The organism is Stenotrophomonas sp. YJH_SMC_25 (assembly GCF_059369595.1).
On the sequence record NZ_JCAFSV010000011.1, the window covers coordinates 1 to 55566 of the forward strand.

Here is a 55566-nt window from a genome sequence, read left to right on the forward strand (position 1 = left end):
ACGCTGGCCTGAAGGCCAAGGGCAAAGCGAGCAAGGTGGCGCTCGTGGCGGTCATGCGCAAAATGCTGGTGATCCTCAACGCCCGTAAGCGAGACGCCGAGGTGGCCCTCGGCTGCCCCTGACAAGACAGTTGCTACTGGGGCTACCGGATTGGGTCCGGGGCAGATCCCTTACACTGGCCGCCTCTTCATCCCTGCCCACCCGATGAACCTTCCCCTGCACTTCGGCCTGCTCGGTACCCTGGAAGCCGGCGCCATCGCCCTGCTGGTCGGGCTGCTGGTGTACTTCCTGTGGTCGCAGCTGTGCCGGCTCCTGCACTGGACCGCGGGTCACGCGATCGGGTGGTCCAGTGTCATCGCCGTGATCATCTCCGCCGGCATCGATGCATGGAAGCTGTTCTACATGGGCATCGTGCGGCTGGAGTCGCCGCTGTACGCGCGCCTGTTCCTGGCAACCATCCACGATCCGAACGAACTCGGCAGCCGCGTGGTGCTGGAAATCGCCGGTGCGCTCGCCGGTGTTGCGCTCGGCTGGGTGTTGTTCAGTTCGCGGTCATCGGAAAAAACCGTCGACTGACGCAGGTTTTTCGTTGGTTGCCGGTTAAATCCGGCAGCGCTGAATGCGCATCTTATGAGCTGCTCACTTGCTGCTAACCACCGCGCTAATGCATGCGCGGGGGCGAGTGGTTAATGGTGCGTGTTGACGCCGGTCGCGGGGCAAAATCGATTCAGAAACGGAGTGGCAGGGTAGGTGCCGTGCGGAGACAACACGCCGCGCAACACCACCCAATTGGCAGGAGACACCCCTGATGACTATTCGCAACCGCAAGCCCCTGATCGCCCTGATCGTCGCCGCTGGCAGCGTGCTGGCCATTCCGGCGATGGCCCAGTCGGCCAAGCAGCAGGCGGCGCATGCGCAGAACGAGGCCGCACAGGCCCAGCAGGCGGCTGCACAGGCCGGCCAGGCCGCCGACCAGGCAACCAACGCGGCCGCAGCCGCATCGGCGCAGGCCAACGGCGGTGGCCAGACCTGGGCCAGCATCGATACCGATGGCAACGGCACCATCAGCAAGACCGAGGCGCAGGTGAACGCGGGCCTGGCCCAGGTGTTCGACCAGGCTGATACCAACAAGGACGGCGAGCTGAGCGCCGATGAGTACAAGGCCTATGTGGCCGCCCAGCAGGCCGGCGCCGGCGGCGCAGCGCAGGGTGCGCAGGGCAGGTAAGACCTGTATCGGGGCGTATGGGAACCCGGGCGGCTTCGGCCGCCCGGGTTTTTTTCGTCACCACGGCCCCTGTATCCTTGCGCGATGAACACCTCCACGCCTGCGCCGTCGCGCGCCATTGGCCTGGTCGGTTTTGACGGTGACGATACGCTGTGGAAGAGCGAGGACTACTACCGCAAGGCCGAGCAGGACTACCTTGACCTGCTGTCGCGCTACGTCGACGTGCACGACACCCAGACTGCGCGCCACCTGCTGGAAGTGCAGCAGCGCCACCTGGGCACCTTCGGCTACGGCGTGAAGAGCATGACGCTGTCGATGATCGAAGCGGCCATCGACATCACCGGGCAGCGCATCGAAGCGAAGGACATCCAGCGCATCCTGGATATCGGCCACGACACCCTGCGCCACCCGGTCGAACTGATCGACGGTGTGCGCGAAGCGGTGGCGGCCATCGCCGAGCACTACCCGGTGGTGCTGATCACCAAGGGCGACCTGTTCCACCAGGAAGCGAAGATCAAGGTCGCCAACCTGGGCGAGCTGTTCCCGCGCATCGAGATCGTCTCGGAGAAGGACCCGGAAACCTACGCCCGCGTGCTGGCCGAATTCGATCTGCCGATGCAGCGCTTCGTGATGGTCGGCAACTCGCTGCGTTCGGACATCGAGCCGGTGGTTACCCTGGGTGGCTGGGGCGTGCATACCCCGTACGCAGTGACCTGGGCCCACGAGACCCAGCACGGCGTGGCCGATGATGAACCGCGCATGGTCACCGCCGATACCGCCCACGACTGGCCGGCCGCACTGGCGGCGATCGAAGCCAAGGCCGCTGCGGCGGCCTGACAGGGCCCGGCGGCTGCGGCAGAATCGGGGCATGAATTACCGACTGCGCGTGTTGCTGTTGTCCTTGCTGCTGGCGCCGGCCACCGTGCTGGCCCAGCAGACCGCCGAGCGTTCGGCTGCGTATGAGGTGGCAACCGGCGACAGCTGGGTTGATGCCCAGCTGCAGGACATCAACCATTACGCCGAACGCTACCCGGATGCCTTTCTCGATGAGGTATCGCGCTATGCCGACGTGCCCCGTGGCTACATCAGCGCGCTGTTCACCACCCATGGCTGGCAGGCCGGGGACATCTACTTCGCCTGCTTCTGGGCCAAGGCCAGCGGCCAGACCTGCCGCGACAGCGTGCGCGCCTTCAGCCAGGACCCGGACGGCGGCTGGGAAGCGGTGGTGAAGCGGATGCCCACCAGGCCGGACAACCTGCATTACCGTGCCGTGCGCCACGCCATCGTGGCCAGTTACCAGCACTGGGACCGGCCGATCACCCTGGATGCCACCCTGAAGCGCCAGCTCAAGCGGTAGTGCCGGCCGCTGGCCGGCAATTGCACCCTTCCAGGCATCCGGAGATTGCCGGCCAGCGGCCGGCACTACCGGTTTGTTTCATGTTGCTCTGCATATCGCCGCCACCGCGCGCTCCGGCGACAATACGGGTCCGAGCTGTTCCCCCGTTCCCGTAATCGAGTGACTGATGAGCGCCTCTTTGGTTTCGCCTGATGTGATCCGCCGCCTGTTCGCACAGGCCATGTCCCGCATGTACCGCACCGAAGTGCCGCTGTACGGCACGCTGGTGGAACTGGTGGAGCGGATCAACGCGCAGGTGCTTGCCCAGGACCCGGCGTTGGCCGCGCAGCTGCAGCGCAACGACGAGCGTGCACGCCTGGACGAAGAGCGCCATGGCGCGATCCGCGTCGGCACCGTGCAGGAACTGGCGACGCTGCGCCGCCTGTTCGCCGTGATGGGCATGTACCCGGTCGGCTACTACGACCTGTCGGTCGCGGGCGTGCCGGTGCATTCCACCGCGTTCCGCCCGCTCACCGGCGCCGCGCTGGCGCAGAATCCGTTCCGCGTGTTCACCTCGCTGCTGCGCCTGGAGCTGATCGAAGACGAAGCGCTGCGTGCCGAATCGGCGAAAATCCTTGCGCGCCGCCGCATCTTCACCGAGGGCGCGCTGGCGCTGATCGACCAGGCCGAGCGTTACGGTGGCCTGGCGCAGGCCGATGCCGAGCGCTTCGTCGAGGAAGCACTGGAAACCTTCCGCTGGCACGGCGATGCCACGGTCGACCTGCCGACCTACCACGCGCTGCACAACGCGCATCGGCTGGTGGCCGACGTGGTCAGTTTCCGTGGCCCGCACATCAATCACCTGACCCCGCGCACGCTGGACATCGACGCTGCGCAGGTGGCGATGATCGAACACGGCATGGCGGCCAAGGCGGTGATCGAGGGCCCGCCGCGCCGCGCCTGCCCGATCCTGCTGCGCCAGACCAGCTTCAAGGCACTGGAAGAGGCCGTGCATTTCCCGGGCGGCGAAGGCGGCGATGCCGGCACCCATACCGCGCGCTTCGGCGAGATCGAACAGCGCGGCCTTGCGCTCACCCCGAAGGGCCGCGCGCTGTACGACCAGCTGCTGTCGCAGGCACGCGATGCCGGTGGCGAAGGCAGTACCGGTGGCGACTACGGCCAGCGCCTGCAGGCGGTGTTCGCCAGCTTCCCGGATGACCATGACACGCTGCGCCAGGAAGGACTGGGCTACTACCGTTACCAGCTGACCGACGCCGGCCGTGCCGCGCCCGAGCGCGTGGCGGATCTGCCGGCTGAAGTGCTGGTGGCCGCCGGCCTGGCCACGGCCGACCCGATCGTCTATGAGGATTTCCTGCCGGTCAGTGCCGCGGGCATCTTCCAGTCGAACCTGGGTGGTGAAGAACAGCGCGCTTATGCCGCACATGCCAACCGCGAGGCCTTCGAGCAGGCGCTGGGCGTGGCGGTGCATGACGAGTTCGAGATCTACGAGCGGCTGCAGGCGGAATCGCTGGCAAGCCTGCGCATCGCGTGAAGGTAGAGCCGGCCGCTGGCCGGCTGTTGGGGAAGCCGGCCAGCGGCCGGCACTACCCGACGTCCGTAGCTGGGGTCAGAGCCCTTTCCTGTGGAAAGGGATCCGACCCCGACGTTGCGCATGATCGGGGTCAGATCCCTTTTCGGCAGAAAAGGGCTCTGACCCCCAACGCAATCAGCCCTTCATCGTTCCGGTATCCAGCCAACGCTGGTGCCACGACAGCGCTTCCGGCAGCAGGTGCGGGGTGTGCTTGCCGTAGCTCTCGCGGCTGGCGCGGTCGAAGTAATCCTGCAGCTGCGGACGGAAATCCGGATGCGCGCAGTTGTCGATCAGCACCTGCGCGCGCTTGCGCGGGGTCAGGCCACGCAGGTCGGCCAGGCCCTGTTCGGTGACGATCACCGACACGTCGTGCTCGGTGTGGTCGACATGGCTGGCCATCGGCACGATCGCCGAAATGGTGCCGTTCTTCGCGGTGGACGGGCTCAGGAACGCCGACAGGAAACCGTTGCGGGCGAAGTCACCGGAACCCCCGATGCCGTTCATGATCCGCGTGCCCATCACGTGCGTCGAATTGACGTTGCCGTAGATGTCCACCTCGATCATGCCGTTCATGCCGATGCAGCCCAGGCGGCGCACCAGTTCCGGATGGTTGGAGATTTCCTGCGTGCGCATGATGATGCGCTCGCGGTAGAAATCGATGTTCTCCTTGAACGTCTCGTTGGCCTGCGGGCTCAGCGCGAAGCCGGTGCACGAAGCGTAGCTCAGCACGCCGTCGCGCAGCAGGTCGAGCATGCCGTCCTGGATCACTTCGGTGAACGCGGCCAGGTCGCGGAAACCGCTCTTGGCCAGGCCGGCCAGCACCGCGTTGGGAATGTTGCCCACGCCCGACTGCAGCGGCAGCAGGTTCGGCGGCAGGCGGCCCTTCTTCACCTCATGCTTGAGGAACTCGATGAGGTGCGAGGCGATCTGTTCGCTGGTCGCATCGATCGGGCTGAACGGGCTGTTGCGGTCCGGGCCGTTGGTACGCACCACGGCCACGATCTTGTCCGGGTCGCAGCGCAGCGCGGTGTCGCCGATGCGGTCGTTGGCGTTCACCAGCGGAATCGGCTTGCGGTGCGGCGGCAGCGCGGTGCCGTAGTAGATGTCATGCATGCCGTCGACGCCGGCCGGCTGCCATTCGTTGACCTCGACGATCACCTTCTTCGCCAGGTCCAGCCAGGTCTTGTTGTTGCCGACCGAGGTGGAGGGCACCAGCGAGCCATCCTCGCGGATGGCCGAGACTTCGATCACGGCGGTATCGATCTCGCCGTAGAAGCCGAACCACACGTGCTGGGCAACGTGGCTGAGGTGGATGTCGATGTAGTCCAGCTTGCCCTCGTTGATGCGGTTGCGCGCATCCGGGTCGCTCTGGAACGGCATGCGCATGGCGATGCCATCGGCCTTGGCCAGCGCGCCATCGAGTTCCGGCGCGGTGGAGGCGCCGGTCATCAGCTTGATCTGGAAAGGGTTGCCCTGGGCATGCACCGCTTCAATGCGGCGGGCCAGTTCGACGGGAACGGCCTTGGGATACCCGGAGCCGGTAAAGCCGCTCATGGCCACGGTTTCACCGGGCTGGATCAGCGCGGCTGCGGCCTCTGCGGAGACCACGCGGTCACGGAGACGCGCGTTGGCGATGCGATCAACAGACATGACGACACGTGTTGCTGGGGGGAATTCCGATTATCGGCCATCCTCATCCGTACGGGGGGTTCTACCTTCGTGGAATGGCTTTTCCCCGCAGGGGTCACCCAAACCCGTCGGTTTTGTTTTGCAGTGCAGCGTGCAAAGTGCTTTCGCAGCCCGCACGATGGCCCTGCATCCCGACGTGGGGGAGGGAGCAGAGCCCGCTGGCAGTTCGCTGCAAGCGGGCTTTTTTATTGCCTGTCGCCCAGTATGAATACGCGGCCTCCATTGTCGGTAGTGCCGGCCACTGGCCGGCAGATCCGTTGACTTGGTAGTGCCGGCCGCTGGCCGGCAGATCCGATGATGCTGCCGAAGGTTACCGGGGTTGCCGGCCAGCGGCCGGCACTACCGGGTCCGTTGCGTCCCGGCCGGGTCGATACAATCAGCCCATGACGCTCGCCACCGCTGACCTGCCCGCCTCCCTGCAGCCCCTTGTCGACCGCGCCCTGGCGCGTCTGGCCCAGGTCCTGCCCGAGCCCATCCCGGCCGACCTGCTGCCGTTGCTGACCCGGCTGGCGGTGGCCAGCGACTTCGCGCTGGACACCCTGGTGCGTCAACCCGCGCTGCTGGCGCAGCTGGCCGCGCCCGGCTGCCCGCCGATCCCGGCGCCGGTGCTCGACCCGCTGCAGCCCAGCGACTGGCCGGCACAGCTGCGGCGCTGGCGTGCGGCGATGTCCACACGGCTGATCTGGCGCGACCTTGCCGGGCTGGACGACGTGGCGCAGACCCTGGCCGGCGCCACCACCCTGGCCGAAGACTGCCTGCGGCTTGCGCTGGAGGCCCTGCAGCAGGAATTCGCCCAGCGCCATGGGGTCATCGCCGATGACCAAGGCACGCCGCAGCAGCTGGTCGTGTTCGGCCTCGGCAAGCTGGGCGGCGGCGAGCTCAACTTCAGTTCCGATATCGATCTGGTCTACGCCTATCCGCACGGCGGCGAATCCGATGGCCCGCGCGCGCTGGCCGCCGAAGAGTATTTCGCCCGCCTCGGCCAGCGCCTGGCCAAGCTGCTGGACGAAACCACCGTCGATGGCTTCAGCCACCGTGTCGACCTGCGCCTGCGCCCGTTCGGCAGCGCCGGCCGCGTCGCGCTGTCGTTCGCGGCGATGGACCAGTATTTCCAGCGCGAGGGCCGCGACTGGGAACGCTACGCGTGGCTGAAGGCGCGCGCGGTGGCCGGCGATATCGCCGCCGGTGAAGCGTGGCTGCAGACCCTGCGCCCGTTCGTGTACCGCCGCTACCTCGATTTCACCGCGCTCGATGGCCTGCGCGAAATGAAGGCGGCGATCACCGCCGAGGTCGCGCGCCGCGAGTTGCACGAGGACATCAAGCGTGGCGCCGGTGGCATCCGCGAAATCGAATTCCTGTGCCAGGCGTTGCAGCTGATCCGCGGTGGCCGTGAACCGGCACTGCGCGAGCGTCGCCTGCTGGTGGCGCTGGATGCACTGGTCGCCGCCGGACAGATCGCGCCCGAGGATGGCGCCGCACTGCGCGAGGCTTACCTGTTCCTGCGCCGGCTGGAGAACCGCCTGCAGATGCTGCGCGACGCGCAGACCCACGTACTGCCCAGCGACGCGCTGGACCGCGAACGCATTGCCGTCGGCCTCGGCTATGCGGACTGGAACGTGCTGCGCGCGGCGTTGGCCGAACAGCAGCAGCGGGTCAGTACTGAATTCGCCGCGCTGCTGGCGCCGCGCAAGGGCCAGGCCGCGCCCGACGCGCTGGCCAACTACTGGCGCAGCCTGCCCGAAGGCAGCAACGCACCACTGCTGGTTGAAGCCGGGTTCCTCGATGCCAACGGCGCTGACCAGTCGCTGCGCGATTTCGCCCAGGGCACCGGCGTGAAGTCCTTGTCCGATGCGGCGCGTGCGCGGCTGGATCGCGTGCTGCCGGCACTGCTGCATGCGGCCACGCGCTCGCCACAACCCGACGCCGCGCTCAAGCGTGTGCTTGGCCTGCTGCAGGCGGTGCTGCGCCGGACCAGCTATCTCGCGCTGCTGGACGAGCAGCCCAGCGCGTTGGCGCGGCTGGTGGACGTGCTGGCGCGCAGCGCACTGCTGGCCGAACGCCTGGCGGCGTATCCATTGCTGTTGGACGAACTGCTGGACGTGCGCGTGTCCGGGCCGATGCCGGATGCCGCTGGGATGCTGGCCGAGTGCCAGCAGGTGCTGGCGGTGGAGGATCCCGAATCCGCGCTGCGCTGGCTCAACGAGACGCGGCTGGCGCTGAGCTTCCGCATGGCGATGGCCACGCTGGACGGGCGCCAGGGTGCGGTGGACAGCACCCGGCAACTGGCCGAGCTGGCGCAGGCGGTGGTGATCACCGTGCTGGCGATGGCCGAAGCGGACATGCGCGCCGCACATGGCGAGATTCCCGGTGGGCGCTTCGCGATCATCGGCTACGGCAGCCTGGGCGGCCTGGAGCTGGGTTTCGGTTCCGACCTGGATCTGGTGTTCCTGCACGACAACCCGGCCGGCGTGGATGCCAGCGATGGTGCGCGGCCGCTGGAGCCGGGCCGCTGGTATGCGCGCCTGGCGCAGAAGGTGATGGCGCTGCTCGGTGCAGTCACGGCTGCCGGGCGCCTGTACGACATCGACGTGCGCCTGCGCCCGGACGGTGGCAAGGGTTCGCTGGTGTCTTCGCTGGCCAGCTACACCGAATACCAGCGCGAACGCGCATGGACCTGGGAACACCAGGCCCTGGTGCGCGCGCGTGGCGTGGCCGGCGATGCCAGCCTGCTGGCCGATTTCGAACGGGTGCGTGCACAGACGCTGGGGCGCGAGCGCGACATGGGTGTGCTGTATGCCGACGTGCTGAAGATGCGCGGCCGCATGCGCACCGAACTGGACCGCAGCGATGCCGCACGGCTGGACCTGAAGCAGGGTGCTGGCGGCGTAGTGGACCTGGAGTTCCTGCTGCAGACCGGCGTGCTGGCGCGCAGTGCGCAGCATGCGGCGCTGCTGCAGCCACGCGATACGCCGTCGTTGATCGATGCGTTGGCTGGTGTTGGCTTCCTGCCGGAAGACACGGCGCAGGCGTTGCATGGAGCACATGCCACGCTGCTGGACGTTGGCCTGGCCTGTACGCTGGATCGGCGCCCGCGGCTGGCCCCGACCACGCCCGCGATTGACGACGCGTGTGCCGCGATTACGGCAGCGTGCAGAGCCGCGGAGCTGCCGTTCGCCTGAGCGGGGGCAAATGCTGCAACCACTTTGGGTGGGTGCGGACCGTTGGTCGGCACCCACCGGATCAATGGCCCTGAGATGGCCCGCTTCTGGTAGGTGCCGACCGTTGGTCGGCACAATCTGTCGGCAGCGATGAGTTCTGCAGGGCGTGCCGACCAACGGTCGGCACCCACCGGATCAATGGCCCTGCGATGCCTGCTTCTGGTAGGTGCCGACCGTTGGTCGGCACAATCTGTCGGCAGCGATGAGTTCTGCAGGGCGTGCCGACCAACGGTCGGCACCCACCGAATCAATGGCCCTGCGATGCCCGCTCCTGGCAGGTGCCGACCGTTGGTCGGCACAATCTGTCGGCAGCGATGAGTTCTGCAGGGCGTGCCGACCAACGGTCGGCACCCACCGAATCAATGGCCCTGCGATGCCCGCTCCTGGTAGGTGCCGACCGTTGGTCGGCACAATCCGCCAGCGGTAATGAACTCCGGTGGAGCGTGCCAACCAAGGTCGGCACCCACCAGAGCATGTGCGGTCAGCTGGTGGCCCGCAGCGGCGCCATCTTCCACAACAACGCGCGGAACGGGGCCAGCAGGCAGACGCCGATCGCCAGCTTCACCGCCAGGTCGCCCGCTGCCCAGCTCACCCACGGCAGGGCGGAACCGGCAAACGCGATCGACCAGAAAATGGTGGTATCCACCGTTGCACTGCAGGTGGTGGCCACCATCGGTGCGCGCCACCAGCTGCCACGACGCAGGCGGTCGAACACGGTGATGTCCAGCAGCTGCGCCACGATGAAGGCCGAGCACGAGGCAATGGCGATGCGCGGCGTGGCCACCCACACCGACAACACCACCGCCACCAGGAAGCCGATCCACGCCACGCGGCGCGCCGGGCCCGGGCCGAAGCGGCGGTTGATCAGGTTGCTGACCAGGAACGCGACCGGATAGCTGAAGGCACCCCAGGTCAGCCAATCGTTGATCGGGTACTGCACCAGTACGTTGGACAGCAGCACCACCGCGCCCATCGCCAGTACCGCCAGCACCAGGGCGCGCGGGGTCAGCGGGGCAAAAAGAGGGGCAGGACGCACGGACATGGCGAGCCAGGGGGACAAAGGGGATCGCCCATTATCCGCCCGGCCCGCGTCAAAGCCAAAACCGGTCGTTCAGCTTTACAGCGCTTCGCTCATCACATCGCCAGCGGCGTAGGCGGTGGGCACGTAAGCCAGTGCCTGGCCCTGCGCGCTTTTCACGGTCCAGCCGGCACCGGCTTCGGTGGGGTCGAAGTGCACCTGCTGGCCGACCACGAAGCCTGCCGCCTGGTCTTCACGCACGCGCGCCGGCCAGCGCAGGGTGGCGGTCTGGTCGGCCTTGTCCGGCACCTGCAGCTGTACCTGGCGCTCGCCCTCCGGCGTGGTCTCCACCTTCTTCACCTCCATCGGCGGCAGCGGCACTGCCTTGGTGCGCGTGGCCCGGCCGTTGCGTTCGCTGGCCTTGAACGGCGCCTTGGACAGTTCGGACAAGCCCATCGAGGCCGCCAGTGGCAACGACAGCACCACGAACGACGTCACGATCACGCTGGCCTCGCTGCTGTTCAACTGCGGCGCGGCGCCAGCATGGACAGTGGGCACCAGCAGCACCGAGAGCAGCAGGGCGGACGCGGGAATGCGCAGGCAACGGAACATGGAGACCTCCTGGTCAACGTGGGGGCGGCGGCTCAGCGCCGGGTATCGAAGATGTCGCGCGGGCCGGTGGCCTCGGGCAGGTATTCCAGCGGGCGGCCCTGGTTGTCCTTCACCTGCCAGCCCTGGTCGGTGCCGGTCGGCTCGAAGTTCACGGTCTGGCCCACGGTGAACTGCACGGCGGGATCGCCGGGGCGCTTCGGCCACTGCATCGACGCGGTGTTCTGCGGGTTGTTGGCATCACGCAGCAGTACTTCGCGGCGGCCGTCGACGGTGGTGGCGATGGCGCTCACCTGCATCTGCGGCAGCTTCACCGATGCGCCGTGGCCGGGCGGCAGCCCGGCATCCCGGGCTTCCTTGGCAGCGGCGGCGCGCGCCGAAGCCACCAGGGGCGCGGACATTTCCAGGCTCGGCCCCTGCGGACCCGGGTCCTGCAGGATGATGATGCGGCGTTCGGCATGGGCGGTGTTCGCGCCGAGCAGGCCGGCAATGATCACCATCGACATCAGGGAAACAGGCAGCGGACGCATGTCGTTCTCCTCGCGGGATTCAGGGCGTGGCGGCAGCAGCACCGGCCACCGGCACATGGGGGATCACCAGTTCCTGCTGCAGCTGGCTGCGCTGGTGCAGGAAGTCGAATACCGATTCCACCGTCACCACCGAATAGTTGCCGGAAATGCGTTCGCCGGCGGGGTGGTCGGTGGTGGTGGCGTTTGCAATGAACAGGCGTGCACCCACGCGCTTGCCCAGGCCGATATGCAGCACGCTGGGCTGGTACTTCTGCTGGCGCAGCCATTGCTGGGCCTGTTCGCGCTTGACGATGGCCGGCGCGCCTTCGATCTGTGCCATCGCCGCGGTCAGCACTTCCAGTACCCACTGGTTGGAGTTCTGGTAGTCGGTGGCGAACGGGTAGGCGACCACGTTGTACCTGGTCTCGTGCAGCGCCTTGGGCTGGATCGACGGCGACACCAGCATCGCCTTCAATGCAGCACGCAGCGGCGCCGACGGCACGCCGATGCGCAGGTCGGTATGGCCGCCGCTCTCGCCGACGAAGTTGCCGAGGCCTTCGTGGTACAGCTGCGAGCTGTCGGTCTTGCAGCGGTTGAGCAGGTGCATCGCGCGCCAGCGGCCGTCGTCCTCGCGCAGCAGGAAGGCCAGGTGGCTGTGGCGCAGGCCGTATCGGCTGAGGTCCTGGCCACCGCGCGCGGCGACCACCACGTCCACATCGGGCAGCGCATCGAGACGCTCGGCGGTGGTCCAGGCCACGTCCAGCATCGCCGCCTGCGCGGCCACGCTCGGGTAGCGCTCGCGGCATTCGGTGCTGTTGGCCCAGGCCGGTGCAGTTGCCAACAGGCTGGCGATCAGCAGCGCGGCGCGGGGCAGGCGGGAAAAACGATCCATGTCGGTACCTTCAACGGCGGGCAGGCCCGCGCGCCGATCATACGCCGGTCAGCGCAGCGGGCGGTCCAGGCCCTTGCGCTGGAGTTCCTTGTCGCAGGCGTCGCTGATCGGGGCCACCGGCAGCGGCGGGCGCTGGCCAGTCTTCGGATCGCGCAGCGCCGGTTGTTCGCGGTACGCGTCCAGCTGCTGCTGGCATTGATACGAGATCGGATCCAGCTCGGTGGGCGTGGTGGAGCAGGCGGCGAGCAGGGCCAGGGGCAGCAGAAGCAGGGTGCGCATGAAGACGTTCAGCGTGATGGGGGACGCTGGACTCTAACCGCACAGTCGGATCGAAATGTTCAGAAAACGCTGCGCACCCGGTAGTGCCGGCCGCTGGCCGGCAACGTCAGGATCTTCGGTAGCGCGTAGAGCATTGCCGGCCAGCGGCCGGCACTACCCCAATGCCAGACGCTGTTTCACTTCCGCGGCCACCCGCGCGGTCTCGCGCAGTGGTTCGATGCGGTCGTACTGCCAGTCCAGCCAATGCGCCTGCAGCCGCCCGCGCTCGCGCAGCTGCTGCTGGAAGCGCGCCAGCCGGCCCTGCGCGGTATCGGCCAGCGCCACCATCACCGGCATGCGCGTGGCGCAGGCTTCAGACAGCAGGTTCACCGAATCGGGCGAGACCACCACGCGGTTGGCCCAGCCGAGCAGGCCGCCATAAGGATTCGTACCATCGCCGCCGTCGCCCCAGATCACATGCGGCAGGTCGGCGAACGTCGCGCGCAGGATCTCGGCCAACGCCGGTGGCGTGCGCCGCGAGGTGGTCGCCAGCAGGCTGCCGCCTTCGCTGCGGATCTGCCCGGCCAGCGCCTGGAACACGCCCACCATCGCCGTTTCATCCCACGGCGCCAGCGGCGTCGGTCCACCGACAAGCAACGCGGTGCGCGGGCCGGGCAAGGTACTGAAGCCGGCGAACGCGGCGCGGCCCCAGGCCAGCCAGTCGTCGTCCACCGGGTTGAGGCTGCCGAGCAGGGTCAGCACGTTGCTGCCACGCAGGGCATCGTGTTCGGGCACCACCACCACATCCCAGTGGCGTGCGCCGATGCGCGGGTCGAGGATCTGCACCACCTGGCTGCCACGTGCCCGCAGGACGCGCAGTGCGCCGGCGGCCTGGCGGCCACAGCCGATCGCCAGCGCCGGGGCCTCGGCGGCCAGTGACGCGAAAGCCTCGCCATAGCCGTTCACATCACCCGGCAGGCGCCGCGGCGACAGCCAGCGCCAGGGTGCGCGGGGCTGCAGGACCAGCGGTCGGTGGGTGCCCTGGCGCAGCGCCGAGGCCAGCGCGACCGCTTGGCGGACATTGCCCGCACGGCCGTCAGTGACCGTCCATGGCGCGCTCGATCGTTTCACCATTGGCATTAATTCGTTTCAGCCCTGCTGGGTGTTGCAACAGTCGCGACACTCTACACTGCGGCTCGTCGTTTCGCCCCGCGCCGCCCGCGGGCACTGACTTCCCTTAGCCGCCCTGGAGATCCACCGATGTCCCACGCGCTCGACGCTGCTGCCCTCGACCAGCTGTTCCGTACTGCCCGCACCCAGAACGCCTTCCTCGACAAGCCGGTCCCGGCCAGCCTGCTGCAGGAACTGTACGACCTGGTGAAGTGGGGCCCGACCGCCGCCAACACCACGCCGGCCCGCTTCGTCTTCGTCACCTCGAAGGAAGCCAAGGCCAAGCTGGCCCCGGCCCTGTCCGAAGGCAACCACGACAAGACCATGGCTGCCCCGGTCACCGCCATCATCGGCTTCGACCTGGACTTCCACGAGAAGCTGCCGTACCTGTTCCCGCACACCGATGCCAAGGCCTGGTTCGACGGCCCGCAGGAAGGCCGCCACGAAGCCGCCCTCCGCAACGGCAGCCTGCAGGGCGCCTACCTGATCCTGGCCGCACGCGCGCTGGGCCTGGATGCAGGCCCGATGTCGGGCTTCGACCCGGCCAAGGTGGACGAAGCGTTCTTCGCCGGCACTTCGATCAAGTCGAATTTCCTGGTCAACCTGGGTTACGGTGACCCGGCGGGCCTGTTCCCGCGTCTGCCGCGCCTGTCGTTCGACGAAGCGGCGCGCATCGCGTAAGTCGTTGTATCGGTTTCGGGCCTGCTGTCCCGTGGCAGGCTCTTGCTGCACCGTGTACCCACCCTACGATCCGGAGAGTTCCTCAGATGAGCGCCACCCGTAAACTGCTGCTGCCGCTGGCCCTGACCCTGGCCATCGCCGCCTGCTCCAAGCCGGCCGACACCGCTGCCCCGGCTGCCGATGCCGCCGCCCCGGCCACCACCGAGCAGGCCGCCACCCCGGCCGCCGATGCCGCCGCTGCCGCGCCGGCCGCCGAAGCGATCAAGATCGCCTCGGGCACCTACAAGCTGGACCCGACCCACACCGACGTGCTGGCCCAGTGGAGCCACTTCGGCTTCTCCAACCCGAGCGCGCACTTCGGCAACGTCGAAGGCACCCTGGTGTACAACGCCGAAGACGTGACCAAGTCCACCGTGGAAGTGAAGCTGCCGCTGAGCGGCCTGAACAGCTTCACCGCCAAGTTCGACGAGCACCTGAAGAGCGCCGACTTCTTCGACGCCGCCAAGTTCGCCGATGCCACCTTCAAGAGCACCAAGGTGGAAGCCGCTGGCACCAACAAGCTGACCGTCACCGGTGACCTGACCATCAAGGGCATCACCAAGCCGGTTACCCTGGACGTCACCGTGAACGGCGGCGGCGAGCACCCGATGGCCAAGGTTCCGGCCGCCGGCTTCGATGCCACCACCACCCTGAAGCGCAGCGATTTCGGCGTCGGCGCCTATGCCCCGAACGTCAGCGATGAAGTGAAGATCCGCATCACCACCGAAGCCACCGGCGAAAAGCCGGCGGCTTGATGCACCCCGCTCACTCGTCGTGAGAAGGCAGAAGGCCCGCTGAAAAGCGGGCCTTCTTTTTGGGTGCCGGTAGAGCCGGCCGCTGGCCGGCTGCATGCGGGGTGCCCGATGCTGATGGGGTTGCCGGCCAGCGGCCGGCACTACCCGGTAGACGCCAACCTGCATCTGGTGGGTGCGGACCGTTGGTCCGCACGATCCCTCAGCGCAACGCGCCCAACCATGCCGCGCATGCTTCGCTCGGGCTCTGCTTGGCTTTCACTGCCAGCCCGCTTACACGCACGAACGTCTGCGCGGCCTGCGCCACCACCTGGCGTGCGATCAGCGCCGCCTGCTTGGTCGCGGCCTGCTGCTTGCGCAGTTGCACGATGTGCACCGACGGCCGGCCCACCGGCGCGTACTTCTGGTCGCGGCGCAACACATCGGCCACCTGCGCCACTTCGAATTCGGCCTGCAGGTAGCGGTGCTGTGCCTCCACCAGCTCACGCAGCGGCGTGCGCAGTGCGGCGGTGTCGGCGAAGGCGGCCAGTGCCGCATCGCAGGCGGCGTCATCGGCAAAGCGGGTACGCAGCGCATCCACGCTGGCCAGGGTCAGTTTGGCCATGTGGGCCTCGTTGCTGCAGGAAAGGAGCGCGATTGTCGCATTGCTTGGCGTGTTCCGGAGCGGCGGTCTTCGGTTTGGTAGAGTCGACTGCTCTTGGCGCGATGCCGGAAACCCCCGCGCTGCGCGCGATAGTCGACTAACAGTCGACTCTACCTGGCTGGCGTTTCAGGCGCAGCCGCAACCACGGAAGGAAGACCCATGCAGGACGCGCAGTACTGGTTGAACGAATTCTGGTCGGGCCTGAGCGTGCTCGATCTGGTGGGCGGCAGCGTGCTCGGCACGTTGCTTGGCCTGGTGCTGGGCATCTTCGCCTGGCGCGGGCTGCACCGCCGGGGTTGGTTGCAGCGGCGCAAGCGCTGGCATCACTGGCTGCTGGCCAGCTACGTGGTGGTGCTGCCGCTGGCCACCGCCTTCTTCGGGCTGCAGCTGGGCTTCACCGCCGGTGCGCACCGCGCGCTGTTCAAGCAGCTCGATCATTTCCAGCCGCACCTGCAGACCTTGGTGGAAGGCTGGAGCGAAGGCTTCACCGACTCGCTGGACGACCCGCGCATGCGCGAGGCATTGCGCAGCCAGGGCACGGTGGGCGACGTGGCCGATACCATCGCATCGGCCTACCTCAGCGAACATCCGTTGCCCGGCCTGGATCGTCTTGGCAACGGCCCGTTGGCGCGCGGCACCGGCTGGGTGATCGGCAAGGTGCGCGAAGGCCTGCTGCGCGGCATGGTGGAAGACACGCTGGTGGACAAGGCCGGCACCGTGGGCCTGGAGCCCAAGGTGGTGCGCGAGGCGCTGACCATGCATGTGGATGAGCTGCTGCACACCCGTGGTGTGCTGCGGCTGGTGAAGGCGCAGATCAACGGCATGATGCCCGGCGTGTACTTCGGGCTGTTGCTGCCGCTGCTGGTCATCGCGCTGCTGGTGGCGCTGGAGATCTGGGCCGCGCAGCGGTTCGGGTGGACGCGGCAGGAGGTAGTGCCGGCCGCTGGCCGGCAATTGCAGGTTCCTGTCGAAGGTTCATGAGGTTGCCGGCCAGCGGCCGGCACTACCTGTCGGGGGCCGAGGGTTCATGAGGTTGCCGGCCAGCGGCCGGCACGTCCTGTCGGAGGGCGTGCGGACCAACGGTCCGCACCCACCAAGCAGGGTCCGCACCCACCGTCTTTGGATCAATCGCCGTCGGTTTCGTCCGGGTGCGCCTTCCAGTAGCCGGTCGAGCGGATCCAGTCGCGCGGCACGCCCAGGTGGCCTTCGATGAATTTGCGCATCATCCGTGCGCGGCGCGATTCGGTGGCGATCCAGTAGAAGACGTCGCCGTCCGGGGCCTCGAAGTCGGTCAGCATGTCTTCCAGCAGCGTGCTGCTGGCGGCCGGGAAGCCATTGCGCTCCAGCCAGTGGATACGCACGTTCTCGTACTGCGGCAGGTCCTGGCGTTCGGCCTCATCGCTCACTTCGATGAAGGCCTGCACCTCGGCACCGTCCGGCAGCACGTCCAGCCAGCGGGCGATGGCCGGCAGCGCGGTTTCATCGCCGATCAGCACATAGGCATCGTAACTGTCCGCCACCACGAACGAGCCGCGCGGGCCGCCGATCACCAGCACGTCGCCCGGCTGGGCCTGCTCGGCCCACGGCCCGGCAATGCCCTGGTCGTGCAGGACGAAGTCGATGGCCAGCTCGCCGGTCTCGTGGTCCCACCAGCGCGGGGTGTAGTCGCGAGCCGGCGAGGGCTCCTTGCCGGCCGGATAGCTGCGGCCTTCGGCGGTGACCACCGGCAGCACCATCTCGCCGCTGGCGTTGGGGAAGAACAGCTTGATGTGGTCGTCGGCGCCGGGCGAATCGAAACCGGCCAGCTCGGCGCCACCCAGCACGATGCGGCGCATGTGCGGGGTGACCTCTTCGGTGCGCAGCACGGTCAGTTCACGGAAGCGCACATCCAGGCGCAGGCGCGTGTTGTTGTGTTCGGTCATGGGGTTACCTGCAAAGGTGTCGCGCGGGGGCGCGCGGCGTAGGGGAGACCTGGCTGGATTCAGTCTGGCTGGGTCGTTGAAAGCGGTGGTGTCTCGTTACCGGCCGTACCGTTGAGCAGCGCGGATGCCCGTGTCAGCAGCGCCGCTACTTCTTCCGCTTCGCCCTCTGCCCAGCGGCCGTGGTGGTGCACCAGCGCCCGCTTGAACTCGCGCAGGGCACCGGCCAGCGGAGGCGGCAGCGAGGCCTTGGTGATCTCGCGGGCGCGGTCGAAGGCACGCCGCTGTGCCAGGCGCACCTGGGTGCGCTGCACCTTCAGCTCGAACTCGCCGGCGGCGGTGATGCGGAAGATTCGCTTCCCATCCACTTCCTCGGCCTCGATCCAGCCGGCCTGCTCGAAGCTGGCCAGCAGCGGGTACATGGTGCCGGCGCTGGGCGTGTAGGCCTGCATGAACTGGTTGCTGATCAGCTGCATCAGCTCGTAGCCATGGCGGGGTTGCTCGCCGATCAGGGCCAGCACCAGCAGGCGCAGGTCGCCGCGGCTGAGCACCCGCGGCTGGCCGTTGCGGCGCGGCACTTCCGGATGGGTGGAACGGGCTCTGGGAGAAGCGGTGCGGCTCATTTCGATATATCGGTAAACGAGTGTGCAAACGATATATCGATATATCGAAGCCGACAATCATCGATCCGGCCACAAGCGGGTCAGTTTTGGGCCACGGCCGGCCCCGCGCACGGCAAAAGGGGCGCCCCTTGCGAGGCGCCCCGGGCAACACTGTGGAAGGGAGCGAGGCAGGGCCAGACGGCGGACCGAAGCGGGCGAGGCCAACACTCGAGGCCTACCCTGAGGGCAGGGTGGGGGCCAATCCAGAGGCAGGTGCGACACGTTGTCGCCGGTTCAGCGCCGGCACGCGCAGCCGATACAGGTGGGCATGGCGCTGCCCTACAACCGTCATCGGCAGCGGTAACACTGCGTCCTGCACATGGGCGCAGCGGCCCGCAAGCGACAGCCCGCGCAGCCACCAAGGCCCGCCGCAGGGCCTTCAGCGGGCCCGGCAAGCCCCTTGCGGACACTGGCCGGTTGCATCCATACGCCTGCGTAGCCAAGTGACGAAAGCCCTTGGTGCGCTACACTTTGCGGTCTAGAAATCTATACAACAGTCGCGCGCGTGCGTGCGGTTATGGGAGCGCTAATGAACTGGTTGAACGAGGTGCTGAACAACGACCCGAATCCTGTGGAAACCCAGGAGTGGATCGAGTCGTTGAAGGCCGTTATTGATGTCGAGGGCTCCGAGCGCGCGCATCAGCTGCTGGAAGGCATGGTGGAACTGACCCGTCGTTCGGGCGCCTACCTGCCGTTCTCTCCCACCACCGAATACGTCAACACCATCGAACCGCAGTTCGAGGCCAAGAGCCCGGGCAACGCCGAGCTGGAATGGCGCATCCGTTCGATCATCCGCTGGAACGCGATGGCCACCGTGGTCCGCGCCAACCGCAAGCCGGGTGACCTGGGCGGCCACATCGCCTCGTTCGCCTCCGGCGCCACTCTGTACGACGTGGGCTTCAACCACTTCTGGCGCGCCCCGAGCGAAAGCCACCCGGGCGACCTGCTGTTCATCCAGGGCCACAGCGCCCCGGGCATCTACGCGCGTTCCTTCCTGGAAGGCCGCATCAGCGAAGAGCAGCTGGACAAGTTCCGCATGGAAGTGGACGGCGGTGGCCTGTCCTCGTACCCGCACCCGTGGCTGATGCCGGACTACTGGCAGACCCCGACCGTGTCGATGGGCCTGGGCCCGCTGGCCGCCATCTACCAGGCGCAATTCATGCGCTACCTGGAAAACCGTGGCCTGATCGAGAAGTCCGACCGCAAGGTGTGGTGCTTCATCGGCGACGGCGAGAGCGACGAGCCGGAAACCCTGGGTGCCATCGCCCTGGCCGGCCGTGAAGGCCTGGACAACCTGATCTTCGTGGTGAACTGCAACCTGCAGCGCCTGGACGGTCCGGTGCGCGGCAACGGCAAGATCATCCAGGAACTGGAAGGCGTGTTCCGTGGCGGCGGCTGGAACGTGATCAAGCTGCTGTGGGGCGGTTACTGGGATGCCCTGCTGGCCAAGGACACCAACGGCGTCCTGAAGAAGCTGATGATGGAAACCGTCGACGGCGAATACCAGAACTGCAAGGCCTTCGGCGGCGCGTATACCCGCGAGCATTTCTTCGGCAAGTACCCGGAAACCGCTGCGATGGTGGCCGGCCTTTCCGACGACGACATCTGGCGCCTGAACCGTGGTGGCCACGACCCGCACAAGGTGTACGCCGCCTACCACCAGGCCGTGAACACCAAGGGCATGCCGACCGTCATCCTGGCCAAGACCGTGAAGGGTTACGGCATGGGCAGCGCCGGTGAAGCACTGAACCCGACCCACCAGACCAAGAAGCTGGACGACGAAGCGGTGCGCCACTTCCGCGACCGCTTCAACATTCCGGTGACCGACGCGCAGCTGGCCGACGGTCAGGTGCCGTTCTACCACCCGGGCCCGGATTCGCCGGAAGTGCAGTACCTGCAGGAGCGCCGTGCCGCGCTGGGCGGTTACCTGCCGCAGCGCCGCCGCAAGGCCGACAAGACCTTCGTGGCGCCGAAGCTGGACGCCTACGAGCGCCTGCTGAAGAGCAGCGGCGAGCGCAGCTACTCCACCACCATGGCCTTCGTGCAGAGCCTGAACATCACCCTGCGCGACAAGGAACTGGGCCCGCACATCGTGCCGATCGTGGCCGACGAAGCCCGTACCTTCGGTATGGAAGGCCTGTTCCGCCAGATCGGCATCTACGCGCCGTTCGGCCAGAAGTACAAGCCGGTCGACGCCGACCAGCTGATGTTCTACCGCGAAGACCAGAGCGGCCAGGTGCTGCAGCAGGGCATCAGCGAGCCGGGTGCGATCAGCTCGTGGATGGCCGCTGGTACCAGCTACTCGGTCAGCAACGTGCCGATGCTGCCGTTCTACATCTACTACAGCATGTTCGGCTTCCAGCGCGTGGGCGACATCGCCTGGCAGGCCGCCGACATGCGTACCCGCGGCTTCCTGCTGGGTGGCACCGCCGGCCGCACCACGCTGAACGGTGAAGGCCTGCAGCACGAAGATGGCTTCAGCCATCTGGTGGCCGGTGGCATCCCGAACGTGCGCAGTTACGACCCGACTTTCGGCTTCGAAGTGACGGTGATCCTGCAGCACGGCACCAAGCGCATGATGGAAGACCAGGTGGACGAGTATTACTACGTCACCCTGATGAACGAGAACTACACCCACCCGGAAATGCCGGAAGGCGCGGCCGAAGGCATCGTCAAGGGCATGTACCTGCTGACCGACGCCGGCAAGCCGAAGAAGGGCGAGCTGCGCGTGCAGCTGCTTGGCTCGGGCACCATCCTGCGCGAAGCCATTGCCGCGGCCGAGCTGCTGGACAAGGACTTCGGCGTGACCGCCGATATCTGGAGTTGCCCGAGCTTCAACGAACTGCGTCGCGATGGTTTCGACGTGGAACGTGCCAACCGCCTGCATCCGGAAGGTGAGCAGCGCAAGGCCTACGTGACCGAGCTGCTGGAAGGCCGCCAGGGCCCGGCGATTGCCGCCACCGACTACGTGCGTGCGTATGCGGACCAGATCCGTGCGTTCGTGCCGATGTCGTACACGGTGCTGGGTACGGATGGCTTCGGTCGTTCGGATACGCGTGCGAACCTGCGTCGGTTCTTTGAGGTTGACCGCTACTACATCGCGCATGCTGCGATTGCGGCGCTGGCGAAGGAAGGGAAGATGACCGCGAAGGATGTGGCCCGGGCGATCAAGCAGTACAAGATTGATCCGGAGAAGGCTAATCCTGTTGGGGTTTGATTTCGTCAATTAATTGACGAAAGAGGGGCGGCCATTGGCCGCCCTTTTTTCTAGAAACCAGCCCCCGTGTTCGAAGGCGGCAATCAATTCCTCGAAATTCTAGACGACGCGCCGTGACGCATTTAACCTGTCTAGCTAACGTATAGATCAGGGGGGCGTGGTGGTTCGAGAAATATCTAGCGTGTCAGATCTTCTGAAGGCACTGGCTGCTGATGTGGATGGATACGGAGGGAGTGTTTGGTTTCGGGGGCAAGCCGCATTTGATTGGACCCTTACACCGGGCTACTACAGGCTGAACGCTCCACCGCCGGAAACAACGCTTCTGAAGAGGTTTCGGCAGTCAGCCGCGATGCTTCTTTCGAAGGATCCAGCTGCAAGCTTCGACTGGCAATTTCTAATGCAGCACTATGGAATTCCCACTCGATTGCTTGACTGGACGGAGAGTCCGCTAATCGCTTTGTACTTTGTGGTTTCTGAAATGCAAGAAGGTCTTGACGGCGCATTGTGGGTTCTCAAGCCGTCGGAGCTAAATAAGATCGCGAAGATTAACGACGCTGAAGAAGAGTTCTTCATCCCATCATTTGAGGATGGGGAGCTCATCAACTATACCGTTGACTCATTAAGTAGCGGTCCAAGGCGAACTCAACTATCACCCATCGCGGCAATAGCCACCAGAAACAATGCAAGAATTCAGGCGCAGCTTGGCGTATTCACTATCCACCATTTAGATCAGACTCCGCTTGAGAAGTTGGGCGATGGCAATCATTTCTTTAAGTATCGGGTAATGGGAAATTCCGTTGCCGCACTGAAGAAAGAAATTTCATTGCTTGGATTCAATAAGTTCTCCATATTTCCAGAGCTTGCGAGTATTGGCGATAATATTAGGGGGTCTATTAAGTGAGCTATATCGAAACGTATCCGATGCAGCACGCAACAATAATGCGCATTTATTCGGAGAGGGCGGATATAAATAATAGTCCTGACTACCAGCGTGGTGGAGGAGTTTGGACGCCTGAGAAGAAGAGGCTTCTAATTGATTCAATACTGAACGGGTACGACATACCAAAGATATATTTGCACAAGCTTACCCGCGAGCAACGAGAGATTGCTGGGTACACGTACGCGATTATTGATGGCAAGCAGCGCCTTGAGACCATCTGGCAGTTTATGGATGGGCAATGGACGCTGTCAGATGAGTTTGATTATCAGGATGACCCGTCTGTAAACCTATCTGGGTTGAGCTACAGTGACCTTGCTCACAGCAATCCGAAAATACGAATTCGTTTCGATAGCTTTGTCTTGCCGATAACCTGCGTAGAAACGGACGATCTGGAGCTAATCGAGGACATGTTCTCCAGGCTAAATGAAGCTGTTCCTCTGAATGCGGCGGAGAAGCGCAATGCGATTGGCGGTGATATGGTCGCTGCGATTCGCTCTGTTGGAAGCCATGAATTCTTCAAGCGATTCGTTTCCTTTGGAGATAAACGCTTCCAGCATCGTGAGTCGGCAGCTAGGCTGCTACTTATTGAGCAGGGGTTGCTAACTCAGGGGAAAATTGCCGATACCAAGAAAGAATACATCGATGCGATGGCCAGGAATTACAAGCAAGGCCACCAGCTCGCAGTTGCAGATATGAAGGTGTCTGTTGAGAGCGGACTATTAGAAATGTGTCGCGTATTCTCGGACAAGGATGAACTCCTTAGATCGCAAGGCAACGTTGTGCTGTATTATTTGGTATTTAAAAGTGCGATGGCTGCTAATAGGAACATCTCGAGGAGAGAGTTTCTTGATTTCAGGCAAAAAGTGCGAGGTAATCGAGATTTGGCGGAGCACAATTTTGAACAGGCGGATTATGAGTTGCTTGAATATGATCGCTTGTCTCAACAAGGCACCAATGACGCTTCGAACATCCGCGCTCGGCTGGCGACTTTTTGCTCTTATTTGAATATACAGCCTGTTAAAATTTAATTTCGACTGGTAGAGGTATTGCCGCTTTCTGAATAGTCGTCACTGTTAACTGGCGACGACTGTTCAATTGCTAGTTAAGTAGTATTAGATAAAATCAGTTTGTTTGCCTTCGTCGGTCGCTCTGCTCGTTAGGCTTTAGCGTGGTTCGTGCAGCCAGTTGGCAGATGATGTGAAGGAATTTTATTATTTCACTGCATCAATAGGATCTGTCTTGATTGAATAATCCTGTAGCTCTATAGGCCGGCTCAACGAGGTGCGTGTAAATTGAGGGCGATGTTTCCAGAATCTAATGTGCTTGCATCAATTAGGAGGGTTTGTTTCCAGGGTATGAGCGTCACCCTTTTCCGAGAAAGCAGTACACTCTATTTTGGGGGGGGGCTTAACTTGATCACTTTCCACAATCAGCGGCATAGTCATCAGACGCGGACGCTGATGACCTCACGGGCGGGCTGCGCCCTTGCATTAACCTCTTACCCCGAGCATAAGTAGTGGTGCATTGCTGCGGGGCTTAGCACGAAGAATGGTAAGTCAAGATGCATGCTACTGAGCGTGAGAAGGAGCGTGCAGTTGAGTAAGGCCTCTAACAGGCGCGGCTAGACAAACTTGAATCGGCGTGTCATCACAGCCTCGATCTTGTCTATGTCATCATCTTGCTCTGAGAACTCAACGATCCAAATTTCAGAACTCTTCTTGTCCATCCAAAGACAAAGGCTGCGTACCTTTGTGCCTGTCAATGGCGGCGATATGACGCCGTAACGCTTGAGGCAAGCTGTGCCATAGGTATTCAAGTTTAGAGCTTGCGACCATGACAACTTGTCCTGCCCCCCCTTTCCTGAAATTGGAACAATCACTCCTACCTGTCCATCGAGGCCAGCCTGAACCTCATCCACCTCTACTTGGCCGTAGTGCACGCTTGTTCGGTGATGTCCCTGGACAGGGTTGGCTTGGAAGCCAAGAAGCTGATTGAATATGCCGGCGTATCTTACTCTGGCGAATACCGCTTGTTCGTCATTTCCCATTAGTTTTGAGTTAAAAACGGGGGTCTGATCAACGACGTACTCAAGGCGAGGAATTTTTTTACATATTGAGCTAAGGTCAATAATGTTCTTCCGCTTTGTTCTTCTGAAGTAGTACTGGCCCTTTTTGTGCGAAAGCCAAGTAATTGGGAACGCCTGTGTCATCTCCGCTGGGAAATCACGTCGAGCGTCGTAGGTATACTTGATATCTGCGACGTTCTTTATTATTTTTGGTATTCTCCCCGCCGCAACGGATTCACGGACAGCCGTTCTGACATCATCCAATGAAAAGTCTATCTGTGAGGGGATGGTGCTCTTAGAGTAATTTTTGGTCAGTTTCCGATAGAGTGTAACAATCACCCAGTCGTAGTCCGAGTATGCTTCCTCTTCACTCTTGCTGCCTTTGGGGAGTGCCATCTGCGACGTTTCAAGTGGTGATTTCGTCAGTTTCCCACAAACGCTCACTAGGCTCCAAGGGAAACGGAGGTATGGATGTCTCCCCGGGGCTGATCGTACTAAGATGCGGCTTGCTGCTATGGATCCGAAAGGATGTAAATACTTCAGCTTCAAAGGAGAGTGAATGCTACGGATGATCTAGTCCGAGGCGTTCAATCAGATGATCGGGTGCTATCTCATGGTATTGGATTGACTTGCGCAAATTGGTGTCCCCAGGTCCGCACTTAGCTCTCGCATGTATGCGGCGGGATCCAATGGCTGGGTGATTTGTCTAAACCCGAGCGGCAGGGTGCAAAGGGTGGCGATGGAAGCAAGTTCTTACGCCCGCCGCGGCTCAGTGGGCGCCACATGGAAAGACCTGGATCGTAATTGCGCTAGTGTGTATCTAGCAAAGTCCTGAACACCAATGCCACCACCACGCGGCCCGAAGGGGGCTGGGCTGTTCTTAGCGAACGTTGCTTAACTGTATCCACGTCAGGCTATTCGCTGGGCAACTGCTGAGGTTCTGGCGAGGAGCTAGTGCCACCAGCGTCTCCGATAGCAGCCTGGAGGTTAAAGCCAGCAGTTGGCCTACCGGAGAACTTCACCGACGTAAGCCAGTTCATAAATAATACCGACACTCGTTCCTGGTGAGGCGCCGCGCTATCTGGAGCATGATCTTAGGAGCTTATGCGACACCGCTGATTCAGTGTGATCTATCAGGGCACTAAAGATGCAGCGAGTGAAGTGGCGAATCAATGCACGCTTGGAGGTGGAGCGGCCGAATTTACTCGGCTGCAGCGATTATTCTCTACAGCTCCGTCCGTTGGGATGGTCATGATAATGATTCGCTGCCAGTTGCATATCAACGGCGCTGCTCGCTGCGCGGTTTCTGAGCATCCATAACTTCTGGTGGGTCAGCACTACTTCTACACCACAATAGGCAGCTGATTGGGATTGGCAGAGATCTGCTTCGTCTTCTTCGCCCCGCTCTTCCTGTCCCGCTGACCAATCGGACTAACAATTCCCCAATAGGCTGCCGCTTGAGCAAGGTTCATGCTCAGCAGCTCTCTGGCGCCAAGGTTCAGCACCTTCCTCGGCCTACTGGGGCGCAGCCCGGCAGCCTTCATGATCTCGCCTGCCACGGCTCGCGCCAATGGCGGCGGAACCGAGTTGCCAATCTGGCGAGCGCCATGCCACTTGGTTTCATGGAAGCGGAACCAGTCCGGGAACCCGTGGAGGCGCGCCATTTCGCGCACGGTCACGCACCGGTTCCATTTGTAGTGGATCGGTCGGGGGCTGGTGAACGCGCCACGTGCAGAATCCGTTCCCGCCCGCAGCGTGTTGCTGACGCCCTTCGGAGGGAGCTTGAGGAAGCGGGAGATGGGCTCAACCTGGCCTGCAACCGTCTCCGCAAAGCGCTCGCGCGACACATCGCTGTGGTTTGAGCGCATGCTGGACGTCATGACGGCCGAATCCCAGTCGCGTCGGTATCCGAATGCCCAGCCATCCGACTCATCGCATCGCATCCGCGAAGCGTACGCACTGGGCTTGCCCGTCTTCCTGATCCGGACTTCATCAGTGACATTCAGCTCCTGGAAGCGCTCGGCGTCTGGAAGATCGTCCAGCGCATCCTTACAGGTGGGGCCGAAGGGAAGGGAGGAACCCTTGGTGCCCGGCTTCGCCGTAAGAGCAGCGGGATAGCTCGGCACCTTCAGGCCGCGCTTGGCTCCCATTAGGAACAGGCGCTGCCGGTCCTGCGGAACGCCATAGGAATAGGCGTTCAGTACCTTCCACTCAGTGACCACCTGGTAGCCGGCAGCATCGAACTCCTCGATCAGTTCTTCCAGGAAGCGCCGATGCTTGCCGAGCGTCAGTCCCTTCACGTTTTCGAAGACGAAGTAGTCCGAATCCAGCTCACGAACGATGCGGACGAAGTCCTTCACCAGTGAGTTGCGCGGATCGTCCAGCGCACGCTGGCCCATCAGGGAGAATCCTTGGCAGGGGGCGCCGCCAAAGACGACGTCAATCTTGCTGTCTCCCACCTTCGCGGCCGCGCGAATCTGCTCACCCGTCAGGTCCGTCACTGACCGCGGGATCACCGCGCAGTTCGGGAAGTTGAACGCGTGAACGGCGGCATGCACAGGGTCGATCTCCACTGCGGCCACTACATCGAAGCCGGCCTGCTCGAAGCCGAGGCTGAGGCCGCCGGCGCCGGCGAAAAGATCTATTCCGATGGGTCTGGTCATGGTGCCAATTATAGGGCTGGCACGGCCCGATGTCGATCGGAGAAGTACCAGCCTCTGGGTAGGTATGGTGGGGTCGGGGATGCTAGACGCGCACGGTCTCATAGCGTGAGAGCGGCAAGATGAACAGTTGACCGCCGGGTCAAAGCTTGGGCTAGAGTAGCCTGGATGGTCAGAGCGGCGGCACCTGCCGGCCTGGCGCCGCCACATCAGCTTCAGGCTGATCGGATCTACAAAGGAAGAGACTGTGACCCCACCCAGGAAAGCCGAAAAGCCAAATCTCTACGCTGAGCTCATCGAGGTAACCTTCTTCAAGGGGTACCAGGCGGGTGCCACACGGGTGCCTTTCGAGCGGGAAGACCTTGACAAGGCGGCTACCGAGCGAGGGGTGCGCCTCCCGAAGAACCTTGGCGACACCATCTACTCGTTCAAGTACAGAAACAGCCTGCCCGATTCCATCCTGCAGACGGCGCCCGTTGGGCTGCAGTGGGCAATCTACAGCGTCGGTCGCGCCAAGTACGAGTTCCGCCTGGAGCGCCCGCTCTCTATTGAGCCAAGGGCGAATCAGCTTGTCGTAAAGATCCCTGACGCGACACCGGAGATTATTCAGGCGCATGCGCTTGGCGACGAACAGGCCCTGCTTGCGAAAGTTCGCTACAACCGGTTGGTGGATGTTTTCCTTGGAATCACAGCGTCATCGCTTCAGAATCACCTGCGTACGACGGTAAAGAATATCGGCCAGATTGAAATTGATGAGCTTTATGTGGGACTGGATCGTCATGGTTGCCAGTATGTAATCCCGGTTCAAGCAAAGGGTGGCAAAGATAAGCATGGGAGGCAGCAGACAGAGCAGGATATCGCGTGCTGCCGTGAGAAGTTCCCTGGTCTTGTCTGTAGGCCTGTCTCTGCACAGTTCATCAATGCAAACAAGATTGCGATGTTTGAGCTTGCCATGCAGGATGAGGAAATCAAGGTGGTATCCGAGGAGCACTATGAGCTGGTTTCCTCGGCGAGTATCACGGCAGATGATTTGGCGCTCTACGCGGGCAGGCGAAAGATCTGAACAGTGGATGGTTTGGCCGGTGTTCTCCCTTTACTTTGTGCTGCCAGCTACCACATACAATACGGTCGGATCCCAATTCGATGGTGGCTGACCTCGACATCCGGCGTCCCTGGGGTTGAATATCGGTCGCCGCAGCAGAGTGCTGCCCTGGGCCTAGTCATTGTGTAGCGCCATCGCCACCTGGCGCGTTGACGAGCAATGTTGCCCCACAATCAAGCGGGCCGGATCGGTCCGCTTGCGAAGTCCCAGGCAAGTCGGTGGCCTTGTAGAGCCTTGGCACCAGTCTTTTGGCTTCGATCCCACTGATCGGCTACTTCGGCACAATCCGCCCACTCCGATGCGACGTCATCGGAACATCGCAGGGGGCATCAATCTCCCCACCCGCATACAGCACAATCACAAGCTGCTCCAACGAGTTATCCACCAGGAGGGTAGGCTCGCCACGACAGCTAAGTTCAAAGTAGCTATTCTCAAAGCGTCCGGCACCCGGCGCTGCATCTTCAGCGACTAGGCGCAATGCTTCCTCGCGCATTGCTGCGAACTCAGCGGCAGAGACCTTGGTGTAGGTCTTTAGCTCCAACTCCCCTTTGGGCAGATAGAGGTTGGCGAGCGCAGCACCCATAAGCGCTGCCACGTACACATTGGCGTACCTCAGAGACTTCATTGGAAGCCCTGTAGATCGGAGGCGAACGCAGAATGGACTGCCACGACAGCCGACAGGCTAGTGCCTAGGCTTCAAGCCTTCGGCTCTACTCCCGCACGTGCAGCCGCTCAGCCACCTGCGCCGTCAACGCCACACACGCCATCTTCAACCCTTCCATCACCCGATCCCCCAGGTACTCCTCGGGCGCGCCATTCTGCCGAGTCCGCTCCGCAGCCAGCATCAGCTCCGCCACCACGCGCAGCCCGGCCAGTGCGCAATCCGCATCCGCCAGCTGAAGACACCGCCCAGGCAGTTGATGCCGCTCGGGCCAAGGCTGGCCGTCCGCAGCCGCACCGGTTCCGATGCGATGCAGCGTGGCGACGAAGGCGTTGGGATCGACGGACGGTTCGCGCTCGGGTTCGGCGTTGTCCGGATCGTACTGCGCGTGCAGGGAACGGAAGTCCGATGTGTTCATGGCAATGCTCCGTACAGGACAGATAGCAACGCCACCGATAGAGGCGGCGGACGGTGCGTGGTTCGAAAGCCGGACAGTAACCAAGCCGGTGGGTCCGAAGACCCCCACGCACCGCCCGCCATGGAACGCGAACGGATTGCCAGCCGGCGCCACACAAAAGGTGACGCCGGCTGACAAGCGCAAAACACAAGGTTACTGAGCGGGCTTTCGAACCCCGCGCCACCCTTTTCCGGTGGCACGCCAAGGTGTACTCGCATGGTTGCGAGATGCCAAGAAACCGTAGGCCGCAGAGGCCGCAAATGCTGACGCTTACGGCATTGTTGCATGGCGCGCGCGTGACAGAACCCTTGCGGTGCAGTGGTTTCGGCCGGTGTTAAGTTACCGCCCGAATGCGCATCAAAATGTACGGTTTGCAGCCGCTCGGGATCCCAAAAGCGACACATAGTCCATCGGGCTGATACGCGCAGCGTGCCGATTGCGACACGGCTTAACTTTGCAGCGCCACGCCCGGCCGTGGCCACAGCGCGTCGTCGCGCTCCAGGTCGTAGTCGCTGCCGAACGCCAGCGCCGCATCACGCGGCGGTAGGTCTGCGTAGCAGCCCAGCAGGTACTCATCCATGCCGGCATCGCTATGGTCGATGGCGAACAGGTGGAGCAGCTCCTTGTCGAAGGCTTCCAGCCATGCGGGTTCGATCTTGGTCACGGTCATCCTCCCGAAGCAGGGGAGGATGACCTGGGAAGGTCTCAGGGACTGAGATCCCTGGCGCAGAGGGAGGCCGCCTCAACCTGGGGCGCTCAGCCCATGCGCATGGCGTGGCTCTGCTGTTCCTGCGTACGTGCATCCAGCGCCTGCTGCTCATTCTGGCGGGCGAGCTCGCGCTGATCGCCCACCACAGCCAGTTGCTGCAGCGACTCAGCCACCGGCGTTTGTGCAGCCACGGCAGTGGGCATCCCTGCACGCAGGTGGGCGGGGTCAGATAGGTCGCCTTGCACAACAAAGATGGTGTGACCCGCCGGCTGATTGGCCGTGGCGTTGCTCAGCACCACATGGTCCACCTGTTCCAGACCCTGCTCGCGTGCCCTCACTGTCAGGCTGGCGGCGAGGTTCTCACTGGTCGCGTCGAAGAGGCGGCCGTGCTTCTCGTCCAGTGCAGCGACGCCCTGGCGAATCTGCTGATGGAGGGCATATTCCGGGCTGCCTGGCTCTATCGCCGCGATTCGGCGTCCTTCCGTAAAGAGAGGCTCGGGCTCCTGCGTAGACACCACGCGCGGGCTCTTGGCGATCTCTCTGTAGGGATCTTCAGGATGAAACTGCTTCGCCTTGACCTCGCGCTCCAGGCGAACCTCGCGGGTCTCGTTCAACGCGGAAATCTCGGCGGGATCGGTCTCTTTGGTTGTTCTATCCAGCGGGGGAGCGCCCACTGTGCGGTTCCAGCTGCCGTCCTTGGGGTCGTAGCTGTGATAGTCGAACTTGGTACCAATCACGTTCGGATCGACGGCGTCGCGCTGCAGGAGCGCTGCGCCCTCGAACTTGCTCAGCTCAACGAAGTAGAAATGTCCAGCGGGTTGCGGCATGTCCAAGTGCACGCTGACTGCTGTCTTGCCGGCACGGAATGCGCCGGCAGCGCTGTTGTCTAGCATGTTCTGCCAGACCTTTTCGGCTGCCTGCTCGCCGCGTCTGTGCTCCGTGGACACCAGCAGCAAGCGTGGCGTCCAGCAGTTCACATTGAGGTCGTTCTTTTCGAACGAAACATCGTGGGATTTGAGCGTGCTCGTGTAGGGCAGGTTGAGTGCCAGATCGGGCCTGCCGGCCTCCATCCAACTTCTGCGCTCCGCCAGGTCGTTCCTGATCAGATCCTGGCCGAAGGTTTCTTGCCTGCGCTCGGTGAACGCGACGTTCTTCTCGTTGCCGAACAGCGTGGCCTGCTGCTCGGCAACGGCGGTTGCAAAGCTGTTGGCCACCCGGCCGGGGAGGCTGTCGTTGCGCACAACACCCAACGCCAGCAGCCCATAGCCATCATTATCGGGAAGCTGCGCGAGATAGTTCCAATACAGCTCGCGATTTCCCTCCTTCGCGTAGGAGGACAGGACACGAATGTCCTTATCGGTAAGTCCGCTCATGATTCATCCTTGAGATGCGGTTTACGGCTGAACGCGATAGCGGCTCAGAAGATCACGCACGCTGGTTTCCAGGCGCTGCCAGTCGCTCAGCATGACGCGTGCATAGTTCATCTCGATGGCGATGCTGTCGCCCACGTCCACGATGGAATGGCGGCACATTGCGATCTGGCCTTCGCCGGCGCGTTCAAGTGTCTTTCCCTGAACTACAAGTCCGTCAGGAATGCGGTCTGCCGGGTCGCAGCTGATGAACGTTGTCAGTTGCCCCTCCGCCGAGCGGGCCACATACCAGTCTGGCTCCATCCCCGGGTTGTGCACGTAAGGCCTGCCCAGTGCAGCCTCCGAGTCCTTTGCATAGGCTGCCATCAACGATGGGTCAATCGCATACGGCGTCAGACCCCAGCGCTCGGGTTGTGCAACGCGTAGCGCAAGATTCTCTACCGGGTCTCTTCGCTCCAGCGACCCCGGCGCGCTGGTGGCCTCACTGCTGGACCGACGTGCCAGATAGTTCTGGATGGGAACGCGATCGATGTACCTAAGCTCGACCAGTACCTGCCGCCGGCTGTCCTGCGTGCTGCGCACCGGGCGATCACCAGGAGGCGCTGCATCGAAATCAGGCCAGAACAAAGTGAGCATGACGCCCCCATCGGCCAAGGGGCCCGTCTGGTTGTAGTAGAGGTTGGCCGGGAACATGAAGCGGTGCGAGCCAAGCCGAGCTTCCACCGGCTGCATTGTGTAGGTCTGTCCGCCCACCGTACGTGGGCTGGTTGCGGTTTCGGACATGGGGGTTCCGTTCGGATCCTTTTCCGTGGATGGGGCCTTCGCGCAGGCGGTGGTGCTCAGCACGGCCACCAGGGCGAAGGAGGCAAGCCGGCAAGCCGGTGCTCTGCTCATGGGCGATTCCCTTGCATGATCGAAACGACTATAGAACGGTGGGATGGCAAGCTCCAGTCGCAGCCGGGACCGCGGCCACCGCGGGGTCATTACTGCATGCTGGCTCACATATTCAGCAAGTCGCGATCGGCGTCCTCTCTTCTTCCACCTGCCCCCCATCCCACCTATGCCATCATCCGCCTAGGACCGCAGTACCCATCAAGGCTGAACAGGCATGGAGCAGGCAACACGCTACACCGCAACGCTGTACCTGGCCGCGCCCGGCACTCCACTGAAGAGTGGAGGTATCTCGCCGCGCGGCCATATGTACCTGCAGGTAGCCGCGGGCGACGAGGCCCACAGCTACGGCTTCGCACCACCGCGCCACGCGCCGGGCGAAGCCGCCACCGGCGCGCAGTACGCGCAGGTGCGCCACGATGATGCCGACGAACATCTGGACCCGTACTACAGCCGCACCGTGGAAATCACCGAGGAGCACTACGGCTGCCTGCGTGATTTCGCCGAGGAGCCGGCCGAGTTCGAATTCGATGTGGATCGCCCGGCCACCATCAACCGCTGCAGCGATTTCGTCTGGGCAGCGCTGCACTACGCGGGCCTGCATCCGCTGCCGGCGCCGCTGGACGGCGGCAGCAACCTGGGCGAGTTCGCGGTGTTGTTCAACCTGCCGGAAATCCAGTGCATTGCCGCGCCGTTCCCGGGCAGCGATCTGAATGCCGAAACCCACCATGCGATGCCCGAGCGCGAGGCCGAGCATCATCGCCAGGGCGACCGCGCGATCGATGAACCGCCGCCGACGCCGATTGAAGTGGCCGGCACGCTGCTGGACCCCTCGCATCCGGACCATCGCCTGTTCTCGCAGCTGATCCAGAAAGTGGCCGAACTGGATGCCGCGCATGGCCGCCCGTTCGATGCGGCCAGCCAGCGCATCAGCGCCAGCCTGCTGGTGCTGGCCAAGCAGAACAATCTCTCGCGCGTGGACCACGTGCTGCTCAGCCAGCCGACCAAGAGCAGCCATGCGGCGGAGAGCATCTTCATCGTGCAGGGCGACCGCAATGACCCAGGGCACCGCCGCGCCAGCATCGCCACCGAGGTGGCGGCCAAGACCGATGTGGCCGATTCGCTGCGGTTGAAGGAGCAGTAACCCGCGCGTCTGCCATACGCGCGCCGGCGCACGCCACGCCCCCCACCTGCTACCATTCCCCCGCAACCCCAGCCAGCCCACCCCGCGCAGACAGATGCGGGGCGGGCCGTCGCAGTACGGCCCAGCGAGCCAGGACACCTTCCCGTGCCCATTCAAGGACGCTCGCATGTTCCGTAATCCTCTCTTCCGCTCGGCCGCCCTGGCCGTTGCCGTTTCGCTCAGCCTCGGCGTGCCCTCCGCATTCGCCGACAACTCACCCGCTGCCAGTGCTACCGCCGCCGTGCAGCGCCAGGCCGTGGCCAAGGGCCTGTACGAGCTGGCCTACAGCCCGAAGCAGAACGCCGTGTTCGTGGCCTCCTCCGGCGGCTTCGGCGATGACGCCGGCCCGGCACAGGTGCTGCGCCTGAATCCGACCACGCTGGCCGTGGAAACCCGCATCCCGCTGGAGCGCAAGGCGTTTGGTGTGGTGCTGGATGACGCCCACAACCGCCTGTACGTGGGCAACACCGTGGACCTGTCGGTGACCGTGGTCGACACCGCGCAGAACAAGGCCGTCGGCACCATCCAGCTGATGGAGAAGAAGACCGGCAAGGACGGCAAGGCCGCCTACACCCACGACCTGCGCGAGCTGGTGGTCGACAGCGCGGCCAACCGCCTGTACGTGACCGGCCACAGCAGCCAGCCGGACGTGAGCAGCGTGCTGTTCGTGATCGATACGAACACGCTGAAGGTGATCAACACCATCGACGGCCTGGGCAATGCCAAGGCGCCGGGCCTGGCGCTGGATGCCGCCAACAAGCGCGTTTACACCAGCAACCTGCTGGCCGACCTGGTGGTGGTGGGCACGGATTCGAACAAGGTGGTGGCGCAGCACAAGATCGCCGCCGAGCAGCCGATGAACATCGCGCTGGACCCGGCCGGCAAGCGCCTGTTCGTGACCGACCAGGGCTCGGAATTCCTGCGTGGCTACCAGGCCAAGAGCAGCGGCCTGGTCAGCAAGCATCCGGGCCAGCGCGTGCTGGTGCTCGACCGCAGCACCGGCAAGGAACTGGCCAGCATCCCGACCGATGCCGGCCCGCTGGGCATCCTGCTGGACGCACCGCGCAAGCGCCTGTACGTGACCAACCGCGAGGCCGGTACGGTGACGGCGTACAACAGTGACAGCTACCAGAAGGTGGCCACCTACACGGTGCCGACCCACCCGAACAGCCTGGCGCTGGATGCGAAGAACAACGTGTTGTTCGTGAGCATCAAGAACGGCGAGAAGGATGACAAGGGCGCTGACGAGAGCGTGGCGCGGATTCAGTTGTAAGGAGTCGAACGAGTGGCCACTGTGGACTTGATCCACAGTGGTCAACAAATGGATGAACCTGCAGAATGCTGGCCGCTCCTACTGGGTCAGGAAAACATGGAAATTCTTGCGCGCACTGTTGATCGCCTCAGAGCGCTGAATATGGAGAAAAAATTCTACCTGCTCGGAGCATCACTGCTGGCGGTGTGGATTTTCGAGGTGGTAAGAACCGGGAATCAGTACAGCTTCCAGGCTGCTCTTGTCCTAGGCTATACATTGATGGCGCTGGGGTTGATGACCTGGCTTATCCCAGTCCTTCAGGGGGCATGGAGGTATGGCTATGTGCGCAGGCTGATGCTGATGCTGCACTTGGGGGTTATTCTTGTGGCGGCCATGATCGCGCGAAACATCATGACTAGCGCAACCGGTCTCCCGGGGCAGGATTTCGTCATGGCTACCGGAGCGCTAGCGCTTCCGCTTTACATATTTGTTTGGCTGACGCTGGCAATGTTGCTTGTAGGCTTGGCGACCGTTGTCTGGCAAATCACGTTGGGATTGGTGGCGCTCGGAGTGCCACTTCTGGCGATGCTGATCCCTTCTGTCGGCCGGCGTGTAAAGAGTAGATTGGAAGGGAAGAAGAACATCGCACTGGCACGGCTTCTGGGCGTAGTTGGATTGTTCGGCGGGCTTCTTGTCTCAAGTCAACAGTTGAGGGATTTTCAACCCGAGCTTGAGCGGGTAGGGCTTTGGATTGCGTACTATGGCGATTATCAAGCAGCCGACAAGTATCCGGGCTTGCCCGCCGACGATCGCACGCTGATGCACGCCAACGGTGTTTACTCTGTGGCGAGACGTCAGCCGGGCGGCGTTATCTCTATTGAGGTCCATTACTGGAAAATGCCGTAAATCGTGAAGATAGCTTCAGAGAAGCATCACCCCAACCGGTGCGCAGGATTCTGCATCTCCTGCGCTTGGGTTTCGACCTGCGGCTGCACACCCACCCCCAACTTCTGCATCGACTGCTCCACCGGCGTCTGCGCTGCCACAGCCGTCGGGATCATCGCGCGCAGGTGCGCCGGATTGGCCGGGTCGCCCTGCACGACGAAGACGTTATGCCCGGCCGGATGATTGGCCGTGGCGTTGCTGACCAGCACATGGTCGACCTGCTGCAGGCCCTGCTCGCGGGCGAGCACAGTCAGGCTGGCGGTCAGTCGCTCGCTGGTCTGGTCGAACGGGCGGCCATGCTGCGCGTCCAGTGCGGCCACGCCCTGGCGGACCTGCTGATTGAGGCCATAGTCGGGGTGGTTGGGGGTGATCTCTGCCATGGCCATCGAACGGTAGCGGTGGGTCGTGGGTGAACCCCCCAAGTATAGATCCGGCCCGCGAAGTCAGTCTGCCGGCCGATGGTCATAGCTGATCACCCGCTCGGCCAACCAGCGCCCGTCCACGCGACGCCAGACCTGGATGAAGCGGGCCTGGCCCACCCAGCGCTCCACGCCGTCCTTGCCGCGTTCATGGAAGCGGTGGTCGCCGATTTCCAGCGCCCGCTCGTCGTGTAGCGGGAACACCTGCAGCGAAGGCTCCGCCCGCTCGCGGCGCAGGCTCCAGCCGCCCTTGCGCGCATTGCTGCACATGTTGGCCACGCTGCGGCGGAAGTCTTCGCGGCTGCTGGCCGACTTGCCATCCTTGTCATGGAAGAACTCCATGTCCTGGGTGGTCATCGCGGCGGCCTTGTCGGCATCGCAGGCTTCGAAGGCGGCGGCGAACAGCTGGGTGTCGGCCTGGCGGATCTGCTCGCGCAGGTCATCGGAGGGCGCGGGTGCGGCGGCGAGGCCGGCGGCCAGCAGGGGCAGGGTGAGCAGCAGCATGGCGAGTTTCCAGGGAGGGTTCACGCAGGCTCGCATGGCGTTTGGGGCGCTGCAGCCGGCGTCCGACGAAACGGCCCTTCCACGGAGTGAATGCCCGCATTGACGGCCCGGCTCCAGCGGCGTCGCCTGTGCAGGGGATGTCATGGCGGCCGGCGATTCCATCACGGTCGCGATAGGGGCCGGCCCGTAGCCTGAAATCCTCCCCTTCCACAGGAGTTTCCATGCCTGCTTCCCGCGTCCGCCTGCACGTTGAAGACACTGGTGGCGACGGCCGCCCGGTCATTCTGATTCACGGTTGGCCGCTTTCCGCCGACGCATGGAAGACGCAGGTGTCGATCCTCCGCGACGCCCAACACCGGGTGATCAGCTACGACCGGCGCGGCTTCGGCCGTTCCGACAAGCCCGCCGAGGGTTACGACTACGACACGCTGGCGGCGGATCTGGCCGGGGTGATCGAGGAACATGACCTGCGCGGCGTGACCCTGGTCGGTTTCTCGATGGGCGGCGGTGAGGTTGCGCGGTATGTGGCCAATCACGGGCAGGAGCGCCTGCACAGCGTGGTGTTTGCAGCAGCGGTGCCGCCGTATCTGCTGCGCGGCGAGGACAATCCGGAAGGTCCGCTCACACAGGACAAGGCCGACGAAATGCGTAGCGGTCTGGAGAAGGATCGCGAGGCGTTCTTCGATGGCTTCACCCGCGATTTCTTCAGTGCCGATGGCAAGCTGATGGTCACCGAGGATGAGCGCCAAGCCGCAATCGCGCTTTGCCATCAATCCGACCAGACGGCGGCGCTGGGTTGCATGAAGGCGTTTGCCACTACCGACTTCCGCGACGATCTGAAGAAGATCACGGTGCCAACCCTGATCCTGCACGGTGACAGCGACGCCATCGTGCCGTTTGAAGGCTCGGGCCAGCGCACGCACCAGGCCATTCCGGGCAGCGAAGTGGTGATCCTGGAAGGCGCACCACATGGGTGCAATACCAGCCATGCGGACCACTTCAATCTGGCGCTGCTGAACTTCCTGAAGCGGTAAGCTGCGGCCATGCGCCAGACCAAGACACCCCCGTGGAAGAAGCCCAATCCCAAGGGCCAGACCTCGCAGCCGCTGTCGCCTGCACAGAAAGAGGCGGCGCGGCAGCGGGCGGAAGAGAATGGCCGGCGTTATCCGAATCTGGTGGACAACATGTGGGCCGCGAAGCTGCCGCGCGGGTCCTGATCTGTAGAGTCGAGCCGTGCTCGACCTCGCACGGTGCCCATCCACGCATGGCGTGGATCTACTGCAACAGCGGCCTGGCCTGGCCCGGCATCTACATGCCGTCCAGCGGCGTCCAGCCGGGTTCCAGCCATGGCGAGATCTCGCTCTGGCGGACGGTGATTGCCTCCGTCGGCAGCCCCGCCAAGCGCGCAAGTTCTGCACGCAGCAGCTCGGAATCCACCGGCCCGGCCGTAGCCACCTGCAGCCGATCACTCTGATGCCTCACCTGTACCGGTAGCGTGGCGTGCGCGTCATGCTGGCCGCCGGTGCGCCCGATCGGGTAGCGCATTGTTACCGGCCGTGACAGCTGCGCCAGTGCGGGCTGCCACGCCTGCAGCACGAAGGGCTGCCCGGCAGCGGGAACATGTACTTCAGCAATCGTGGCCGGGTAGCCCGTAAGGCTCTCGACCAGCACCTGGAAGCGCGCGCCATCCGGCATGACCAGCACGGCGGCAATCAACGCAGAGAACGAAACGAACACCGCCGCGAGGTTCCAGCTGCGCGGCGCGGTGGCCGGACGCGTTGCGGTGCGCAGGCCCGGTCTGCGCCGCAGCTTGCGCGCGTAGATGCGCCGGTCCTTCCTGCGCGGGCTGCTGCTGTGCTCGGGCAGGTTCAAGGGCACCCGTGGAAGGCGCGCCACGCGGGCCTTGATCAGGCGCGACAGCAGCATCCACGCGATCACGAACGCCAGCAGCGGAAGCAGCGTTCGCACCCACAGATACAGCGTGACCATCCACAACACCTCTACATGCGACCATCCATGCTCATCCACATCCTACCGCGACCACGCGGCGGTTGTCGTATCCGCCAGCCGACAAGCACAGGGCGCTTGGTTAGGATGGTCCTTTGTTGTCACGGATGAACCGATGGTCTCTGCTGCTGCCCGCTTCTGTCGTATCTGTGGTCCTGGCCCGATTCTGCTGGCACTGCAGGTGGTGGCGCTGCTGGCGGTAGCCCTTGCAGCCGGCTTCTTCCACTACCGCGTGGGATTGCTGCTGGAGCCGGTGGATGACGCATGCGGTGGGCCTGATCCTGTCGCGCGCATGCAGGTTGCAGAACAGCTGCTGGCGCGGTCCGCTGCGCTTGCACCATGGCAACCGTTGCAGTGGATTCCGATGGCGGGGGTGATACTGGCGTTGCTGGGCGCGATGTCGATCAGCGTCTACCGCCTGGGGCGTCTGTCCGAACGCCTGCGACGCGCCAACTGGGGGGTGATGGCCCTGCACGCCGCGATCCTGGCGCTGGCCCTCAGGGCATTGCATCTGTACGACATGGCGTGGACCAGCGTGGCCAAGCTGTCCCCAGCGGCGTGCCTGGTGGAACTGGGCGAACAGGGCCGGTTGCCGCTGGCACAGGCGCAGCAGGTGGTGTTCGAGATCCTCACCCATGAGCATGCGCCGCTGCTGCGCAATCCCGATGACCTTGCCCTGGTGCTGGTCGCGTTGATGCTGGTGGCAATGGCTGCAGGATTCATGCTGTGGCGGGCGATCGTGCGCGAACGTCAGGTGCAGTCGCCCAGCCCCTGAGGGGGTGTGACCGACCACGCGCCCGCAATCGCGCTACAGTCTGCGCTTCGCTCCTGCAAGGATGTGCTGATGCGTTGGTTGCTGCGTGCTGTACCGCTACTGCTCTGCTCGTTGGCGGTACACGCCAACGAGGTGGATCGCCGTATCGCGGTGACCATCGACGACCTGCCCTGGGCGCGGGTTGACGAGATCGTTCCGCCGGATCTTCAGGCGCGGCACGAAGCGCTGATGGCGCAGCTGCACCAGGCGGGTGTGCCGGTAGTCGGCTTCGTCAACGAGAACAAGCTAGAGATCGATGGGCAGGTGCAGCCGGCGCGGGTGCAGATGCTGCGCGACTGGCTGGACGCCGGCTATGTGCTGGGCAACCACACCTACTCGCACATGGACCTGAACGCCAAGGGCGTGCCTGCGTTCCAGCAGGATTTCCTGCGTGGCGAGGCGGTGCTGCGGCCGTTGCTGGCCGAGCGCGGGCTGAAGCCGCAGTGGATGCGTCACCCCTATCTGCGTGCCGGGCGCACGCCGGAAGAACGCGCGCAGATGGACGTGTTCTTCAAGCAGCATGGCTACCGCGTGGCACCGGTGACGGTCGACAACGGCGAGTGGGTGTGGGCGTTCGCCTATGCCAACGTGATGAACGAGCAGCCGGATTCCCCGGCGCGCGAGGCGACGCTGGCGCAGCTGCGCAAGGGCTATGTGCCGTATATGCTGAACAAGCTGGACTACTACGAGAAGCAGTCGCAAGCGCTGCTGGGCTACGCGCTGCCGCAGGTCTGGCTGATGCATGCGAACGAACTCAATGCAGCCACGTTCGCCGAACTGGTGGCGGCGACGAAGCGGCGCGGCTATCGCTTCATTTCGCTGGACGAAGCGATACGTGACCCGGCCTATGCGCGGGGCGCCGAGGGCTACAGCGGTCGCTACGGCCCGAGCTGGCTGCACCGCTGGGCGATGGCGGAGAAGAAACCGAAGGACTTCTACGCCGGTGAACCGGAAGTGCCGAAGTGGGTGATGAAGCTGGCGAAGGTGGACTCGGAATGAGGCTCAGCGCTTGACGGCCAGCACGCCGTCAAGCGCCAGTTCGGCCTTGAAGCCGGCCTTTTCCAGGCGCTTGGCCACTTCACGCGGCACGTCGCGGCCGCTGGTCAGCTTGTTCGGCGCGCCGGTGTAGTGGAACAGGCGACCGCCCTTTCGGATGACGCGGGCGAGATGGTCGTAGAACACCTGCGAGTACAGTTCGCCGGCGATGCCGAAGCGCGGCGGGTCGTGCAGGATCGCGTCGACGCTGTTGCTGGCCATCTGTTCGATCTGCTGCGAGACATCGCCGTGGCTGAATTGCAGGCGGCCACCAGCCGCAGCCGATTCCGGATCCGGCGACCACGGGTTGAGCGTGCGCAGCCACATCACGTCGGCATTCTTCTCGAACGAACGGATCTGGCCGACGCCGGCCTCCAGCGCGCAGGCGGCGAAGTAGCCCAGGCCACCGCAGGTATCGAGGATGACCTTGCCGGCCGGGGCGACCAGCTCCACCTTGCGACGCGCGTCCTCGAACGGTGACAGCTTGGAGGTCGGCAGCATCTTGATGCCGTCGATCTCGAAGGTCGGTGCGCCCCATTCGGTCGGCACCAGCTTGATCAGCGAGCCGCTGTAGCGCGAGATCGGTGCGAAGTCCTCGCCGTCCCAGTAGTACAGCGTGCGGTCCTTCAGCTTGCCCGGCCACGGGTAGGGCTGGCCACGGAAGCGGAAGCCGTCGGCATCCAGCGCCACGCTGTCCTCGCTGCGGCCGAGGTCGAGCGAGCCCTGCCAGTCGGCAGCGCCCTTGTCATGGGCACGGCGCAGGGTATCGGCGCTGTCGCGGGTCAGCAGGGGGCCGGTGTAATGGGGCACGGCGGGTACCGGGGCGGTTCGGGGGAGGGCATGGTACCGCAGCTGTTGCCGGGGCCACGTGTGGCTGCTGCAGTAGAGCCACGCCATGCGTGGATGTAGATGGGAGGAGCCGAGCGAGGGCTCGGCGCTACCGCTGGCTGGTGCAGCTGAAGCCGTGCGTGGCTCCTTCTCCTGAAATCATGTTGACGCCGCGTGAGGGCTGCATGCCCTGCAGCGCGCACGACCGACGATGGACGTCCTGGGTTTCCGGTGGCTGCCGATCAAAGTCGTAGCGCAGGCTGCCGTCTTCCTGCAGCAGCCAATGCACGGTAACGCGCTCGTGGCGACCATCACCGAGATCCCAGTTCAGGGTGCGCATGATGAGGGTCTGGCCATCGGGCAGCTGCCGGACTTCGTCATAGGCCCCCTGGGTCTTCGGCACGCTTACCGCAAGCAGCAGAAACAGCAGCATTGGCATCGCTCCTCAAAGAGGACAGGATGCGCCCATAGTGCCCTGAGCCGCCATCAGAATCACTGCGTCTTACGGGCACTTCACCGCATACACCGGCCCAGCACCGATCAGCATCAACGCCATGTAGTCACTATCACTGGCCTTGCCCTTCAACGTCGCGTCCTTGTTGAAGTGGAAGATGCCGAAGCCGCCCGCCATGCGGATCAACGCGCTGTCGATCTGCTCGGCGTCATCGCGGAAGTAGCGGCTGATCTCGCTGCGGGTGGCCTTGTGCAGGGCATTCGGCTCGCGCTGCCACTGGTCGCCGCGGCTGAAGGAGACGAAGTACTGGCCGCCTTCCCTGTCGATGCGGAAGTCGGCCGGTTTGCGTGCACCGGTGGCGAAGCAGCCCTGCAACGGATCGGCGCTGAAAGGAAGCCCGGCATCGCCACTGCAGGCGGTGAGCAGCAGGACGGCACCGGGCAGCAGCAGGCGGAGCATGCGCATGGGATGTCCCTACAGGGCAGGTGCGGCTAGTGTAGGCAGCACTCGGGCGTCGCCCGTACAGAAATTCGGCAAGAACAAAGGGGTTTTGGGATGGCGCAGGGCAAGGCACCGTGGTGCGGCATGGCCAGTTGGCTGGGGATCGCTGTGGGTTGGGGAGCCGGCACATTGGCGGCGCAGGCGGCGGTGGCCGCAGGCGGCAGTGGCATGGCTGCGGGATTGGGCGTGGGCGTGCTGGGCGCGGCACTGGTGGGCTGCGGCCTGGCGGTGGCCTCGCGCGTGCGCGGCGAGCGCTGGCCGTGGATCGGCATCGGTGGTGCGGTGCTGAGTGCGCTGCCGCTGCTGATGTACCTGCTGCGGATGATGTTGAAGCTCTAGGGTAGTGCCGGCCGCTGGCCGGCAACTGCAGTTTGGGTCCGAAGCTCATGAGGTTGCCGGCCAGCGGCCGGCACTACCCGGCGTGGATCACGCGCTGCGGTGGATCTCCACGGTGACATGCACCAGCTCTTCATGGATAGCCAGTGCGTTGCGCACGGTATCCGCATCCAGACGGGCGTCGCTGGTAACCACGCTGGCGCTGACCGCGTACTTGCCGCGACCGACCTGCCAGACGTGCAGGTCGGCCAGGCGCGCCGGCCAGGGGCCCTGTTCGATCACTTCGCGAACTTCGGCCACCACCGGTGCGTCCATCTGCGCGTCGAGCAGGATGCGGCCACTGTCGCGCAGCAGGCCCACCGCCCACACCGTCACCAGCACGGCGCCGACCAGGCCCATCACCGGGTCCAGCCAGGTCAGGCCCAGCAGCTTGCCGCCGAGCAGGGCGACGATGGCCAGCACCGAGGTGGCGGCGTCGGCCAGCACGTGCACGTAGGCCGAGCGCAGATTGAGGTCGTGACCGTGCGCATGGCCGTGATCGTGGTGTTGGTGGTCATGCCCGTGATGATCGCCATGGTCATGCCCGTGGTGGTGATGCGCGTGGCCCGGGCTGTCATGCAGCCACCATGCGCAGAGCAGGTTCACGCCCAGGCCTACCACAGCGATGGCGATGGCTTCGTTGTAGTGGATCGGCGCCGGTACCCACAGCCGCTGCAGTGACTGCACGGCCATCAGCGCGGCGACGCCGAGCAGGGCGATGGCGCTGGTGTAGCCGGCCAGGATCTCGATCTTCCAGGTGCCGAAGGCGAAGCGCGGGTCGTGCGCGTAGCGGCGCGCGCAGCGGTAGGCGAACACCGCCAAGCCCAGCGCCAGCGCGTGCGAGCTCATGTGCCAGCCGTCGGCGAGCACGGCCATGGAGTTGAACCACCAGCCGCCGACGATCTCCACCAGCATCATGCCGACGGTGAGCCACAGGGCGCGGCGGGTATTGCGTTCGGCCAGCGGATTGCCGTCGTCGAAGCGGTGTTCGTGGCGACGGGCGGCGGCGAGGGCGTCCAAGTGCATGGCGGCGGTAGCTGGAGTGGATACCCCCATAGGGTATATGATCCGGCCATGGCGCATGTACACAAGAATCGAAAGCAGCTGCTGACCCGGGTACGCCGCATCGCGGGCCAGGTGGCGGCATTGGAGCAGGCGCTGGACAGGCCCGAGGGTGAGGCCGGCGACTGTGCGGACGTGCTGGTGCAGGTTGCCGCCGTGCGCGGTGCCGCCCACAGCCTGCTGATGGAGCTGCTGCACGAGCACCTGCAGGAACACGTGGTGGGTGCTGATGACCCGCAGCAGCGGGCGGACGAGGCCGAAGTGCTGGTGGAGCTGCTGCGCCGCTACGGCAAATAGCAGGGGGATTGCCGGCCAGCGGCCGGCACTACCCGTGGCGTTCGAAGTTCATGGGGTTGCCGGCCAGCGGCCGGCACTACCCGTGCCGGTGCCGCGCGTTCCAGAGATGCGTTGCGGCCAGCAGCAGGCTGCCGGTGACCGTCATCGGTGTTTCCCAGTCGTGTGAGGGTAAGGACAGCGCGCCGGCCAGCAACAGGCCCAGACCGACGCCGGCGGCGGCCCAGGCCAGTACGGGCAGCGGGTGACGGCGCTCGGCGCGCCATAGCGCGTAGCCGGTCAGTGGCAGGGCGATGGTCACGAACAGCAGGTGCACCCATTCCGCCTCGGCCCAGGTGCCGAACAGGGGAAGCGCGGCGGCCAGCAGGGGCAGCGCCAGGCAGTGCAGCAGGCACAGGCTGGACAGGGCGACCGCGCCGGCATCAAGCAGGGCGGCAGAAGGCGACTTCATCGGGGGAGGTTCCTTGCGCATTAAGTGTTATACAGTAACATTCCTGTTCCGCAGCCAACCCGCTCCGACATGAACACTGTTTCCCGCGCCGACCGTCGCCTTCCGGTCACCGTGCTGTCCGGCTTCCTCGGGGCCGGCAAGACCACCCTGCTCAACCAGATCCTGCGCAACCGCGAGGGCCTGCGCGTGGCGGTCATCGTCAACGACATGAGCGAGGTCAACATCGATGCGCAGCTGGTGCGCGAAGGTGGCGCCGAGCTGCGCCGCACTGAAGAGACGCTGGTGGAATTCAGCAACGGCTGCATCTGCTGCACGCTGCGCGACGACCTGCTGCAGGAAGTGCGGCGCCTGGCCGATGCGGGCCGCTATGACTATCTGCTGATCGAATCGACGGGCATCGGCGAGCCGATGCCGGTGGCGGCCACCTTCGCGGTGCGCGACGAACATGGCTTCAGCCTGAGTGATATCGCGCGGCTGGACACGATGGTGACGGTGGTCGACGGCAGCGCGTTCCTTGCCGACTTCGGCTCGACGTCGCGACTGGCCGAGCGCGGCCAACAGGCCGGCCCGGAGGATGATCGAGGTGTGGTTGACCTGCTATGCGAGCAGGTCGAGTTCGCCGACGTGATAGTGGTCAGCAAGGTGGACCAGGTGGATGACGAAGCGTTGCAGGACACGCTGGCCGTGTTGCGTGGCCTGAACCGCGACGCGAAGCTGCTGCTGTCCAGCTTCGGCGATGTGCCGCTGGCCGAGCTGCTGGATACCGGTCGCTTCGACATGGAGCGTGCGCAACGCGCGCCGGGCTGGGTGAAGGAACTGCGGGGCGAGCACACACCGGAAACCGAGGAGTACGGCATCGGCAGCTTCGTCTACCGCTCGCGACGTCCGTTCCACCCGGCGCGCTTCGCCCGCGCGCTGCAGTCCGGCATGCCCGGCGTGATCCGCAGCAAAGGCTGGTTCTGGCTGGCCAACCGCATGGACTGGGTGGGTGAGCTGAACACCGTGGGCGCTGCGACGCGCACGCAGGCGGCGGGCTTCTGGTACGCCGCACGTGACCGCGTGCGGGCCGGGCTGGAAGACACCGCGCCGTTGTTGCCGCCCACGCCGCTGCCTTACAGCGACTTGGGATGGGCGCGGCAGCAGGCCGACTGCTGGAGCGCGCCGCTGCCGGGGCCGGAAGAATTCCCGGATGCGGCAGCGCACACGGCGATGCAGCGGCTGTGGCATCCCTTGTGGGGCGACCGTCGCCAGGAACTGGTGGTGATTGGCGTGCACATGGATGAGCGCGCGGTGCGCTCGAAGCTGGATGCGTGTCTGCTCAACGACCAGGAGCTGCGTGCGGGGCCATTGCTGTGGCAGCAGTTGCCGCAGGCGTTCCCGGTGTGGAAGCGTTGACGGTGCATTGAGGATCCATGGGTTGCCGGCCAGCGGCCGGCACTACCCCCTGGTCGATACGTCATGCGTGGATGGATGCATGGCGGAGTCGAGCATGGCTTGACTCTACAGACTGTCGCGCCACTGCCAGCCCCCGGTGCTCACCTGCAGCACGTGGGTCGGTCGCAATGCCTGCAGCAGGTGCCGGTCGTGGCTCACCATCACCAGCGCGCCCGGCCACGCCGCAAGCAGTTCCTCCAATGCCTGCAATGCGCTCAGGTCCAGCGCATTGCCGGGTTCGTCCAACAGCAACAGCTGGGGCGCGGGATCGGCGTACAGCACGCTGGCCAGCGCACCTTTCACGCGTTCGCCATCGCTGAGGCTGTGGGCTGCCCGCTGGATGCGCTGTGCATCCAGCCCGAGCAGGGCCAGCCGCGTGCGCAGCTCGCCTGGGTCCGCGCCCGGGTTGGCGGCCTGCACGGTGTCGAGGATGCTGCGCTCGCCCGACAGCCCCAGCAGCTGCTGGTCGAGCAGGGCCAGTGGCGCATGCCGTTGCACGGCGCCACTGCGTGCAGGCAGCTGGCCGGCCAACACACGCAGCAGGGTCGATTTGCCGCTGCCGTTGTCACCGACCACGGCGATGCGCTGGCCGCGGCGGATCTCCAGCTGCAACGGGGCACTGCAGCCATGTGGCAGCACCAGCGCCTCGGCCTGTAGCAGGCGCGTGCTGCCACGTTCACCCGCACCGGCGAACAGTGCCAGTTCCGGCGCCGCGTGTACCGCCGATGCCGCTGCGCGCAGCTGCTCCGTACTGGCTTGCAGGCGTTCGGCCTGCACCTGTTGTGCGCGGCCGTGGCTGGCCTCGGCGCGCTGCTTCTGCCGGCCGAGCAGGATCGGGGCTTGGTTGGCCTGCTTCGCATCGCGGTTGCCACGCGCCTGGCGTTGTTGTTGCCGTTCGTGCTGTTCGCGCGCGCTGCGTTGCTGCTGGCGGTGCTGGGCGCGCGCATGGTCGAGCTGGGCGGCGGCGGCTTCGCGCTCGGCGGCGCGCGCATCGGCATAGTGCTGCCACGGTCCGCCGTAACGATGCAGCCCGCGCCCATCGAGCTCGACGATCTGCTGCATGTGCGCCAGCAGCTCGCGATCATGACTGATCACCAGCAGGCCACCGCGCCACTGCTGCAGCTGTTCGTACAGCTGTTGGCGATGGCGTGCATCGAGGTGGTTGCTGGGTTCGTCCAGGATCAGCCAATCGGCACCGCTGGCCCAGGCACCGGACAGCGCGACCTGCATGGCCTGGCCACCACTGAGGCGCGCGGCCGGCTGGGCGGGATCGAGATCGTCGGGCAGCCGAAGCGCCTGCCATTGCTGCTGCAGGCGTTCGCGCAGATCCCAGCGGTCGCCGACGCAGGCGAAGTCGGCCTCGTCCACGCTGCCGGCTTCGATGCGTTGCAGTGCGGCCAGTTCCGCGCCGACGCCGGCCAGTTCACCGACCGTGCCGGCGGGTGGATAGCCGGGCGTCGGCAACAGGAACACGCGGCCGGTGCCGCGCACCTGGCCATTGTCGGGCAGCAACCGTCCGGCCAGCAGGCGTGCGAGCACGCTCTTGCCGGCGCCATTGGCACCGACCAGGCCGGTGGCGACCGGTTCGAAGGAAAACGTCAGATCGGAGAACAGCGGGCGGCCGTCGGCCAATCGATACGATACGCGATCGAGCGTGAGGGAATGCGGGGTCATGCGACCTCCATGGATGCCGGGTTCTCCCCTGCGCGCAGGGGCGGGAAGAGTCAGGCCGTCTGGTGGGAAGACGGCGGCATCAATGGCGCATTGGTCGCGAGCCTCTGGGAGGAATGAGGGGCCAGTATAGCGGGGCTGGCTGAATGGTTTGATGGCGCGACTCTATAAAGGCATCCACGCATGGCGTGGATCTACTGTGGGCCGGGCATGGGGTGGATCGATCTCCTAGGGCACGGTTTCCAGGCGCGGGCTGACGAAGTCGATGAACACCCGCAGCTTCGGAAGCACGTGGCGGCCGGAGGGCCACAGCAGGTGGAAGATGCCGCAGGAGTGCACGTGCTCGTCCAGAACGGTGACCAGCCGGCCGTCGGCCAGTGCATCGCGCACCGAGTGCACGGGCACGAACGCCAGGCCGATATCGCGCAGTGCCAGCGCTACCCGCGCTTCGATGGTGTTGGCCACCATGTGCACCGGCAGCTCCTGCGGTGTTTCCTGGTCGGGCCAGTGGATCGGCCACAGTTCCAGCTTGCCGGTACTGGGGAAGCGATAGTGCAGCAGCGTGTGCTGCATCAGATCGGCCGGTGTGCGCGGCGTGCCGCGCCGCTGCAGGTAGGCGGGTGAGGCGACGATGCGGCGTGGAAATACACCCAGGCGTCGTGCGTTCATGCGTGAGTCGCTGGGCTCGCCGACGCGCAGCACGGCATCGAATCCTTCCTCGATGACGTCGACCAACCGATCGCTGAAATCGAGGTCGAGGCGGATATCGGGATAGGCCGCCATGAACTCGGCCATCAGCGGCAGGGTCAGGTCGCCCACCAACGGCAGGCCGATGCGCAGCGTGCCGCGAGGCGTGGCGTGCGGTTGTGCCAGCTCGGTGCGTGCGGCATCGCGCTCGTCGAGGATGCGCCGGCAACGCGCCAGGAACAGCTGGCCTTCGGCGGTGAGGGTGATGCTGCGCGTGCTGCGGTGGAACAGGCGCACGCCCAGCGCATGCTCCAGGCGGGCAACGCATTTGCCAGCGGCCGAGGCCGAGATGCCCTGCAGGCGCCCGGTCTCGACGAAGCTGCGGGTATCGGCCGCGTGCACGAAGGTCTGCAGGTTGGCGAGGTTGTCCAGGACTGACATGGGCGTGTGGGCGATGAAAGCGGCAGGGTAGGTCGGCGCGGCCGTAGTGGACGGCTCCGCCATCGCAACACTGTGGTGCGGGGTGGCGTTGGGACCGTTGCGGCCTTGCAGTTCCGGCCATCATGCCGATTGCGGACTGCACGGTCCATGATGCCCGGAGCGGCAACCGGCTTTTTGCGCTGCGCCGTGCTGCCTAACGTGGCGGGCCTCTCCCCACGGATTCCCGCGATGAATGCCACTCCTTCCCTTGAACCCACGCCGACACTGCCATCGGTGCAGCGGCTGCTGCAGCAGGTGCACCCGCAGCGCCTGGTCGGTGCGGTGGTGCTGGTGCGCGAGCACGGTGTGCTGCGCCACGCCAGCGCGACCGGGCTGGCCGATCGCGAGACGGCAACGCCGATGCAGCGCGACCAGTTGTTCCGGCTGGCATCGGTCAGCAAGCCGCTGCTGACCACGGTGATCCTGCGCCTGGTAGCAGAGGGCGTGCTCGACCTCGATATGCCGGTGCAGCGCTGGCTGCCGGACTTCCGCCCGGCACTGGCCGACGGCAGCACGCCGCCGATCAGCCTGCGCCAACTGCTCAGCCACAGTAGCGGGTTGGGCTATCGCTTCCTCGAAGCCGATGCCGACGGCCCGTATGCGCGCGCTGGGGTCAGCGATGGCCTGGACGCGAACCCGCTCTCCCTGGCCGACAACGTGCGCCGCATCGCGCAGGCGCCACTGCTGTTCGCACCGGGCAGCCAATGGCTCTACTCGCTGGGCGTGGACGTTGCCGGTGCCGTTGCCGAAGCAGCGACGGGTGAAACCCTGCAGGCACTGTACGAGCGCTTGTTGGCCGCACCGCTGGGCCTGCGCGACACCGCCTTTGCTGCGCGCGACGCGGCACGCTTGGCCACCCCCTATGTAAGCGACGCGCCGCAGCCGCATCGCCTGCAGGAAGGCGAGGTGGTCGCTCCGTTTGAGGGTACGGTCGGCATCGAATACAGCCTCGCGCGCGCCACCGATGCCAGCCGTTTCCCCTCGGCCGGGGCCGGCCTGGTCGGTACCGCCGACGACGTGATGGCGGTGCTGGAAGCCTTGCGTGATGTGCAGCGTTCAGGGCTGCTGCCGCCCGCACTGGCAGCGGAGATGGCCAGCCCGCAGGTCGGCGAGCAGGGACCGCCGGAACCGGCCGGCTGGGGCTTCGGCCTGGGCTTTGCGGTGCTGCGCAATGCGGCCGCAAGCGGCACGCCGCAGAACGCAGGTACATGGCGTTGGGGCGGTGCCTACGGGCACAGCTGGTTTGTCGATCCTGTGCGCGGGCTGAGCGTGGTGGCGCTGACCAACACCCTGTACGAAGGCATGGACGGTGCCTTCGTCGATCAACTGCGCGATGCGGTGTATACCGATGTGGGGACCGTGCGATGAGCGGCCATGCCATCGATGCAGCCAGCCCCGCCGGTGAAGCCACGCACCTGCCATGGGCCGGCCTGCTGGCGTTGGCCGGTGGCGGCTTCATCACTCTGCTGACCGAGACCCTGCCGGCCGGTGTACTGCGGCCGATGGGCGACAGCCTCGGTGTGAGTGATGCGGCGGTCGGCCAGCTGGTCAGCGTGTACGCACTGGGCTCGGTGATGGCCGCCTTGCCGATGACCGCACTGACCCAGCGCCTGCCACGACGCCCCTTGCTGCTCGCTGCGATTGCCGGCTTCGTGCTGGTCAACACGCTGACCGCACTGAGCAGCAGCTATCCGCTGATCCTGGCCGCGCGTTTCCTGGCCGGCGTGAGTGGTGGCCTGCTGTGGTCGCTGGTGGCCGGTTACGCCGCGCGCATGGTGGTGCCGTCGCTGCAGGGCAGGGCAATCGCGGTGGCGATGGTCGGATCGCCGCTGGCGCTGTCACTGGGCGTACCGGCGGGCACCTTGCTGGGCCAGCAGATCGGCTGGCGTTGGGCGTTCGCGCTGATGAGCGTGCTGGGCGTGGGGCTGCTGGCGTATGCGCGTTGGGCACTGCCGGCCTTGCCCGCCGCCGGTGCTGGCCGGCGCATACCGCTGGGCACGGTGTGGCGCATGCCGGGCGTGCGCAGTGCACTGCTGGTGATGGTGCTGTACGTGCTGGCGCACAACGTGCTCTACACCTACATCGAACCGCTGGCGGTGGAGGCCGGCGCCGGCCCGTGGCTGGACCGCCTGCTGCTGGCCTTTGGCGTGGCCGCCATCGCCGGCATCGGCATTGCCGGCTGGGGCGTGGACCGTCATCTGCGCACGCTGGTGTGGGCGGCGGTGATCGGCTTCATCGTGCCGGTGCTGACCCTGCTGTTGTGGCCGGGCGACGCGACCGCGCTGCTGCTGGCGACGATCCTGTGGGGCGTGGCCTTCGGTGCGGTGCCTACGTTGTTCCAGACCGCATTGGCACGGCGTGCGGGTGCCGCCGCGGATCTGGCGCAGTCGATGCTGGTGACCGGCTGGAACCTCGCCATCGCCGCCGGAGGCGTTGCAGGGGGTGTGCTGCTGCAGGCGGGCGGCCCGAACCAGTTGGGATGGCTGCCGTTGCTGCTGCTGGCGGTGAGCGTGGCGTGGCTGCTGGCACGGCCGAAGGCCTGGGCGTAGGCCCAGAGCAAACGTTACGGAGGTGCCGGCCAGCGGCCGGCACTACCGTGGTCCCCGCCATCCACGCATGGCGTGGATCCACCGAGCGCAGCGACCCGCGTTTGCCTTTGCTTTTGCCTTCTTCCGTTGATTCCGTGGCGGGACGCCGCCGGAACCTGTCAGAGGCCGGGACGGTTGGGTTCGCGGGGGTGTCCGCGGCATGGATGCCGCGGCCAAACCCCCACGGACGGGTTTACGGCGTCCCCCGCGAACCCGACCGTCCCGGCCAACCCTGGGATAGCAATACGCGACCCGCCACGAGGGGCTCCGCCGTTCGCCGTCCTACTCCACTCCCTCACGCTCGATCGGCACGCTGCGCGGATTCTGCATGTGCTCCCGCGCCGCGCCATAGCGCTGCTGCCGCTTGTGGTGGAACGCCACGAACTCATCCCGTGGCAGCGGCCGCGAGAACAGCCAGCCCTGCGCGAACTCGACCTTCCGGGTATGCAGGTACGCCAGCTGTGCCTCGGTTTCCACGCCCTCGGCCACCACCCACAGGCCCAGCTCCTTGGCCATGTCGATGATGTGCGGCGTCACCGGGCTGGTCGCGCTCTCGGTGCCGATCGCATCGATGAACGACTTGTCGATCTTCAGCGCGTCAAGCGGCAGCTGCTCCAGGTACTGCAGGCTGGAGAAGCCGACGCCGAAATCATCAATGGCCACGCTGTGCCCGGCCCGACGTGCCTGTGCCAGCATCGTGCGGGCGCGGTCCAGATCGAGGAAACCGCGTTCGGTGGCTTCCATCCAGATCTGCTGCGGCAGGATGCCGCTGCCGGCCATGTGCTTGGAGATCATCTTCAGCGCACGGCCGCTGCTGATGTCTTCGGCGGCCAGGTTGATCGCAATGTGCGCGCTGCGGTCGGCCACCAGCAGTTCGCGCATGTCGCGCACCACGTTCTCGATCACCAGATCGGTGACTGCGGCGATCATGCCGGCCTCTTCGGCCAGCGGAATGAACAGGTCCGGCCGCACCTGGGTGCCATCCGGGCGCTGCCAGCGCACCAGTGCCTCGGCGCCGACGCAGATGCCGGTATCCAGTTCGATGATGGGTTGATAGTGCAGGTACAGCTCGCGGCGGCGGATCGCCGTGGCCAGCTCGCCGCGCAGGGACAGGCGGCGACGCGACAGCCAGATCACCAGGCCGGCACCGATGGCGGCCAGCAGAACGCCGATCGGCACGAACAGCCAGGCCTGCTGGCGGAAGGTCGCGGCAAGCGCGGTACGTGGCGTGGTTGCGATCGCCAGCCACTCTTCGTTGCGCGCGGTGGCGTACAGGGTGTTGTGGTCCAGGCCCTCACCGGGCGCGCGCAGCAGGGTCTCCAGCAATGCCGGATCCATGCCGTCCTGCCTGGCCAGGAGGCGGCCGTCCGGGCTGGCCAGGGCAAGGCGCACGTTCGGGTCGGCGATGACATCGACGAAGCGGCGCGGATCGACCAGCACGTCGTAGTTGCCATACAGGATCGACAGGACCTGGCGCCGTCCGCTTGCCTCGGGGCGCACATCCACGGCGATGCCGGCGCCATCACTGGTGACGTGGTCGGACCTGGGCTGGTTGACGTCGGACAGGAACGGGCCCCACGACGTGCAGCGCAGCTTGCCACCCTCGAAGTAGCCCATCTGGTCGACCGACGGCGAGGTCATCACCAGCGTCTGCATGCGCCGGATGTGGTCCGGCCCGCACGGATCGTAGGCGCCGGCCTCGGCGGACTTCAACGCGGCCAGCGCTTCCAGGTAGGACTGGTCGGCGCGGCGCAGGGTGCGGCCGGCGATGTCGCGCAGGCGCTGCTGCTCGACACTGACCGCACGGTCCCAGGTGGCGTAGGCCATCACCGCGATCGGCACGGCTGCGGCCAGCAGCGCCAGTGCGGTGCCGCCGATGATCACGCGCAGCCGGCTCATGGCCGGGACTCCAGCGGGGCGGGCGGGGCAGGGCGCATGGTCGGGCCGATCCTTGGGCAGGTGCGGCTATCTGAGCATGGCGCCGGGCCGGGCGGAATGGGATGAATCCGGTATTCGGTCACATTGTGATGAAAGCGGCGAAGTTTGACGGGATTGGCCCATCCGGCGCTGGCGCTCCGGCCTGTGGAGGACTACCGTCGAACGCTTCGCCCGCCCTTTTGCCCGCGCCCATGACCGAGCCCGCAACGCCCCCCGAGCACCTGCGCCGTAGCCTGTCCAACCGCCACCTGCAACTGATCGCCATCGGTGGTGCCATCGGCACCGGCCTGTTCATGGGCTCAGGCAAGACCATCAGCCTGGCCGGCCCGTCCATCGTCTTCGTTTACCTGATCATCGGCGCGATGCTGTTCTTCGTGATGCGCGCGATGGGCGAGCTGCTGCTGTCCAACCTGCAGTACAAATCCTTCATCGATTTCTCCACCGATCTGCTCGGCCCCTGGGCCGGCTTCTTCTGTGGATGGACGTACTGGTTCTGCTGGATCGTCACCGCCATTGCCGATGTGATCGCCATTGCCGCCTACGCGCAGTTCTGGTTCCCCGGGCTTGACGCCTGGAAGCCGGCGCTGGCGTGCGTGATGCTGCTGCTGTCGCTGAACCTGGTGACGGTGAAGCTGTTCGGCGAAATGGAATTCTGGTTCGCGCTGATCAAGATCGTGGCGATCTGCGCGCTGATCATCACCGGCGCCGGCCTGGTGGCGTGGGGCTTCACCTCGCCCAGCGGCCACACCGCGTCGCTGTCGAACCTGTGGAACGACGGCGGCATGTTCCCGATGGGCCTGGTCGGTTTCTTCGCCGGCTTCCAGATTGCGGTGTTCGCCTTTGTCGGCATCGAGCTGGTCGGCACCACCGCCGCCGAAACCGCCGACCCCGAGCGCAACCTGCCCAATGCGATCAACTCGATCCCGGTGCGCATCATCATCTTCTACGTGCTGGCGCTGATCGCGATCATGGCCGTCACCCCGTGGCGCCAGGTGGTGCCGGACAAGAGCCCGTTCGTGCAGCTGTTCGTGCTCGCCGGCATCCCTGCCGCCGCCAGCCTGATCAATTTCGTGGTGCTGACCTCGGCCACGTCCTCGGCCAACAGCGGCATCTTCTCCACCAGCCGCATGTTGTACGGCCTGGCCGAAGAGGGCCACGCCCCGCGCGGGTTGTCGAAGTTGTCACGCGCCGCCGTGCCGGCCCGTGGCCTGCTGTTCTCGTGCCTGTGCCTGCTCGGTGGCACGCTGCTGATCTACCTGATTCCGAACCTGGTGACCGCCTTCACCCTGGTGACGACGCTGGCGACGGTGCTGTTCATCTTCGTCTGGTCGCTGATTCTGGTGGCCTACATGGCCTATCGCCGTCGCTACCCGGAGCGCCATGCCGCATCGATCTTCAAGATGCCCGGCGGTGTTGCCATGTGCTGGGCCTGCCTGGTGTTCTTCGCCGCCGTGCTGGTGCTGCTGAGCCTGCAGGCCGACACCCGCCAGGCGTTGATCGCCAGCCCGGTGTGGTTCGTGCTGCTGGGCGTGGGGTATTGGGTGCGTCGGAGGGCGGCAAAATGACCGGGGATGCGGGGGGCGGCAATGCCGGAAATCGGGAACGTCGGTAGAGTCGACTGTTAGTCGACTGCTCTCCCGTGGGCCACCGGAAAACCCCGCGCTGCGCGCGATAGTCGACTGACAGTCGACTCTACCGCCGCCGGCGCCGGCGCCGGCGCGGGTGCAGGGCGCAGCCCTGCCGGCCCCCATTCACCCAACATTAGCGGGCGCGGCCGGATGATCCGGCCGCCATGTCCCGTCACCCTCTCCTGCTTGCGCTGTTGCTGCTGCCCAGCCTGTGGCCCGGGCTGGCCGCCGCGCGCACCGTCTACCGCTGCGTGCAGGGCAACACCGTCAGCCTGGCCACCGCGCCGGAACCCGGTTCACGCTGCACCCCGAAGGAAATCGACGACAACGCCATCCAGACCCCGAACCTGTGGGGCAACATGGGCGTGTTCAGCGGCGTGCTGTACGAGCGCGAGCAGGATGGCGTGCTGGTCTACTCCACCCGCAACCTGCCCGGCTCGCGGGTGTTCCTGAAGTTCACAGTGGCCACGCCGCCGGGCGAACCTGCCCACGAAGGCCTGGGCAAGGTCAGCAAGCCGCAGTTGGCGCAGCACGCCAAGCAGTTCAAGGCCGCGGCCAAGGCCACGGGTGTCGATGACGCATGGCTGCGCGCGATTGCCCATGCCGAAAGCAACTTCGATGCGCTGGCGGTCTCGACCAAGGGCGCACAGGGCGTGATGCAGTTGATGCCGGAGACCGCACAGGAATATGGCGTGCGCGATCCGTTCTCGCCGCAGCAGTCGATCGAGGGCGG

At 65.0% G+C, this 55566-nt stretch carries 55 protein-coding genes and 1 pseudogene (1 of these 56 only partly in view); 28 read left to right on the plus strand and 28 right to left on the minus strand.

Going from position 1 to position 55566, the window contains the following annotated elements:
- From AC5P7E_RS15330 to hglS, 6 genes and pseudogenes are all read left to right on the plus strand, one after another.
- Positions 1-122 (plus strand): annotated as a pseudogene (locus AC5P7E_RS15330) (IS110 family transposase); the annotation flags it as partial.
- 82 nt (positions 123-204) lie between these two features.
- Entirely contained in the window at positions 205-576 is a 372-nt protein-coding gene (locus AC5P7E_RS15335) for a hypothetical protein (protein WP_049397777.1), read from the plus strand.
- A 232-nt stretch (positions 577-808) separates the two neighbouring features.
- Complete coding sequence (locus AC5P7E_RS15340) at positions 809-1225, plus strand: EF-hand domain-containing protein (protein WP_005407824.1); 417 nt, start codon at positions 809-811, stop codon at positions 1223-1225.
- Between the two features lie 84 nt (positions 1226-1309).
- The gene (locus tag AC5P7E_RS15345) at positions 1310-2062 is read left to right on the plus strand and encodes an HAD family hydrolase (protein ID WP_012478958.1); all 753 of its coding nucleotides are present in this window, start codon (positions 1310-1312) and stop codon (positions 2060-2062) included.
- Between the two features lie 31 nt (positions 2063-2093).
- Complete coding sequence (locus tag AC5P7E_RS15350) at positions 2094-2582, plus strand: hypothetical protein (RefSeq protein ID WP_065183823.1); 489 nt, start codon at positions 2094-2096, stop codon at positions 2580-2582.
- A gap of 166 nt (positions 2583-2748) precedes the next feature.
- A complete protein-coding gene (gene hglS, locus AC5P7E_RS15355) occupies positions 2749-4113 on the plus strand; it encodes a 2-oxoadipate dioxygenase/decarboxylase HglS (RefSeq protein WP_114618923.1) in 1365 nt (454 codons plus the stop codon).
- Between the two features lie 174 nt (positions 4114-4287).
- On the opposite strand, the gene scpC is transcribed toward hglS, so the two are convergent.
- Positions 4288-5802 carry a succinyl-CoA:acetate CoA-transferase ScpC gene (scpC, locus tag AC5P7E_RS15360; protein WP_005407828.1) on the minus strand — a complete coding sequence of 505 codons (1515 nt, stop codon included), beginning with the start codon at positions 5800-5802 and terminating at the stop codon, positions 4288-4290.
- Positions 5803-6224: 422 nt separating this feature from the next.
- Here scpC and glnE point away from each other — a divergent pair, with 422 nt between their 5' ends.
- Positions 6225-9020 (plus strand): bifunctional [glutamate--ammonia ligase]-adenylyl-L-tyrosine phosphorylase/[glutamate--ammonia-ligase] adenylyltransferase, encoded by a 2796-nt coding sequence (gene glnE / locus AC5P7E_RS15365; RefSeq protein ID WP_114618924.1) that lies wholly within the window; start codon positions 6225-6227, stop codon positions 9018-9020.
- Positions 9021-9540: 520 nt separating this feature from the next.
- Here the strand turns inward: glnE and AC5P7E_RS15370 are convergent.
- The 6 genes from AC5P7E_RS15370 to AC5P7E_RS15395 all read right to left on the minus strand — a co-directional run bounded on the left by AC5P7E_RS15370 (position 9541) and on the right by AC5P7E_RS15395 (position 13479).
- The gene (locus AC5P7E_RS15370; protein WP_005407830.1) at positions 9541-10101 is read right to left on the minus strand and encodes a queuosine precursor transporter; all 561 of its coding nucleotides are present in this window, start codon (positions 10099-10101) and stop codon (positions 9541-9543) included.
- 75 nt (positions 10102-10176) lie between these two features.
- Positions 10177-10689, minus strand: a complete 513-nt coding sequence (locus tag AC5P7E_RS15375) for a hypothetical protein (protein WP_114618925.1) — start codon at positions 10687-10689, stop codon at positions 10177-10179.
- Positions 10690-10721: 32 nt separating this feature from the next.
- A complete protein-coding gene (locus tag AC5P7E_RS15380; RefSeq protein ID WP_005407832.1) occupies positions 10722-11216 on the minus strand; it encodes a hypothetical protein in 495 nt (164 codons plus the stop codon).
- Positions 11217-11235: 19 nt separating this feature from the next.
- Positions 11236-12087 carry a DUF2145 domain-containing protein gene (locus tag AC5P7E_RS15385; protein WP_088428940.1) on the minus strand — a complete coding sequence of 284 codons (852 nt, stop codon included), beginning with the start codon at positions 12085-12087 and terminating at the stop codon, positions 11236-11238.
- A gap of 48 nt (positions 12088-12135) precedes the next feature.
- Positions 12136-12366, minus strand: a complete 231-nt coding sequence (locus AC5P7E_RS15390; RefSeq protein ID WP_005407834.1) for a hypothetical protein — start codon at positions 12364-12366, stop codon at positions 12136-12138.
- Positions 12367-12519: 153 nt separating this feature from the next.
- A complete protein-coding gene (locus tag AC5P7E_RS15395) occupies positions 12520-13479 on the minus strand; it encodes a mitochondrial fission ELM1 family protein (protein ID WP_005407835.1) in 960 nt (319 codons plus the stop codon).
- Positions 13480-13605: 126 nt separating this feature from the next.
- Here AC5P7E_RS15395 and AC5P7E_RS15400 point away from each other — a divergent pair, with 126 nt between their 5' ends.
- Positions 13606-14196, plus strand: coding sequence for a malonic semialdehyde reductase (locus AC5P7E_RS15400; protein WP_005407836.1), 591 nt, complete (start codon positions 13606-13608; stop codon positions 14194-14196).
- 86 nt (positions 14197-14282) lie between these two features.
- Entirely contained in the window at positions 14283-14990 is a 708-nt protein-coding gene (locus tag AC5P7E_RS15405) for a YceI family protein (RefSeq protein WP_005407837.1), read from the plus strand.
- A 199-nt stretch (positions 14991-15189) separates the two neighbouring features.
- On the opposite strand, the gene AC5P7E_RS15410 is transcribed toward AC5P7E_RS15405, so the two are convergent.
- Entirely contained in the window at positions 15190-15591 is a 402-nt protein-coding gene (locus AC5P7E_RS15410; protein WP_005412059.1) for a hypothetical protein, read from the minus strand.
- Positions 15592-15789: 198 nt separating this feature from the next.
- Here AC5P7E_RS15410 and AC5P7E_RS15415 point away from each other — a divergent pair, with 198 nt between their 5' ends.
- Positions 15790-16611 carry a hypothetical protein gene (locus AC5P7E_RS15415; RefSeq protein ID WP_114618927.1) on the plus strand — a complete coding sequence of 274 codons (822 nt, stop codon included), beginning with the start codon at positions 15790-15792 and terminating at the stop codon, positions 16609-16611.
- Between the two features lie 143 nt (positions 16612-16754).
- Here the strand turns inward: AC5P7E_RS15415 and AC5P7E_RS15420 are convergent, their stop codons facing one another.
- Together AC5P7E_RS15420 and AC5P7E_RS15425 are read right to left on the minus strand one after the other, a co-directional pair.
- Entirely contained in the window at positions 16755-17552 is a 798-nt protein-coding gene (locus tag AC5P7E_RS15420; protein ID WP_111117817.1) for a siderophore-interacting protein, read from the minus strand.
- A gap of 59 nt (positions 17553-17611) precedes the next feature.
- On the minus strand, positions 17612-18172 hold the full coding sequence (locus AC5P7E_RS15425) for a PadR family transcriptional regulator (RefSeq protein WP_005412063.1): 561 nt from the start codon (positions 18170-18172) through the stop codon (positions 17612-17614).
- 568 nt (positions 18173-18740) lie between these two features.
- Here AC5P7E_RS15425 and aceE point away from each other — a divergent pair.
- The 3 genes from aceE to AC5P7E_RS15440 all read left to right on the plus strand — a co-directional run bounded on the left by aceE (position 18741) and on the right by AC5P7E_RS15440 (position 23396).
- Positions 18741-21428 (plus strand): pyruvate dehydrogenase (acetyl-transferring), homodimeric type, encoded by a 2688-nt coding sequence (gene aceE / locus AC5P7E_RS15430; protein WP_099524514.1) that lies wholly within the window; start codon positions 18741-18743, stop codon positions 21426-21428.
- Positions 21429-21609: 181 nt separating this feature from the next.
- Complete coding sequence (locus AC5P7E_RS15435) at positions 21610-22329, plus strand: FRG domain-containing protein (protein WP_197590253.1); 720 nt, start codon at positions 21610-21612, stop codon at positions 22327-22329.
- Positions 22326-23396, plus strand: a complete 1071-nt coding sequence (locus tag AC5P7E_RS15440; RefSeq protein ID WP_114618929.1) for a GmrSD restriction endonuclease domain-containing protein — start codon at positions 22326-22328, stop codon at positions 23394-23396. The genes AC5P7E_RS15435 and AC5P7E_RS15440 overlap by 4 nt, the downstream gene beginning before the upstream one ends.
- A 593-nt stretch (positions 23397-23989) precedes the next feature.
- Here the strand turns inward: AC5P7E_RS15440 and AC5P7E_RS15445 are convergent.
- Both AC5P7E_RS15445 and AC5P7E_RS15450 read right to left on the minus strand, forming a co-directional pair.
- Positions 23990-24829, minus strand: coding sequence for a hypothetical protein (locus AC5P7E_RS15445; protein ID WP_162792564.1), 840 nt, complete (start codon positions 24827-24829; stop codon positions 23990-23992).
- A 947-nt stretch (positions 24830-25776) separates the two neighbouring features.
- Entirely contained in the window at positions 25777-27096 is a 1320-nt protein-coding gene (locus tag AC5P7E_RS15450; protein ID WP_114618930.1) for a DNA cytosine methyltransferase, read from the minus strand.
- A 244-nt stretch (positions 27097-27340) separates the two neighbouring features.
- Here AC5P7E_RS15450 and AC5P7E_RS15455 point away from each other — a divergent pair, with 244 nt between their 5' ends.
- A complete protein-coding gene (locus tag AC5P7E_RS15455) occupies positions 27341-28156 on the plus strand; it encodes an endonuclease (protein WP_114618931.1) in 816 nt (271 codons plus the stop codon).
- A 310-nt stretch (positions 28157-28466) separates the two neighbouring features.
- Here AC5P7E_RS15455 and AC5P7E_RS15460 read toward each other — a convergent pair whose 3' ends face one another.
- From AC5P7E_RS15460 to AC5P7E_RS15480, 5 genes are all read right to left on the minus strand, one after another.
- Positions 28467-28778, minus strand: a complete 312-nt coding sequence (locus AC5P7E_RS15460) for a hypothetical protein (protein WP_231347541.1) — start codon at positions 28776-28778, stop codon at positions 28467-28469.
- A 127-nt stretch (positions 28779-28905) separates the two neighbouring features.
- Positions 28906-29274 carry a hypothetical protein gene (locus AC5P7E_RS15465; protein ID WP_049412215.1) on the minus strand — a complete coding sequence of 123 codons (369 nt, stop codon included), beginning with the start codon at positions 29272-29274 and terminating at the stop codon, positions 28906-28908.
- Positions 29275-29761: 487 nt separating this feature from the next.
- The gene (locus tag AC5P7E_RS15470; RefSeq protein WP_012478976.1) at positions 29762-29983 is read right to left on the minus strand and encodes a hypothetical protein; all 222 of its coding nucleotides are present in this window, start codon (positions 29981-29983) and stop codon (positions 29762-29764) included.
- 86 nt (positions 29984-30069) lie between these two features.
- Positions 30070-31395, minus strand: a complete 1326-nt coding sequence (locus AC5P7E_RS15475; RefSeq protein ID WP_114618933.1) for an XVIPCD domain-containing protein — start codon at positions 31393-31395, stop codon at positions 30070-30072.
- Positions 31396-31416: 21 nt separating this feature from the next.
- Positions 31417-32286 (minus strand): hypothetical protein, encoded by an 870-nt coding sequence (locus AC5P7E_RS15480; protein WP_114618934.1) that lies wholly within the window; start codon positions 32284-32286, stop codon positions 31417-31419.
- Between the two features lie 214 nt (positions 32287-32500).
- Between AC5P7E_RS15480 and AC5P7E_RS15485 the strand changes: the two genes are divergently transcribed.
- From AC5P7E_RS15485 to AC5P7E_RS15495, 3 genes are all read left to right on the plus strand, one after another.
- Positions 32501-33427 carry an XVIPCD domain-containing protein gene (locus tag AC5P7E_RS15485; RefSeq protein WP_114618935.1) on the plus strand — a complete coding sequence of 309 codons (927 nt, stop codon included), beginning with the start codon at positions 32501-32503 and terminating at the stop codon, positions 33425-33427.
- Between the two features lie 166 nt (positions 33428-33593).
- A complete protein-coding gene (locus AC5P7E_RS15490) occupies positions 33594-34739 on the plus strand; it encodes a YncE family protein (protein WP_114618936.1) in 1146 nt (381 codons plus the stop codon).
- A 12-nt stretch (positions 34740-34751) separates the two neighbouring features.
- Positions 34752-35624 carry a hypothetical protein gene (locus AC5P7E_RS15495; RefSeq protein ID WP_095052028.1) on the plus strand — a complete coding sequence of 291 codons (873 nt, stop codon included), beginning with the start codon at positions 34752-34754 and terminating at the stop codon, positions 35622-35624.
- 26 nt (positions 35625-35650) lie between these two features.
- Here the strand turns inward: AC5P7E_RS15495 and AC5P7E_RS15500 are convergent, their stop codons facing one another.
- Positions 35651-36043, minus strand: a complete 393-nt coding sequence (locus AC5P7E_RS15500; protein ID WP_024958112.1) for an XVIPCD domain-containing protein — start codon at positions 36041-36043, stop codon at positions 35651-35653.
- 63 nt (positions 36044-36106) lie between these two features.
- Positions 36107-36586 carry a DUF4440 domain-containing protein gene (locus tag AC5P7E_RS15505; RefSeq protein WP_024958111.1) on the minus strand — a complete coding sequence of 160 codons (480 nt, stop codon included), beginning with the start codon at positions 36584-36586 and terminating at the stop codon, positions 36107-36109.
- A gap of 221 nt (positions 36587-36807) precedes the next feature.
- On the opposite strand from AC5P7E_RS15505, the gene AC5P7E_RS15510 reads away from it, so the two are divergent.
- Together AC5P7E_RS15510 and AC5P7E_RS15515 are read left to right on the plus strand one after the other, a co-directional pair.
- Positions 36808-37620 (plus strand): alpha/beta fold hydrolase, encoded by an 813-nt coding sequence (locus AC5P7E_RS15510; protein ID WP_024958110.1) that lies wholly within the window; start codon positions 36808-36810, stop codon positions 37618-37620.
- A gap of 9 nt (positions 37621-37629) precedes the next feature.
- Complete coding sequence (locus AC5P7E_RS15515; protein WP_005412082.1) at positions 37630-37803, plus strand: hypothetical protein; 174 nt, start codon at positions 37630-37632, stop codon at positions 37801-37803.
- 91 nt (positions 37804-37894) lie between these two features.
- On the opposite strand, the gene AC5P7E_RS15520 is transcribed toward AC5P7E_RS15515, so the two are convergent.
- Positions 37895-38575, minus strand: a complete 681-nt coding sequence (locus AC5P7E_RS15520) for a hypothetical protein (RefSeq protein ID WP_024958109.1) — start codon at positions 38573-38575, stop codon at positions 37895-37897.
- A gap of 133 nt (positions 38576-38708) precedes the next feature.
- On the opposite strand from AC5P7E_RS15520, the gene AC5P7E_RS15525 reads away from it, so the two are divergent.
- Positions 38709-39368 (plus strand): hypothetical protein, encoded by a 660-nt coding sequence (locus tag AC5P7E_RS15525; protein WP_024958108.1) that lies wholly within the window; start codon positions 38709-38711, stop codon positions 39366-39368.
- A gap of 69 nt (positions 39369-39437) precedes the next feature.
- Positions 39438-40406, plus strand: coding sequence for a polysaccharide deacetylase family protein (locus tag AC5P7E_RS15530; protein ID WP_114618937.1), 969 nt, complete (start codon positions 39438-39440; stop codon positions 40404-40406).
- A 3-nt stretch (positions 40407-40409) separates the two neighbouring features.
- Here the strand turns inward: AC5P7E_RS15530 and AC5P7E_RS15535 are convergent, their stop codons facing one another.
- From AC5P7E_RS15535 to AC5P7E_RS15545, 3 genes are all read right to left on the minus strand, one after another.
- The gene (locus AC5P7E_RS15535) at positions 40410-41252 is read right to left on the minus strand and encodes a class I SAM-dependent methyltransferase (RefSeq protein ID WP_099524784.1); all 843 of its coding nucleotides are present in this window, start codon (positions 41250-41252) and stop codon (positions 40410-40412) included.
- A 127-nt stretch (positions 41253-41379) separates the two neighbouring features.
- Positions 41380-41703 carry a hypothetical protein gene (locus AC5P7E_RS15540; protein WP_114618938.1) on the minus strand — a complete coding sequence of 108 codons (324 nt, stop codon included), beginning with the start codon at positions 41701-41703 and terminating at the stop codon, positions 41380-41382.
- Positions 41704-41772: 69 nt separating this feature from the next.
- On the minus strand, positions 41773-42189 hold the full coding sequence (locus AC5P7E_RS15545; protein WP_049459186.1) for a hypothetical protein: 417 nt from the start codon (positions 42187-42189) through the stop codon (positions 41773-41775).
- 90 nt (positions 42190-42279) lie between these two features.
- Here AC5P7E_RS15545 and AC5P7E_RS15550 point away from each other — a divergent pair, with 90 nt between their 5' ends.
- Complete coding sequence (locus AC5P7E_RS15550) at positions 42280-42564, plus strand: hypothetical protein (RefSeq protein ID WP_099497469.1); 285 nt, start codon at positions 42280-42282, stop codon at positions 42562-42564.
- 87 nt (positions 42565-42651) lie between these two features.
- On the opposite strand, the gene dmeF is transcribed toward AC5P7E_RS15550, so the two are convergent.
- Positions 42652-43626: a CDF family Co(II)/Ni(II) efflux transporter DmeF gene (gene dmeF / locus AC5P7E_RS15555; RefSeq protein WP_114618939.1), complete on the minus strand. Its 975-nt coding sequence runs from the start codon at positions 43624-43626 to the stop codon at positions 42652-42654.
- Between the two features lie 48 nt (positions 43627-43674).
- Here dmeF and AC5P7E_RS15560 point away from each other — a divergent pair, with 48 nt between their 5' ends.
- A complete protein-coding gene (locus AC5P7E_RS15560; RefSeq protein ID WP_114618940.1) occupies positions 43675-43959 on the plus strand; it encodes a metal/formaldehyde-sensitive transcriptional repressor in 285 nt (94 codons plus the stop codon).
- A gap of 76 nt (positions 43960-44035) precedes the next feature.
- Here AC5P7E_RS15560 and AC5P7E_RS15565 read toward each other — a convergent pair whose 3' ends face one another.
- Positions 44036-44407: a MerC domain-containing protein gene (locus AC5P7E_RS15565; RefSeq protein WP_114618941.1), complete on the minus strand. Its 372-nt coding sequence runs from the start codon at positions 44405-44407 to the stop codon at positions 44036-44038.
- Between the two features lie 69 nt (positions 44408-44476).
- Between AC5P7E_RS15565 and AC5P7E_RS15570 the strand changes: the two genes are divergently transcribed.
- Positions 44477-45802 (plus strand): GTP-binding protein, encoded by a 1326-nt coding sequence (locus AC5P7E_RS15570; RefSeq protein ID WP_012478997.1) that lies wholly within the window; start codon positions 44477-44479, stop codon positions 45800-45802.
- 105 nt (positions 45803-45907) lie between these two features.
- Here the strand turns inward: AC5P7E_RS15570 and AC5P7E_RS15575 are convergent, their stop codons facing one another.
- Both AC5P7E_RS15575 and AC5P7E_RS15580 read right to left on the minus strand, forming a co-directional pair.
- A complete protein-coding gene (locus AC5P7E_RS15575; protein ID WP_197596214.1) occupies positions 45908-47515 on the minus strand; it encodes an ATP-binding cassette domain-containing protein in 1608 nt (535 codons plus the stop codon).
- A gap of 225 nt (positions 47516-47740) precedes the next feature.
- On the minus strand, positions 47741-48640 hold the full coding sequence (locus AC5P7E_RS15580; RefSeq protein ID WP_114618967.1) for a LysR family transcriptional regulator: 900 nt from the start codon (positions 48638-48640) through the stop codon (positions 47741-47743).
- Between the two features lie 228 nt (positions 48641-48868).
- Here AC5P7E_RS15580 and AC5P7E_RS15585 point away from each other — a divergent pair, with 228 nt between their 5' ends.
- Positions 48869-50047 (plus strand): serine hydrolase domain-containing protein, encoded by a 1179-nt coding sequence (locus tag AC5P7E_RS15585; RefSeq protein WP_114618943.1) that lies wholly within the window; start codon positions 48869-48871, stop codon positions 50045-50047.
- A complete protein-coding gene (locus tag AC5P7E_RS15590) occupies positions 50044-51228 on the plus strand; it encodes an MFS transporter (protein ID WP_111173792.1) in 1185 nt (394 codons plus the stop codon). Before AC5P7E_RS15585 ends, AC5P7E_RS15590 begins: the two co-directional genes overlap by 4 nt.
- Positions 51229-51549: 321 nt before the next feature.
- Here the strand turns inward: AC5P7E_RS15590 and AC5P7E_RS15595 are convergent, their stop codons facing one another.
- Complete coding sequence (locus AC5P7E_RS15595) at positions 51550-53166, minus strand: EAL domain-containing protein (protein ID WP_005412097.1); 1617 nt, start codon at positions 53164-53166, stop codon at positions 51550-51552.
- A 230-nt stretch (positions 53167-53396) separates the two neighbouring features.
- On the opposite strand from AC5P7E_RS15595, the gene cycA reads away from it, so the two are divergent.
- Both cycA and AC5P7E_RS15605 read left to right on the plus strand, forming a co-directional pair.
- Positions 53397-54770, plus strand: coding sequence for a D-serine/D-alanine/glycine transporter (cycA, locus tag AC5P7E_RS15600; RefSeq protein WP_114618944.1), 1374 nt, complete (start codon positions 53397-53399; stop codon positions 54768-54770).
- A gap of 227 nt (positions 54771-54997) precedes the next feature.
- Positions 54998-55566 carry the 5' portion of a lytic transglycosylase domain-containing protein gene (locus tag AC5P7E_RS15605; RefSeq protein ID WP_060381182.1) on the plus strand. The gene runs 208 nt beyond the window's last position, so only the first 569 of its 777 coding nucleotides appear in the window; it begins with the start codon at positions 54998-55000; its stop codon lies off the right edge, out of view.

Bases quoted from the DNA above. Each gene is read 5' to 3' on its own strand.
- AC5P7E_RS15335 (WP_049397777.1), top strand. From the start codon at position 205: ATGAACCTTCCCCTGCACTTCGGCCTGCTCGGTACCCTGGAAGCCGGC.
- AC5P7E_RS15340 (WP_005407824.1), top strand. From the start codon at position 809: ATGACTATTCGCAACCGCAAGCCCCTGATCGCCCTGATCGTCGCCGCT.
- AC5P7E_RS15345 (WP_012478958.1), top strand. From the start codon at position 1,310: ATGAACACCTCCACGCCTGCGCCGTCGCGCGCCATTGGCCTGGTCGGT.
- AC5P7E_RS15350 (WP_065183823.1), top strand. From the start codon at position 2,094: ATGAATTACCGACTGCGCGTGTTGCTGTTGTCCTTGCTGCTGGCGCCG.
- hglS (WP_114618923.1), top strand. From the start codon at position 2,749: ATGAGCGCCTCTTTGGTTTCGCCTGATGTGATCCGCCGCCTGTTCGCA.
- scpC (WP_005407828.1), bottom strand. From the start codon at position 5,802: ATGTCTGTTGATCGCATCGCCAACGCGCGTCTCCGTGACCGCGTGGTC.
- glnE (WP_114618924.1), top strand. From the start codon at position 6,225: ATGACGCTCGCCACCGCTGACCTGCCCGCCTCCCTGCAGCCCCTTGTC.
- AC5P7E_RS15370 (WP_005407830.1), bottom strand. From the start codon at position 10,101: ATGTCCGTGCGTCCTGCCCCTCTTTTTGCCCCGCTGACCCCGCGCGCC.
- AC5P7E_RS15375 (WP_114618925.1), bottom strand. From the start codon at position 10,689: ATGTTCCGTTGCCTGCGCATTCCCGCGTCCGCCCTGCTGCTCTCGGTG.
- AC5P7E_RS15380 (WP_005407832.1), bottom strand. From the start codon at position 11,216: ATGCGTCCGCTGCCTGTTTCCCTGATGTCGATGGTGATCATTGCCGGC.
- AC5P7E_RS15385 (WP_088428940.1), bottom strand. From the start codon at position 12,087: ATGGATCGTTTTTCCCGCCTGCCCCGCGCCGCGCTGCTGATCGCCAGC.
- AC5P7E_RS15390 (WP_005407834.1), bottom strand. From the start codon at position 12,366: ATGCGCACCCTGCTTCTGCTGCCCCTGGCCCTGCTCGCCGCCTGCTCC.
- AC5P7E_RS15395 (WP_005407835.1), bottom strand. From the start codon at position 13,479: ATGGTGAAACGATCGAGCGCGCCATGGACGGTCACTGACGGCCGTGCG.
- AC5P7E_RS15400 (WP_005407836.1), top strand. From the start codon at position 13,606: ATGTCCCACGCGCTCGACGCTGCTGCCCTCGACCAGCTGTTCCGTACT.
- AC5P7E_RS15405 (WP_005407837.1), top strand. From the start codon at position 14,283: ATGAGCGCCACCCGTAAACTGCTGCTGCCGCTGGCCCTGACCCTGGCC.
- AC5P7E_RS15410 (WP_005412059.1), bottom strand. From the start codon at position 15,591: ATGGCCAAACTGACCCTGGCCAGCGTGGATGCGCTGCGTACCCGCTTT.
- AC5P7E_RS15415 (WP_114618927.1), top strand. From the start codon at position 15,790: ATGCAGGACGCGCAGTACTGGTTGAACGAATTCTGGTCGGGCCTGAGC.
- AC5P7E_RS15420 (WP_111117817.1), bottom strand. From the start codon at position 17,552: ATGACCGAACACAACAACACGCGCCTGCGCCTGGATGTGCGCTTCCGT.
- AC5P7E_RS15425 (WP_005412063.1), bottom strand. From the start codon at position 18,172: ATGAGCCGCACCGCTTCTCCCAGAGCCCGTTCCACCCATCCGGAAGTG.
- aceE (WP_099524514.1), top strand. From the start codon at position 18,741: ATGAACTGGTTGAACGAGGTGCTGAACAACGACCCGAATCCTGTGGAA.
- AC5P7E_RS15445 (WP_162792564.1), bottom strand. From the start codon at position 24,829: ATGGCACTCCCCAAAGGCAGCAAGAGTGAAGAGGAAGCATACTCGGAC.
- AC5P7E_RS15450 (WP_114618930.1), bottom strand. From the start codon at position 27,096: ATGACCAGACCCATCGGAATAGATCTTTTCGCCGGCGCCGGCGGCCTC.
- AC5P7E_RS15460 (WP_231347541.1), bottom strand. From the start codon at position 28,778: ATGGGTGCTGCGCTCGCCAACCTCTATCTGCCCAAAGGGGAGTTGGAG.
- AC5P7E_RS15465 (WP_049412215.1), bottom strand. From the start codon at position 29,274: ATGAACACATCGGACTTCCGTTCCCTGCACGCGCAGTACGATCCGGAC.
- AC5P7E_RS15470 (WP_012478976.1), bottom strand. From the start codon at position 29,983: ATGACCGTGACCAAGATCGAACCCGCATGGCTGGAAGCCTTCGACAAG.
- AC5P7E_RS15475 (WP_114618933.1), bottom strand. From the start codon at position 31,395: ATGAGCGGACTTACCGATAAGGACATTCGTGTCCTGTCCTCCTACGCG.
- AC5P7E_RS15480 (WP_114618934.1), bottom strand. From the start codon at position 32,286: ATGAGCAGAGCACCGGCTTGCCGGCTTGCCTCCTTCGCCCTGGTGGCC.
- AC5P7E_RS15485 (WP_114618935.1), top strand. From the start codon at position 32,501: ATGGAGCAGGCAACACGCTACACCGCAACGCTGTACCTGGCCGCGCCC.
- AC5P7E_RS15490 (WP_114618936.1), top strand. From the start codon at position 33,594: ATGTTCCGTAATCCTCTCTTCCGCTCGGCCGCCCTGGCCGTTGCCGTT.
- AC5P7E_RS15500 (WP_024958112.1), bottom strand. From the start codon at position 36,043: ATGGCAGAGATCACCCCCAACCACCCCGACTATGGCCTCAATCAGCAG.
- AC5P7E_RS15505 (WP_024958111.1), bottom strand. From the start codon at position 36,586: ATGCTGCTGCTCACCCTGCCCCTGCTGGCCGCCGGCCTCGCCGCCGCA.
- AC5P7E_RS15510 (WP_024958110.1), top strand. From the start codon at position 36,808: ATGCCTGCTTCCCGCGTCCGCCTGCACGTTGAAGACACTGGTGGCGAC.
- AC5P7E_RS15515 (WP_005412082.1), top strand. From the start codon at position 37,630: ATGCGCCAGACCAAGACACCCCCGTGGAAGAAGCCCAATCCCAAGGGC.
- AC5P7E_RS15520 (WP_024958109.1), bottom strand. From the start codon at position 38,575: ATGGTCACGCTGTATCTGTGGGTGCGAACGCTGCTTCCGCTGCTGGCG.
- AC5P7E_RS15525 (WP_024958108.1), top strand. From the start codon at position 38,709: ATGGTCTCTGCTGCTGCCCGCTTCTGTCGTATCTGTGGTCCTGGCCCG.
- AC5P7E_RS15530 (WP_114618937.1), top strand. From the start codon at position 39,438: ATGCGTTGGTTGCTGCGTGCTGTACCGCTACTGCTCTGCTCGTTGGCG.
- AC5P7E_RS15540 (WP_114618938.1), bottom strand. From the start codon at position 41,703: ATGCTGCTGTTTCTGCTGCTTGCGGTAAGCGTGCCGAAGACCCAGGGG.
- AC5P7E_RS15545 (WP_049459186.1), bottom strand. From the start codon at position 42,189: ATGCGCATGCTCCGCCTGCTGCTGCCCGGTGCCGTCCTGCTGCTCACC.
- AC5P7E_RS15550 (WP_099497469.1), top strand. From the start codon at position 42,280: ATGGCGCAGGGCAAGGCACCGTGGTGCGGCATGGCCAGTTGGCTGGGG.
- dmeF (WP_114618939.1), bottom strand. From the start codon at position 43,626: ATGCACTTGGACGCCCTCGCCGCCGCCCGTCGCCACGAACACCGCTTC.
- AC5P7E_RS15560 (WP_114618940.1), top strand. From the start codon at position 43,675: ATGGCGCATGTACACAAGAATCGAAAGCAGCTGCTGACCCGGGTACGC.
- AC5P7E_RS15565 (WP_114618941.1), bottom strand. From the start codon at position 44,407: ATGAAGTCGCCTTCTGCCGCCCTGCTTGATGCCGGCGCGGTCGCCCTG.
- AC5P7E_RS15570 (WP_012478997.1), top strand. From the start codon at position 44,477: ATGAACACTGTTTCCCGCGCCGACCGTCGCCTTCCGGTCACCGTGCTG.
- AC5P7E_RS15575 (WP_197596214.1), bottom strand. From the start codon at position 47,515: ATGACCCCGCATTCCCTCACGCTCGATCGCGTATCGTATCGATTGGCC.
- AC5P7E_RS15580 (WP_114618967.1), bottom strand. From the start codon at position 48,640: ATGTCAGTCCTGGACAACCTCGCCAACCTGCAGACCTTCGTGCACGCG.
- AC5P7E_RS15585 (WP_114618943.1), top strand. From the start codon at position 48,869: ATGAATGCCACTCCTTCCCTTGAACCCACGCCGACACTGCCATCGGTG.
- AC5P7E_RS15590 (WP_111173792.1), top strand. From the start codon at position 50,044: ATGAGCGGCCATGCCATCGATGCAGCCAGCCCCGCCGGTGAAGCCACG.
- AC5P7E_RS15595 (WP_005412097.1), bottom strand. From the start codon at position 53,166: ATGAGCCGGCTGCGCGTGATCATCGGCGGCACCGCACTGGCGCTGCTG.
- cycA (WP_114618944.1), top strand. From the start codon at position 53,397: ATGACCGAGCCCGCAACGCCCCCCGAGCACCTGCGCCGTAGCCTGTCC.